The organism is Priestia sp. 3CA3, assembly GCF_056836725.1.
In genome coordinates this window covers 57,310-114,238 of the sequence record NZ_JBXENJ010000009.1, presented here as the reverse complement: position 1 = coordinate 114,238, position 56,929 = coordinate 57,310, and the positions used below count along the sequence as shown (strand labels likewise).

Annotated in this window: 62 protein-coding genes and 3 riboswitches (1 of these 65 cut by a window edge); of the genes, 40 read left to right on the top strand and 22 right to left on the bottom strand. The window is 37.8% G+C overall.

What is annotated here, in order from left to right; all coding sequences use genetic code 11:
* Positions 1-163 precede the first annotated feature (163 nt).
* From AC1VNJ_RS21955 to AC1VNJ_RS21945, 3 genes are all read right to left on the bottom strand, one after another.
* On the bottom strand, positions 164-382 hold the full coding sequence (locus AC1VNJ_RS21955) for a hypothetical protein (RefSeq protein WP_013055227.1): 219 nt from the start codon (positions 380-382) through the stop codon (positions 164-166).
* Between the two features lie 349 nt (positions 383-731).
* The gene (locus AC1VNJ_RS21950; protein WP_482641295.1) at positions 732-1,598 is read right to left on the bottom strand and encodes a YitT family protein; all 867 of its coding nucleotides are present in this window, start codon (positions 1,596-1,598) and stop codon (positions 732-734) included.
* Between the two features lie 383 nt (positions 1,599-1,981).
* Positions 1,982-2,392, bottom strand: a complete 411-nt coding sequence (locus AC1VNJ_RS21945; RefSeq protein ID WP_221818394.1) for an Lrp/AsnC family transcriptional regulator — start codon at positions 2,390-2,392, stop codon at positions 1,982-1,984.
* Positions 2,393-2,587: 195 nt separating this feature from the next.
* Positions 2,588-2,632: riboswitch (PreQ1 riboswitch) on the top strand.
* Between the two features lie 9 nt (positions 2,633-2,641).
* Here AC1VNJ_RS21945 and AC1VNJ_RS21940 point away from each other — a divergent pair.
* The 3 genes from AC1VNJ_RS21940 (at position 2,642) to AC1VNJ_RS21930 (ending at position 4,427) form a co-directional block, all read left to right on the top strand.
* Positions 2,642-3,130 (top strand): QueT transporter family protein, encoded by a 489-nt coding sequence (locus tag AC1VNJ_RS21940; protein WP_028414342.1) that lies wholly within the window; start codon positions 2,642-2,644, stop codon positions 3,128-3,130.
* A gap of 435 nt (positions 3,131-3,565) precedes the next feature.
* Positions 3,566-4,015, top strand: a complete 450-nt coding sequence (locus AC1VNJ_RS21935) for a hypothetical protein (RefSeq protein WP_482641294.1) — start codon at positions 3,566-3,568, stop codon at positions 4,013-4,015.
* Between the two features lie 64 nt (positions 4,016-4,079).
* The gene (locus AC1VNJ_RS21930) at positions 4,080-4,427 is read left to right on the top strand and encodes a hypothetical protein (RefSeq protein WP_050691613.1); all 348 of its coding nucleotides are present in this window, start codon (positions 4,080-4,082) and stop codon (positions 4,425-4,427) included.
* Positions 4,428-4,483: 56 nt separating this feature from the next.
* Here AC1VNJ_RS21930 and AC1VNJ_RS21925 read toward each other — a convergent pair whose 3' ends face one another.
* Both AC1VNJ_RS21925 and AC1VNJ_RS21920 read right to left on the bottom strand, forming a co-directional pair.
* On the bottom strand, positions 4,484-5,920 hold the full coding sequence (locus AC1VNJ_RS21925) for a DHA2 family efflux MFS transporter permease subunit (protein ID WP_482641293.1): 1,437 nt from the start codon (positions 5,918-5,920) through the stop codon (positions 4,484-4,486).
* A 21-nt stretch (positions 5,921-5,941) separates the two neighbouring features.
* Positions 5,942-6,517: a TetR/AcrR family transcriptional regulator gene (locus AC1VNJ_RS21920; RefSeq protein ID WP_482641292.1), complete on the bottom strand. Its 576-nt coding sequence runs from the start codon at positions 6,515-6,517 to the stop codon at positions 5,942-5,944.
* Positions 6,518-6,847: 330 nt separating this feature from the next.
* On the opposite strand from AC1VNJ_RS21920, the gene rluF reads away from it, so the two are divergent.
* On the top strand, positions 6,848-7,564 hold the full coding sequence (gene rluF, locus AC1VNJ_RS21915) for a 23S rRNA pseudouridine(2604) synthase RluF (protein WP_014461744.1): 717 nt from the start codon (positions 6,848-6,850) through the stop codon (positions 7,562-7,564).
* Positions 7,565-7,602: 38 nt separating this feature from the next.
* Here the strand turns inward: rluF and AC1VNJ_RS21910 are convergent, their stop codons facing one another.
* Complete coding sequence (locus AC1VNJ_RS21910; RefSeq protein ID WP_033580681.1) at positions 7,603-8,556, bottom strand: TRM11 family SAM-dependent methyltransferase; 954 nt, start codon at positions 8,554-8,556, stop codon at positions 7,603-7,605.
* Positions 8,557-8,816: 260 nt separating this feature from the next.
* On the opposite strand from AC1VNJ_RS21910, the gene AC1VNJ_RS21905 reads away from it, so the two are divergent.
* From AC1VNJ_RS21905 to AC1VNJ_RS21885, 5 genes are all read left to right on the top strand, one after another.
* Complete coding sequence (locus AC1VNJ_RS21905) at positions 8,817-8,975, top strand: hypothetical protein (protein WP_165635927.1); 159 nt, start codon at positions 8,817-8,819, stop codon at positions 8,973-8,975.
* A 167-nt stretch (positions 8,976-9,142) separates the two neighbouring features.
* Positions 9,143-9,532, top strand: coding sequence for a tautomerase family protein (locus tag AC1VNJ_RS21900; RefSeq protein ID WP_033580680.1), 390 nt, complete (start codon positions 9,143-9,145; stop codon positions 9,530-9,532).
* Between the two features lie 359 nt (positions 9,533-9,891).
* Positions 9,892-10,896 carry a cell division protein FtsZ gene (gene ftsZ, locus AC1VNJ_RS21895; RefSeq protein WP_014461739.1) on the top strand — a complete coding sequence of 335 codons (1,005 nt, stop codon included), beginning with the start codon at positions 9,892-9,894 and terminating at the stop codon, positions 10,894-10,896.
* Between the two features lie 2 nt (positions 10,897-10,898).
* A riboswitch (cobalamin riboswitch) is annotated at positions 10,899-11,089 on the top strand.
* A gap of 144 nt (positions 11,090-11,233) precedes the next feature.
* Positions 11,234-12,775, top strand: coding sequence for a nickel ABC transporter substrate-binding protein (gene nikA, locus AC1VNJ_RS21890; RefSeq protein WP_482641291.1), 1,542 nt, complete (start codon positions 11,234-11,236; stop codon positions 12,773-12,775).
* A gap of 69 nt (positions 12,776-12,844) precedes the next feature.
* Positions 12,845-13,372: a GNAT family N-acetyltransferase gene (locus tag AC1VNJ_RS21885; protein ID WP_051137139.1), complete on the top strand. Its 528-nt coding sequence runs from the start codon at positions 12,845-12,847 to the stop codon at positions 13,370-13,372.
* 574 nt (positions 13,373-13,946) lie between these two features.
* Here the strand turns inward: AC1VNJ_RS21885 and AC1VNJ_RS21880 are convergent.
* Positions 13,947-14,390 carry a YfmQ family protein gene (locus AC1VNJ_RS21880; RefSeq protein WP_028414332.1) on the bottom strand — a complete coding sequence of 148 codons (444 nt, stop codon included), beginning with the start codon at positions 14,388-14,390 and terminating at the stop codon, positions 13,947-13,949.
* Positions 14,391-14,577: 187 nt separating this feature from the next.
* On the opposite strand from AC1VNJ_RS21880, the gene AC1VNJ_RS21875 reads away from it, so the two are divergent.
* On the top strand, positions 14,578-14,715 hold the full coding sequence (locus AC1VNJ_RS21875) for a lmo0937 family membrane protein (protein WP_013055244.1): 138 nt from the start codon (positions 14,578-14,580) through the stop codon (positions 14,713-14,715).
* Positions 14,716-14,747: 32 nt separating this feature from the next.
* Here AC1VNJ_RS21875 and AC1VNJ_RS21870 read toward each other — a convergent pair whose 3' ends face one another.
* The gene (locus tag AC1VNJ_RS21870; RefSeq protein ID WP_048020647.1) at positions 14,748-15,518 is read right to left on the bottom strand and encodes a TatD family hydrolase; all 771 of its coding nucleotides are present in this window, start codon (positions 15,516-15,518) and stop codon (positions 14,748-14,750) included.
* 62 nt (positions 15,519-15,580) lie between these two features.
* Positions 15,581-16,501, bottom strand: a complete 921-nt coding sequence (gene rarD, locus AC1VNJ_RS21865; protein WP_430051899.1) for an EamA family transporter RarD — start codon at positions 16,499-16,501, stop codon at positions 15,581-15,583.
* A 335-nt stretch (positions 16,502-16,836) separates the two neighbouring features.
* Here rarD and AC1VNJ_RS21860 point away from each other — a divergent pair, with 335 nt between their 5' ends.
* On the top strand, positions 16,837-17,232 hold the full coding sequence (locus tag AC1VNJ_RS21860; protein ID WP_028414329.1) for an SET domain-containing protein: 396 nt from the start codon (positions 16,837-16,839) through the stop codon (positions 17,230-17,232).
* A gap of 35 nt (positions 17,233-17,267) precedes the next feature.
* Here AC1VNJ_RS21860 and AC1VNJ_RS21855 read toward each other — a convergent pair whose 3' ends face one another.
* Positions 17,268-18,410, bottom strand: coding sequence for an AI-2E family transporter (locus AC1VNJ_RS21855; protein ID WP_013081622.1), 1,143 nt, complete (start codon positions 18,408-18,410; stop codon positions 17,268-17,270).
* Between the two features lie 127 nt (positions 18,411-18,537).
* Here AC1VNJ_RS21855 and AC1VNJ_RS21850 point away from each other — a divergent pair, with 127 nt between their 5' ends.
* Positions 18,538-18,807, top strand: a complete 270-nt coding sequence (locus AC1VNJ_RS21850; protein WP_014461729.1) for a hypothetical protein — start codon at positions 18,538-18,540, stop codon at positions 18,805-18,807.
* 248 nt (positions 18,808-19,055) lie between these two features.
* Here AC1VNJ_RS21850 and AC1VNJ_RS21845 read toward each other — a convergent pair whose 3' ends face one another.
* On the bottom strand, positions 19,056-19,586 hold the full coding sequence (locus tag AC1VNJ_RS21845) for an IseA DL-endopeptidase inhibitor family protein (protein WP_028414327.1): 531 nt from the start codon (positions 19,584-19,586) through the stop codon (positions 19,056-19,058).
* 413 nt (positions 19,587-19,999) lie between these two features.
* Here AC1VNJ_RS21845 and AC1VNJ_RS21840 point away from each other — a divergent pair, with 413 nt between their 5' ends.
* Complete coding sequence (locus AC1VNJ_RS21840) at positions 20,000-20,992, top strand: zinc-binding dehydrogenase (protein ID WP_049162821.1); 993 nt, start codon at positions 20,000-20,002, stop codon at positions 20,990-20,992.
* A gap of 98 nt (positions 20,993-21,090) precedes the next feature.
* On the opposite strand, the gene AC1VNJ_RS21835 is transcribed toward AC1VNJ_RS21840, so the two are convergent.
* The gene (locus tag AC1VNJ_RS21835) at positions 21,091-22,671 is read right to left on the bottom strand and encodes a lactate permease LctP family transporter (protein ID WP_033580673.1); all 1,581 of its coding nucleotides are present in this window, start codon (positions 22,669-22,671) and stop codon (positions 21,091-21,093) included.
* 62 nt (positions 22,672-22,733) lie between these two features.
* Positions 22,734-23,690, bottom strand: a complete 957-nt coding sequence (locus AC1VNJ_RS21830) for an L-lactate dehydrogenase (protein ID WP_328173926.1) — start codon at positions 23,688-23,690, stop codon at positions 22,734-22,736.
* A gap of 332 nt (positions 23,691-24,022) precedes the next feature.
* Between AC1VNJ_RS21830 and AC1VNJ_RS21825 the strand changes: the two genes are divergently transcribed.
* Both AC1VNJ_RS21825 and AC1VNJ_RS21820 read left to right on the top strand, forming a co-directional pair.
* Positions 24,023-24,898: a cation diffusion facilitator family transporter gene (locus AC1VNJ_RS21825; RefSeq protein WP_028414323.1), complete on the top strand. Its 876-nt coding sequence runs from the start codon at positions 24,023-24,025 to the stop codon at positions 24,896-24,898.
* 141 nt (positions 24,899-25,039) lie between these two features.
* Positions 25,040-27,058, top strand: coding sequence for a methyl-accepting chemotaxis protein (locus AC1VNJ_RS21820; RefSeq protein ID WP_033580672.1), 2,019 nt, complete (start codon positions 25,040-25,042; stop codon positions 27,056-27,058).
* A gap of 37 nt (positions 27,059-27,095) precedes the next feature.
* On the opposite strand, the gene AC1VNJ_RS21815 is transcribed toward AC1VNJ_RS21820, so the two are convergent.
* Positions 27,096-28,007 carry an RluA family pseudouridine synthase gene (locus AC1VNJ_RS21815; protein ID WP_047751693.1) on the bottom strand — a complete coding sequence of 304 codons (912 nt, stop codon included), beginning with the start codon at positions 28,005-28,007 and terminating at the stop codon, positions 27,096-27,098.
* 155 nt (positions 28,008-28,162) lie between these two features.
* Between AC1VNJ_RS21815 and AC1VNJ_RS21810 the strand changes: the two genes are divergently transcribed.
* From AC1VNJ_RS21810 to AC1VNJ_RS21760, 11 genes are all read left to right on the top strand, one after another.
* Entirely contained in the window at positions 28,163-28,555 is a 393-nt protein-coding gene (locus tag AC1VNJ_RS21810) for a YhcU family protein (RefSeq protein WP_013081630.1), read from the top strand.
* A 30-nt stretch (positions 28,556-28,585) separates the two neighbouring features.
* Positions 28,586-28,813 carry a hypothetical protein gene (locus AC1VNJ_RS21805; RefSeq protein WP_482641290.1) on the top strand — a complete coding sequence of 76 codons (228 nt, stop codon included), beginning with the start codon at positions 28,586-28,588 and terminating at the stop codon, positions 28,811-28,813.
* A 168-nt stretch (positions 28,814-28,981) separates the two neighbouring features.
* Positions 28,982-29,974 carry a Gfo/Idh/MocA family protein gene (locus tag AC1VNJ_RS21800; RefSeq protein ID WP_028412595.1) on the top strand — a complete coding sequence of 331 codons (993 nt, stop codon included), beginning with the start codon at positions 28,982-28,984 and terminating at the stop codon, positions 29,972-29,974.
* Between the two features lie 259 nt (positions 29,975-30,233).
* Positions 30,234-31,028, top strand: a complete 795-nt coding sequence (locus tag AC1VNJ_RS21795; protein ID WP_033580669.1) for a SurA N-terminal domain-containing protein — start codon at positions 30,234-30,236, stop codon at positions 31,026-31,028.
* Positions 31,029-31,217: 189 nt separating this feature from the next.
* Positions 31,218-31,988 carry a L,D-transpeptidase gene (locus AC1VNJ_RS21790; protein ID WP_033580668.1) on the top strand — a complete coding sequence of 257 codons (771 nt, stop codon included), beginning with the start codon at positions 31,218-31,220 and terminating at the stop codon, positions 31,986-31,988.
* Positions 31,989-32,345: 357 nt separating this feature from the next.
* Complete coding sequence (locus AC1VNJ_RS21785) at positions 32,346-33,884, top strand: carbon-nitrogen hydrolase family protein (protein WP_013055260.1); 1,539 nt, start codon at positions 32,346-32,348, stop codon at positions 33,882-33,884.
* A gap of 113 nt (positions 33,885-33,997) precedes the next feature.
* Complete coding sequence (locus AC1VNJ_RS21780) at positions 33,998-34,552, top strand: glycerol-3-phosphate responsive antiterminator (RefSeq protein ID WP_033580667.1); 555 nt, start codon at positions 33,998-34,000, stop codon at positions 34,550-34,552.
* 177 nt (positions 34,553-34,729) lie between these two features.
* Complete coding sequence (locus AC1VNJ_RS21775; RefSeq protein WP_033580666.1) at positions 34,730-35,557, top strand: MIP/aquaporin family protein; 828 nt, start codon at positions 34,730-34,732, stop codon at positions 35,555-35,557.
* 67 nt (positions 35,558-35,624) lie between these two features.
* Positions 35,625-37,115: a glycerol kinase GlpK gene (gene glpK / locus AC1VNJ_RS21770; protein ID WP_033580665.1), complete on the top strand. Its 1,491-nt coding sequence runs from the start codon at positions 35,625-35,627 to the stop codon at positions 37,113-37,115.
* A gap of 186 nt (positions 37,116-37,301) precedes the next feature.
* A complete protein-coding gene (locus AC1VNJ_RS21765; protein WP_033580664.1) occupies positions 37,302-38,981 on the top strand; it encodes a glycerol-3-phosphate dehydrogenase/oxidase in 1,680 nt (559 codons plus the stop codon).
* Between the two features lie 165 nt (positions 38,982-39,146).
* Positions 39,147-40,901, top strand: a complete 1,755-nt coding sequence (locus AC1VNJ_RS21760) for a phospho-sugar mutase (RefSeq protein ID WP_482641289.1) — start codon at positions 39,147-39,149, stop codon at positions 40,899-40,901.
* A gap of 34 nt (positions 40,902-40,935) precedes the next feature.
* On the opposite strand, the gene AC1VNJ_RS21755 is transcribed toward AC1VNJ_RS21760, so the two are convergent.
* Complete coding sequence (locus AC1VNJ_RS21755; RefSeq protein WP_014461709.1) at positions 40,936-41,544, bottom strand: biotin transporter BioY; 609 nt, start codon at positions 41,542-41,544, stop codon at positions 40,936-40,938.
* 209 nt (positions 41,545-41,753) lie between these two features.
* A complete protein-coding gene (locus tag AC1VNJ_RS21750) occupies positions 41,754-42,005 on the bottom strand; it encodes a YhdB family protein (RefSeq protein ID WP_013055267.1) in 252 nt (83 codons plus the stop codon).
* A 321-nt stretch (positions 42,006-42,326) separates the two neighbouring features.
* Between AC1VNJ_RS21750 and AC1VNJ_RS21745 the strand changes: the two genes are divergently transcribed.
* From AC1VNJ_RS21745 to AC1VNJ_RS21735, 3 genes are all read left to right on the top strand, one after another.
* Entirely contained in the window at positions 42,327-43,736 is a 1,410-nt protein-coding gene (locus AC1VNJ_RS21745; protein ID WP_014461707.1) for a SpoVR family protein, read from the top strand.
* A 126-nt stretch (positions 43,737-43,862) separates the two neighbouring features.
* Entirely contained in the window at positions 43,863-44,192 is a 330-nt protein-coding gene (locus AC1VNJ_RS21740) for an antibiotic biosynthesis monooxygenase family protein (protein WP_482641288.1), read from the top strand.
* A gap of 66 nt (positions 44,193-44,258) precedes the next feature.
* Positions 44,259-44,690: an Rrf2 family transcriptional regulator gene (locus AC1VNJ_RS21735; RefSeq protein WP_013081642.1), complete on the top strand. Its 432-nt coding sequence runs from the start codon at positions 44,259-44,261 to the stop codon at positions 44,688-44,690.
* 52 nt (positions 44,691-44,742) lie between these two features.
* Here AC1VNJ_RS21735 and AC1VNJ_RS21730 read toward each other — a convergent pair whose 3' ends face one another.
* Entirely contained in the window at positions 44,743-45,738 is a 996-nt protein-coding gene (locus AC1VNJ_RS21730) for an NADPH:quinone oxidoreductase family protein (RefSeq protein ID WP_482641287.1), read from the bottom strand.
* 179 nt (positions 45,739-45,917) lie between these two features.
* Between AC1VNJ_RS21730 and AC1VNJ_RS21725 the strand changes: the two genes are divergently transcribed.
* On the top strand, positions 45,918-46,862 hold the full coding sequence (locus tag AC1VNJ_RS21725; RefSeq protein ID WP_154990728.1) for a nucleoside hydrolase: 945 nt from the start codon (positions 45,918-45,920) through the stop codon (positions 46,860-46,862).
* Between the two features lie 34 nt (positions 46,863-46,896).
* On the opposite strand, the gene AC1VNJ_RS21720 is transcribed toward AC1VNJ_RS21725, so the two are convergent.
* The 3 genes from AC1VNJ_RS21720 to AC1VNJ_RS21710 are packed head-to-tail and all read right to left on the bottom strand — an operon-like array spanning position 46,897 to position 49,171.
* Entirely contained in the window at positions 46,897-47,631 is a 735-nt protein-coding gene (locus AC1VNJ_RS21720) for an amino acid ABC transporter ATP-binding protein (RefSeq protein WP_154990726.1), read from the bottom strand.
* A 30-nt stretch (positions 47,632-47,661) separates the two neighbouring features.
* Positions 47,662-48,366, bottom strand: coding sequence for an amino acid ABC transporter permease (locus AC1VNJ_RS21715; protein ID WP_013055275.1), 705 nt, complete (start codon positions 48,364-48,366; stop codon positions 47,662-47,664).
* Positions 48,350-49,171, bottom strand: a complete 822-nt coding sequence (locus AC1VNJ_RS21710) for an amino acid ABC transporter substrate-binding protein (protein WP_013081647.1) — start codon at positions 49,169-49,171, stop codon at positions 48,350-48,352. Before AC1VNJ_RS21710 ends, AC1VNJ_RS21715 begins: the two co-directional genes overlap by 17 nt.
* 341 nt (positions 49,172-49,512) lie before the next feature.
* Here AC1VNJ_RS21710 and AC1VNJ_RS21705 point away from each other — a divergent pair, with 341 nt between their 5' ends.
* The 9 genes from AC1VNJ_RS21705 (at position 49,513) to thiD (ending at position 55,502) form a co-directional block, all read left to right on the top strand.
* Positions 49,513-49,911, top strand: coding sequence for a fluoride efflux transporter FluC (locus AC1VNJ_RS21705; protein ID WP_028412581.1), 399 nt, complete (start codon positions 49,513-49,515; stop codon positions 49,909-49,911).
* Complete coding sequence (gene crcB, locus AC1VNJ_RS21700) at positions 49,912-50,298, top strand: fluoride efflux transporter CrcB (RefSeq protein ID WP_028412580.1); 387 nt, start codon at positions 49,912-49,914, stop codon at positions 50,296-50,298.
* 51 nt (positions 50,299-50,349) lie between these two features.
* A complete protein-coding gene (locus AC1VNJ_RS21695; RefSeq protein ID WP_013055279.1) occupies positions 50,350-50,565 on the top strand; it encodes a hypothetical protein in 216 nt (71 codons plus the stop codon).
* 158 nt (positions 50,566-50,723) lie between these two features.
* Positions 50,724-50,825: riboswitch (TPP riboswitch) on the top strand.
* Between the two features lie 121 nt (positions 50,826-50,946).
* Positions 50,947-51,570, top strand: coding sequence for a thiamine phosphate synthase (locus AC1VNJ_RS21690; protein ID WP_028412579.1), 624 nt, complete (start codon positions 50,947-50,949; stop codon positions 51,568-51,570).
* On the top strand, positions 51,554-52,681 hold the full coding sequence (gene thiO, locus AC1VNJ_RS21685; RefSeq protein ID WP_154990724.1) for a glycine oxidase ThiO: 1,128 nt from the start codon (positions 51,554-51,556) through the stop codon (positions 52,679-52,681). The genes AC1VNJ_RS21690 and thiO overlap by 17 nt, the downstream gene beginning before the upstream one ends.
* The gene (thiS, locus tag AC1VNJ_RS21680; RefSeq protein WP_028412577.1) at positions 52,678-52,881 is read left to right on the top strand and encodes a sulfur carrier protein ThiS; all 204 of its coding nucleotides are present in this window, start codon (positions 52,678-52,680) and stop codon (positions 52,879-52,881) included. The genes thiO and thiS overlap by 4 nt, the downstream gene beginning before the upstream one ends.
* Before the next feature lie 5 nt (positions 52,882-52,886).
* Complete coding sequence (locus AC1VNJ_RS21675; protein ID WP_013055283.1) at positions 52,887-53,654, top strand: thiazole synthase; 768 nt, start codon at positions 52,887-52,889, stop codon at positions 53,652-53,654.
* Positions 53,651-54,670 (top strand): thiazole biosynthesis adenylyltransferase ThiF, encoded by a 1,020-nt coding sequence (locus AC1VNJ_RS21670; protein WP_328173933.1) that lies wholly within the window; start codon positions 53,651-53,653, stop codon positions 54,668-54,670. Before AC1VNJ_RS21675 ends, AC1VNJ_RS21670 begins: the two co-directional genes overlap by 4 nt.
* 22 nt (positions 54,671-54,692) lie before the next feature.
* Positions 54,693-55,502, top strand: coding sequence for a bifunctional hydroxymethylpyrimidine kinase/phosphomethylpyrimidine kinase (thiD, locus tag AC1VNJ_RS21665; protein ID WP_028412575.1), 810 nt, complete (start codon positions 54,693-54,695; stop codon positions 55,500-55,502).
* A 30-nt stretch (positions 55,503-55,532) separates the two neighbouring features.
* Here the strand turns inward: thiD and gpmA are convergent, their stop codons facing one another.
* Entirely contained in the window at positions 55,533-56,258 is a 726-nt protein-coding gene (gpmA, locus tag AC1VNJ_RS21660) for a 2,3-diphosphoglycerate-dependent phosphoglycerate mutase (protein WP_482641286.1), read from the bottom strand.
* 181 nt (positions 56,259-56,439) lie between these two features.
* Between gpmA and AC1VNJ_RS21655 the strand changes: the two genes are divergently transcribed.
* The gene (locus tag AC1VNJ_RS21655; protein ID WP_098999426.1) at positions 56,440-56,637 is read left to right on the top strand and encodes a hypothetical protein; all 198 of its coding nucleotides are present in this window, start codon (positions 56,440-56,442) and stop codon (positions 56,635-56,637) included.
* Positions 56,638-56,675: 38 nt separating this feature from the next.
* Here AC1VNJ_RS21655 and AC1VNJ_RS21650 read toward each other — a convergent pair whose 3' ends face one another.
* Positions 56,676-56,929: the final stretch of an NAD(P)-dependent oxidoreductase gene (locus tag AC1VNJ_RS21650; protein ID WP_028412573.1), read on the bottom strand. 367 nt of this gene lie beyond the right edge of the window; 254 of the gene's 621 nt are visible here — the last part of the coding sequence; the start codon falls outside the window, past its right edge — the gene reads right to left on this strand; its stop codon occupies positions 56,676-56,678.

The window sequence follows — 56,929 nt, the reverse complement described above, 5'->3', positions numbered from 1 at the left end:
TTTTTGTAAAATTTGTTTTTATATGTTAAAGTATAGCTTGTATTAATATTCAGGCGATGATATCGCTCTTTTTGGCAGATTCCTTTTTTAGGAGTCTCTTTTTTTTCTAAACAGAAGCAAGAGATCGTATGTCAATCAAAAAAAAGGAGATAAGCGTAGCCGCTTATCTCCTTTTCTTTTTAGCATTATCTAACGCTAAGTTCTTTTTCACTACTTTTTCTAAAGCAACTTCCACGTGAACATTTTTTTCATCGATGTCATTCACAAGCACGACGGTTCCTTTTCGTCCTTTAATCTTTAAATCATCACCCGTAGAAGGAATGTTTTCCCTCAGCTGGCTTAATAGAAGCTTTCTGTTTTCAAAAAAGTGGACAGCCACCATTTTATCTCACCTAATTTCATATGATATGTGTGATACAAAGATGTATATATGAAATCCTTCCTATACGTTATGTCGTCAGGGGTGGTTTTAGAACACGTTGAATAGACAATTGTTGCATCGATATATGAAATAAATAGGGTGGCATAGTTATAAATCTTCTATTCTTGGACATACTTATACTACTAATCTAAAAAGGGATGTGGATGAAAATGAAGGTGGCTATCGGATTAAGTGTATTTACGGTCTTTACAGGAGCAATTGCGTTAGGGTCAGTTTACTTTTTAGCAGGGATCTTTTCGTTTTTCTTAACGGTTTTTTCATAAAAAAATCCACCAAGAGGTGGATTTTTTTATTTAGCAGCGGCTTTTGTTTCATGAGGCGAATTGCCGATAAATCCAAATTTTCCGCCGACAACTTCTTTTACTTCGTGGATGACAATAAAAGAATTCGGGTCAATTTGCTGGATTTTCTTTTTAATTTTTAATAACTCGTTCTTTTTAATAACAACGTAGATAATGCGTTTATCTTTGTTGGCGTAGTAGCCATATCCATAAAAGATGGTAGCTGCATTTCCAAATTCACTGGTGATCACTTGCGCAATGTCTTTGTACTGATCAGACATAATCGTCATTGCTTTTTTGTTGTGGAAACCTTCGATAACAACATCGACGATTTTAGCACAAAGATAGACGAATATAAAAGTATAGAGGGTATTGTTGACGCCAATAGCAAAAACCGATGCTAAAATAATGACGCTGTCCATGTAGAACATGCTTTTCGAGATATTGTAGCCTTTTGTGTAGTTTAATAAATAAGCTAAAAGAGTTGTGCCGCCGGTAGATCCATCCGCGATAAAAATGAGTGCCAGTCCTGTTCCCATTAGTAAAGCCCCGAATACAATTCCTAAAATCATGTCGTGAACGTGAAAAGGAATATAGCTGACCAGACCTAAGAAAACGGACGTCATGACAGCTCCTAGAATCGTATAGAGAATCGTTTTTTTAGTTAGAAATTTATAAGCTAAGGAAATGAATACAAGGTTCACAAGAAATGTGCTGATACTTGTAGGGATATGAAATAAATAATATAAAACAAGAGCAATACCAACCGTACTTCCGTCACCTAATTTATTTGGAATGACGAAAAAATCAATGGATGCAGCAACTAAAAGCGCTCCGGCAATAATTAAAATGATGTCTTTATAGATTGTTTTCAATATGCAGACCTCCCTGATTATTAGGATATTTTCATGTGTAATCTTGTTTTTACTAGTGTTTCACAAATGATAAAATAAAAAACGTCTTAGAAATTGTCTAGTTATAAAACTGATCAACTTCTAAGACGAAGAATTACGATACGTGTATAATGTCTTGAGTCTGCTTTTCTATGCTTCGATGTCACCGATTATATAAACCTCTGACCGCTATGTCAACGCTATGAGAGATGTTCAACTTTTCAAAAAATAGAAGGCGGTTTCCTACATAAAAAAAGAATCCTTTGCGACGGCGCAAAGGATTTTCAAATTTATTGGAATAGGGGGAATACGTTATTAGGATTACCATTCTCATAAACTAATATACCTTTATTTTTTTAAAAAATTTATTTGTTAATGACGATTGAAAGTTTGTAATTCACATGCTGATTTAGCTCTGTCAAAAAAGCATTTAGTTCTTCATTTGAATGAAATTTGCATTCTAGTAAGTAGCAGCCATCGCCGCTGATTTTAAAGTTGTTGATGACGTACTTCTTCTGACTTTCTACAAATGTAAGGTAGGGGTGGTGATGAATGCTCTGCGTATAGATATTTAAAAATGCATGGACGGTGTAGCCAAGTTTTCGTTCATCAATGTTAATTGTATAGCCTTTGATAATGCCTTCATCTTCTAACTTTAATACTCTAGCAGAAGCGGCTTGTCCGGTTAAATGCACTTTTTCTCCTAATTCTTTCATCTTCATACGTCCATTTTTTGATAGCTCTTCTAGTATGCGCTTATCTGTATTATCTAACATCGCTACAAATCCTTTCGTATTTCAAATCAAAAGGGTTAACTACTTTATGTCACCTATGTATACGGATACGTCTTCTATTTTATACTAAAGAAAAGTAAGAAAAAAGAGCAGTCAATATGGAAGACATGAAAGCAGCAGTAGTTTGCAAACAGCTAGATTGACGAAAGCTTAAGCTTGCTGTATGATTCTTTGAGTGTTTACGTGGTTCGTAACCATCCCACGTTAAAAAACTAAGGAGAGAATAGTAAGATGAATATAAGAACACTTTGCGTCAACGGTCTTTTAGCAGCTATGTATATTGCTGTTAGCATGTTAATTCAGCCGTTTGGCTTCACCAATATCCAATTTCGTATATCAGAAATGTTCAATCATTTGATTGTATTTAATAAAAAGTACGTGTACGGCATTGTACTAGGGGTATTTCTGACGAATTTGTTTTTTTCACCAATGGTCGCTTATGATCTGGTGTTTGGGGTAGGACAATCTGTACTATCATTACTCATTACCATTTTTTCTATGCGCTACATTAAAAATATGTGGGCTCGTATGCTTATTAATACACTTGTGTTTACGTTTACGATGTTTATTATTGCGTTTGAACTGCACCTAGCATTTGATTTACCATTTTTCTTTACATGGTTAACAACAGCTGTTGGTGAGTTTGTGGTTATGCTTGTTGGAGCACCAATTATGGCGGCCATTAATAAACGTGTACAATTTAATAAGTTAGTTGGATAAAAAGATGCGGCTGTGATAAATCTCACAGCCGCATCTTTTTATCTTTGTTATTCTATAAGTGTAGTGATAAACCCCTTATTATTGAAGAGCTTTTCACGCATGGACAAATTACCCATATCTAGCATGTAAAAAGAGCAGGTCGCTATTGCGTTCTGCTCTTTTTGCGTAACGCAATAGCGAGTATTCAATTAGATTATTTTGAAAGAAGAAGTGACAAATCTCACAGCGCGTTCTTTTTTCTTTTGTTACGATATACATATAGTTGGCAAACTCCTTATCGAAAAGTTTTTCGCACAACAACACATTACCTATGCGTAGCAATTAAAAAAGCAGACCGACAAGGTTTGCTTTTTTAATTGTGTATTTTTACCATTAAATAACTTTTTTGAGATATAATTGTAAAATAATCTTTGTTACGAGAGAGGGGATTATTTTTTGAATAGAAAGTTAGGAATTCTTGTTTTATTAGTGTTAGCTATCTTATTTGCCGGGTGTTCAAAAGAAGAAGACAACGTTCCTTTAAGAGAACTAGAAAAGATCCATATTAACGTCATCAAAGAACAAAAGATGAAGCAAGGGATTTCGTATGAATTGGAATTCGTAAACAAGAGCGATTTGACCATCAAACAAAACAATGTCTTTTTATCCTATCCTTTAAAAATAAAAAACGGTTATTCTGAAAATAAATTTAAGGTGTTAGCAGAAGGCAATAAGTTAAATATTAAGCCAAAACAAAAGGTAAAGTTGACTGCATTTCTTCCTTATAAAGGAATTAATAAAGAAGCGTTAGCTATTGATGAGCCTGACGTAAAGTGCATAGGATATTGGAATAAGCTTGATGATTACCATCAATTTTCTTTTGGAGGATCCTTGAAGCAAGAATAATATATAACTATTTGTTAAATAGTGGAACTGAGCGTAAGGGATTGATAAAGGCGGTGAATGAACAGTGAGTGTAGACACGGATAGATTGATTAGCTTTTTTATTTTATGGGGAACACCCGCTGTTTTTAGTATAATAGAGTACTTTAAACTGAGTAAAACTGAAAAAAAAGAAGCGATACGAGACTTAATATCTTTAAAATCTATTGTAACAACAGGATTTATATTGATTGGAGGAGTGATGGCGAGTTTAGGTAGAGTATTATCTCTGCTGCCTCTCCACGTTATAGGTACTTTTATTTTAGCTATTGGTGGTATCGTGGGCGCTGTTGAAGCATGGAAGACAGAAAAAAAGAAAAGTATTGTTATCCTTGTTTTAATAGTATCTATGATTGCTTTTACATTTGTAATATAAATTCTGCATGTAACAAGAGCTGCTCAAATTATGAGCAGCTCTTATCAGTTTCTTATTTATTGCGTTTCGAGCTGCTGGTCTTTTTTCTTTAACGTAAGAGCGAGCAGGAACGAAACGACGGCGAAAGCGATGGCTACATAATAGACGGTATGGACCCCGCTTGTCATACTTTTTATTTGTAACAGCGTTTTATTCGTTTCGTTTGATTGTTGAATAAAGTGCTGAGAAGCCATGGTCATAATACTTGTATACAAAGCGGGTCCAATCGCGCCTGAAACTTGGTTAATCGTATTTGAAATAGCTGAACCGTGGGCATGAAGCGGTTTTGGCACTTGATTTAAAGCAAGCGTCATCACGGGACCGATGCTTAAACCTACGCCAATTGTAAAGGCTGCGTATAAGATGGCTGCAGTCGTCGTGCTTGTTCCGCTTGAAATAGTAGTGAACAAACTTAAGATAATTGTTAAAAGGACTAAGCCCGTTAAAAGCAGCGGTTTAAATCCGATTTTGTCAAACAAACGTCCTCCCACCATAGCTGTTAGAGCCAGCGTTACGCCGCCTGGAAGCATAAGAAACCCTGTTTGCAAAGGAGACAGTCCCGCAGCCGTTTGGAAGTATAGCGGCAAAATTAACATCATTGAAAACTGAATCATCATAATAAGAAACATTAAGAAAATCGATCTTGAAAACACAGACGATCTAAAAGGCTTCATATTAATCATAGGAGAATTCAGCTTGCTTTGCTGTCTGACAAATAAAGCAAGAGCTATGACGCCAATTATGAGCGTAAGCCATACGATAGGATTACTCCATCCCGTCTCTTCACCAGCTGCGCTAAATCCATAAACAACTCCTCCAAACCCAATTGTAGAAAGAATCACAGATGGCATATGAATTGTTGGTCTAGATGTTTCAGAAACGTTACTGAGCTTGAAAAGAGCAAATAGGAAAATAAGCGCTGCTGCAATTAAAAGACCTAGAAATATAATTTGCCACGAATAATATTGAATAATTAATCCTGAAAGGACCGGTCCTATTGCCGGTGCAAATAAAATAGCTACGCTAAAAATCCCCATTACGGTGCCGCGTTTGCTAACAGGCACGAGTGTTAACATTGTGCTCATCACAAGAGGTAAAATAATGCCTGTTCCTAATGCTTGAATCATACGGCCCGCAAAAAGCAGAGAAAACCATGGAGTAATAAATCCAATGAAGGACCCAATTAAGTAAAAGCTCATAGCCGTCACAAACAGCTGTCTTAATGTGAATCGTTGAATTAAAAAAGCAGACACCGGAACAGAGATGCCGATTACAAGCATATATCCGGTAGTTAACCACTGAGCTGAGCTCGTTCTAACGTGAAAATCTGAAATGATACTTGGTAAGGCCACGTTCATTACGGTTTCACTAATTAAGCATAAAAAATTTCCTAGAATCAAAATGAAAAGGATAAGCTTACTTTGTGTACTCATTTTTTCTTCTGTTTGTGTCATAAGTGACCTCCTTTTACTAAATTAATTTTTGTTTGCAAACAGCTTACCAATTTGGTCAGCTGCAATTTGCATAGGGACTGTACTATTTTTAGTTAATGAAAGAGTATAAGCCCCTTCAATCCAAGATTGTATAGCTGAACCTAGCTGTCTTGCTTCCTCTTGCTCATAGCCTGAACAAACTAACTTATTTGCATAAACTTGCTCCCAGTCGTTATACACGGCTTCACAGGCCATGCGAAGCGTTTCGTTTGATGACCATACTTCACTCGACATAGCAGCGAGAGAGATATCCGCTTCATTTTCCACTTGTTCAAACATTCGATCAGCCATCAGTTTTATATGATATTGAATAGCTGACGCGGCATCTTCATGAGAAGCGAGGGATTTTTCGATATAAGCTTTGACTCTTTCTCCCGTTTTTTGAATAGCTTCTTTTGCTAACTGTTGTTTTCCATCCGGAAAATAATAATAAATAGATCCTCTCGGAGCGCTGCTTTCTTTTGTAATTTGACTTAGACTGGTGGCGTGATAGCCTTTTTTGCGAAAAAGTTTAGCAGCTGCGCTTAAAATTTTTTCTTTTGAATTGGTTGGTTCCATGAAAACAGCTCCCTGATATAATTACTAGTTGATCGGTCAGTATAATGGTAGCAACTCTATACTGATCAGTCAATCTAGACGTTTAGGTCTTGCATAGAAGTGGAGATTGACGTTAGTTTGACAGGTGTAAGCATTGCTTAAAATGTTAAGAATAAGATTACAAAGTATTTTGGATCTATACTTCTATTGCTGTTAAAAAAATATAGTCAAGTAATGAAATTAAAAGAAGACGAGAAGCGTATAGCATGTTACGATAGGGACGGTATAGAAATTGACACATATCGGTTTCTAATAGAAGAGACAAATTTTAAAATTTTTAAATGTAAGGTTGTGATTCACCTGAGACTGAATAAATTTATTAGCGAATCTGGCAAAGCGTCAAGACGCGGGGCAGATAAGTTAATTAGTGAAGGAAGAGTAACCGTTAATGGAAAGGTTGCAAAAATCGGAGATCAAGTTAAGCCTGGCGATGATATTCGAGTAAGTGGCCAACAGCTTCGGATTGCTCGAAATAATGTATATATTGCACTTAATAAACCAGTCGGCATTACAAGTACGAGTGAGAAAAAAGTAAAGGGAAACATCATTGACTTAGTCAATCACCCTTTGCGTATTCATCATGTCGGACGACTAGATAAGGATTCAGACGGCTTAATTTTACTTACAAATGACGGCGATATTATTAACGAAATTTTACGTGCAGAAAACAAGCATGAAAAAGAATATATTGTTGCAGTAGATAAGCCGATTACACCCGAGTTTATCAAAAACATGTCTGAGGGAGTAAAAATTTTAGGTACAAAAACGCTTCCTTGTAAAGTGACACAGCTGTCTAAGTACGAGTTTCAAATTATTTTAACACAGGGCTTAAATCGTCAAATTCGCCGTATGTGTGAAGTGCTCGGATATGAAGTATACCGACTTCAGCGTACGCGTATTATGAATATTCACTTAAACAACTTGCCTGTTGGGCAATGGAGAGATTTAACGAAAAAAGAGCGTACGCAGCTATTCAAAGAATTAGACTATGAACCTAAAGAGTGGTAAATCAAAAGACACCAGCCTGTTAGACTGGTGTCTTTTTTTTATTCGCATACAACTACTTGTCTAGAAAATACGCTTTTGCGCGCTACGCAGCGATCTGAAATAGAAAAGCCAGCTTCATGAATCATATGGTCAATCGTGTCTACTGTAATCACGACTACTTTATCCGCAAAGCGGCGAGCGTGTTTTAAAATAGAAAGCTGATCTTCAGGCGTCGCGTGGGTGTAGAGATTGTAAGGCATGTCGATGATCGCTACGTCATAGTGAGTGGTAACATCCGAAATCGGTCCGGTTTTGACATCACCCTTTAAGCCGAAATGCGCAATATTTTCACGAGATCCGTCGGTCACAAGTGGGTTGATATCGCGTCCTACAATATCAATGCCCATTGAAAGAGCTTCTACGAGGACTGTACCAATACCACAGCATGGATCAATCGCTTTGATTCCTTCAGGCTTTGGAACGGCAATGTTAGCTACAGCTCTTGCAAGGCGGGTACTGAGTGCCGTAGAGTATTCACGCGGTTTCTTCAAATGATGCAGCCATACAGCTTCGCTTTTTTGATATTTTCCAAAATACCAGCGTCCTTCAAATGGAACAATTCCAAACAAATGGTCAGGGTTATGCAAGTCTGCTTCTGCTACAAAATGCCAACCCACATCACGTTCAATCGCACGCTGACCTTTATAGCTTATTTTTTGATCTTTTTCTAAGTCATTAATTTTCATAAAAATGAGTTTAAATGTTTGATCTCCAAGGTCAATATCTTCTACTTGTTTGCAAATATCTGCAAGGTCATCTGATTCATACATAATATCTAATCGCTCTTTGATAAAAGGGCTTCTGCTTGGATCAAGTTTAACGGCGCTTCTTATGATAGGTTTCTCAGTTTCAATTTCAAAAAGAGAGCGTCTCTCTAATTGACATAGTGAGAGTTCCTCTTCGCTGCATGCGTATGTGTAGATATACTGAGGCAGCTGCGTATGGTTATTCAATATCGTATCATCCTTTATCCTATCTAATTATCCTTCTTCTCAAACAATAGCGAGAAAAGAAGAGAAAAGCAACGAATTTAAATATATTTGGCTGTGAATACTAAATTGAAGCGCTACATAGTCCACTTATTTGACAAAACATGCTAAAATAACTGATGATAACCTGCATGTGCTGCTGTTTATACAAAAGAACTGGATCAAGGTTTCTCAAAAATCATTTATACACTGCTGACATTTTGATGAATAGGAGAGGCTACGTGATGTCTAAAAGTGATCATGAAAAGCAACAGATGAGTCGGGCTGATATGAAAAAACAAGCTAAAACATCCTCGCAAAACCTTGTGATGAACGTACTCATTGCCATTGTATCTGCATGTATTTTAGCTCTTATTATAAATATTTTTGTACTAATGAAATGAGTCGTTATGCTGCTCATTTCTTTTTATTAGGTTCAGCTTTTATTGAAGAGTTTGAGGTCTCTTTCACTAGAGAGCACATTGTGAATAGCATATCTTTTTTTTACAAATGATAGTTGTGATATGATAAAGCAATAATACATTAGACAAAAAGCTGGAGGTTACTTAGTATGCCATTACTTAGATTTGATGTAATAGAAGGAAGAGACGAAAAAGAGTTAAAAGCATTACTAGACGCTACTCATCGAGCGATGCTAGAAGCCTTTGGCGTCCCAGAACGCGATCGTTATCAAATTGTACATCAGCATCCTGCTCATGAAATGATTATTGAAGATACAGGTCTTGGCTTTGAGAGAAGCAAGGATTTGGTTATTATAAGTGTGACGAGCAAACAGCGAACAGAAGAGCAAAAACAAGCTCTTTACAAATTAATTGTAAAAGAGCTGGGAGAAAGCTGCGGAATTCAGCCAAGCGACATTATGATTTCAATTGTTGAAAACGGTAATGCTGACTGGAGCTTTGGTATGGGAGAAGCTCAATTCTTAACTGGGAAATTATAAAATGGTTTATTATCTAGAGAAGCCCTTATTTCTAAGGGCTTTTTCTCATTTTGTCTATAAAAATATTATTCTCTTAGTCACATCTTACTCAAAATTAAATACAGACATCTGTCAAATGAATGATACAATAAGCTTATATGCCGTTTTGAGTGGGAAAACCAAAAAAGAGTTCGGCGTACTAACTTCAGAACAACAATAATTTTACATAAAGATGTAAAGATTTAAAGGTTAAAAGAGAAATGTATAAAATCTGTAAAACAAAAGAACAGTTACGCGTTAAACATAGGAGTAAAAGGTTCTTCACGTGTTTTTTCGTATAATAAGAGAAAGTAATTTTGATCATTGAGGAGGAACTTAGAATGTTTGGATTTGATGCAGATGTATCGCCATTAGTGCGAATTAAAGTAATTGGAGTCGGCGGTGGAGGAAATAACACCGTTAACCGTATGATTGAACATGGTGTACAAGGGGTAGAATTTATCGCCGTTAATACGGATGCTCAGGCGCTTAATTTATCTAAAGCAGATGTGAAAATGCAGATTGGTGCGGCATTAACGCGAGGATTAGGTGCAGGAGCTAATCCAGAAGTAGGAAGAGAAGCTGCAGAAGAAAGCAGAGAGCAAATTCAAGAAGTACTGCAAGGCGCAGATATGGTATTCGTAACAGCTGGCATGGGTGGAGGCACTGGTACTGGAGCAGCTCCGGTTATTGCCCAAATTGCCCGTGAACTAAATGCTTTAACAATTGGAGTAGTTACTCGCCCTTTCAAGTTTGAAGGAAATAAACGTACCAAGCAAGCAGTAGGCGGTATTACTGCGATGAATGAATCGGTAGATACCCTTATTGTCATTCCAAACGACCGCTTGCTTGAAATCGTTGATAAAAAGACACCTATGCTTGAAGCATTCCGTGAAGCAGATAATGTTCTTCGCCAAGGTATTCAAGGTATTTCAGATTTAATCGCTGTTCCGGGGCTGATTAACCTTGACTTTGCTGATGTAAAAACAATTATGTCTAATCAAGGATTTGCGCTTATGGGTATCGGACGAGCTTCGGGATCAGATCGAGCAATTGAAGCAGCGAAAAAAGCGATTTCTAGTCCGCTGCTAGATGCATCCATTGATGGAGCAAGAGGCGTGCTGCTGAACATTACGAGCGGTAGCAGCCTGAGTCTTTACGAAGTACAGGAAGCAGCAGATATTGTCACGTCCGCTTCTGATCAGGACTTAAATATGATTTTTGGATCTGTGATTAATGAAGATTTAAAGGACGAAATGATGGTAACCGTTATTGCCACTGGATTTGATGATGAAGATATTTCACCATCAGCTTCCACTTCTAGAGTTTCAAGAGCACGCTACTAAATTAAATAACCAGCTTTTATGGTGGCAATTGTTTTTCAATTGCCTTAAAAGGGAATCCGGTGAAAATCCGGAGCGGTCCCGCCACTGTAACAAGGAGCCTTATGTCAAAAAGCCACTGTCTATTTAGAGACGGGAAGGCGGTATAAGGCAATGACTTGAAGCCAGGAGACCTGCCATAAATCGCAGCACACAATAACCTACGAGGATAGGGAGGTGTTTTGGCAGAATCAAAAATACGATAAACAAGGGATACGTTTATCTGAATTTGTTGTGAAGGCAAGCACTTCTTTTTAGAAGTGCTTTTTTTTGTGTATTAAAATAGAAGGTGGAAAAATGAATGATAAATAATAAAAAACTTGTATCTATGATATTTCTCGTGTTACTTTGCCTCACTGCTTGCGCTCCTAATGAAGAGAGCGTAAGTATAAAAGAAAGAAAGAAAACGGATAAAAGTGTGACGTTTTTATTTAATTTTACATCTGCAACGCTTGATCCTCATACGGACGATAATTATACAGCAGTTCGTGGGGGAGTAGGGGAGACGCTTGTTAAAATCAACGACGATTTAAAAATAAAGCCTTGGCTTGCTGAAAAGTGGGAAACGAAAGATAACGGCCTTACATGGACATTTATGATAAGAAAGAACATCATGTTTCAAAACGGAAAAGCGCTGGATGCAAATGCCGTTAAGTCTTCTCTTCAAAGAACGATAGACCAAAGTTATGCGATGAAAAACGCTTTAAATATTAAAGAAATGAAAGCGAACAGTCATGCGCTGACAATTACATTAAAAGAACCAATGCCTAAATTTCCTTCTGAATTAGTGCATCCAAATACAGCTATTATAGATGTTGATGCTTCTAATATAGCTAAGAAGCCCATTGGTACGGGTCCATTTCGCGTCTTGTCTTTTGATCAAGGAAATCAAGTAAAATTAGAAAGATATGAAAATTATTGGGGTGGAAAAGTGAAATTGAAAAGTGCGATCTTTGGATTTAACGAAGATGCTAATGCGCGAGTTGCTGCTCTTCAATCTGGAACAGCCGATATTATTTATCGCCCGCCTTTAGAAAGCTTGGGCACTTTACAAACAGATCCGTCTTTTAAAGTAAGTGGAGTACCTAGTGTGCGCACCCATTTATTGCTTTACAATCAAACTAATGACGCATTAAAAGACGAAAATGTAAGAAAAGCTATCGATACCTTATTGAACCGAAAAGAAATTGTTAGCAGCATCATGAACAATCAAGCGGCAGCGGCTCGAGGTCCATTTTTACCCCAATTTCCTTTTGCTGATAGTACTGCTAATGAGCAAAGAGGTATGACATCTGCTAAAAAATATTTAGAGAAAGCAGGCTATCAAATCAAAAATGACAAAGCAATTAAAAATGGAAAGCCACTATCGCTCTCTCTTGTCACATACAGTTCTTTGCCAGAACTGCCTTTAATTGCTCAGCTTGTACAGTCTAATACCAAAGAGTTAGGAATTACTATTAAGATTCACCTAGTTGAAGATAGCGATGAATATGTAATGGCAAAAGATGATTGGGATTTAGCATTGTACAGCCTTATCACAGCACCTAGAGGAGATGCCAGCTATTATTTAAGTACGAACTATTTGCCCGGCGGTGGTTTAAATGCCAGCCGGATTAATGATGATACGCTAACAAAAATGATAGAACAGTTAAATTCAACAGTAGATGACGCAAAACGAGATCAGTTAGCCAAACAAGCAACCGCTTTGATTAATAGAAAAATGCTGACGTCATCGATTGTACATCCAAACATTGTTGTTGCTTATAATCAAAAAGTGAAAAACTGGACAACAAATCCAAGCGAGTATTATATGCTGACTCAGCATTTAGACGTAACGCCGTAGTTAACAGTGCAGCATAAGCAGAGAAAAGAAAAAGTATACAATGATCGTTAAAAGGATGTGACAGTAAACGTGCAAGAAGTACAAATGTATCAAATTAAAGAAGTAAAAGAAAAGGATGCTGAAGTGATTCAGTTTGTTATGAATATGCGGAATGAGCTATTTCCTATGCTGGAAAAAAATCAGCTTCCTGTGGATTTGCTTCATTTTAATGAACATTACGTTCAAGCGAAAGACGCTGCTTTTTTTGCAGCTGTTACGGAAAATCAACAAGTAATTGGAACCATTGGTTTATACGCTTACGATGGACGGTTTCATGCATTAAAAGAGCGATATGAACATAGAACTGCAGCTGAGATTGTAAAATGCTATGTCGATCCAGCGTACCGGCGTCTAGGCATTGGACAGCAGCTGTTAAAAGCAGTTGAACAATTTGCCCAAAGTCATTTTTATGACACGCTGTATCTGCATACTCATCCTTTCTTACCTGGCGCTATTCCTTTTTGGGCTTCACAAGGCTTTATCAAAAGGCTAGCTGAACAGGACGAACCATGGAATACGCTGCACATGGACAGAAAAATACAACGAGTCGTAACGTAACGAGATCATACAGTAATTACCATGGAATCTGTATATGGGCTCATGCTATAATGAACGTAACTTACATTTATAGCCTGTAGGGCAAGTCCTTACAGAAAAGAACCACGTTTCGAATTGGCTGAAACGTGGTTTTTTTCTATAAAAAACAAGTAACAAAATATTTTTAAAAATATATATGAAATCGCTTTCAAAATAATGAAATATATTATATAATTACTAGTGTTGTGTTGTACTTTGTTAGTGTTAAATCAATATCCTACATGTGTGAGCCGATTGCCTTATGGTAGTCGGCTTCCTTTTTTTATAGTAGAAGTCTAAAGGGAAACAGCGTTCGTTAAAATGGCTGTAATTGTCATGATAATAGTTGTCCCAAAGGCCCACTTGAAAAGAAAGAAAAGTAGCAATCATTCCAAACCCTAACAAAGAAAGCATTATCCATCACCTCTTAAAAATTTAGAAAATTCTATTAATTTATGTTATAGCATTAGAATTAATGTTAAAGTTTGGTATTTTTAAATAAGGTAACTTCAAACTAAACCTAAAAACTAAAAAAGCCGCCTTGTAGGCGACTGGTTTAAGCTAGGTCAGCTGTTATGGACTGCTTTTGAAGGTGATCAGACAGCAGGCTGTAGGCGATAATCTTCTTTTTGTATTGTTTCACGACGTCGACATGATCATGATAGCTATATACGCATAGTCGAACATCGTTTTTCCCTTTTTTCGTATCGATAACAAGTGGAGTTTCACTGTCTTCTAGGTGTTTATAATAGTCCTTATTTCCTTCATGGACATAATATTGTTTTAAAAATGTTGCTTTATTAAAATAATCAATCACTTGCATTTTGTCTTTGCCTTCTAAATGTTTCCCATCAACTGTGACAGTAGCGTTTTGATCATCAAGTGTTGGGTGTAATTGAAATTTAGTCATAAGCCATTTGACCACTGGAGTTGGAAGACACGTTATTAATATTTTGAGTGCACTTACAAGAATGATGGAAAGTAATACAATCCATGTCATAGTTAATCATCTCCGCTTAAATTAAATAAGATTACATACTTATTTTACCACAGAGAACATGATTGCTTTTTGTACATTATGTGAACCTTCTTTAGTGAAAAGATGTATATGAAATGCGTTTATTTATGCACATTTAGGGAAATATAAAATTATAACAAATACTACATATAAAAAAGGAGAAAAAATTATGTTGTGGACGATTATTGGACTTTTATTTATTTTTTGGTTATTAGGATTAGTTTTTCATATTGGCGGCGGCATCATTCACATTCTTCTTGTCATTGCAGTGATTGTGCTGATCGTAAAACTTGTGAAACGAATTTAGATATAAAAAGCCTTTCCTTAGGGAAAGGCTTTTTATGTGGAGAGATTATAAAAATGAGCTGTATTTCGATATAAAAAATCATATGTCTCCGTTACAGAAACCCTTTTGAGACGTGCTATTTCCTGAACGGACTGATGCATCATTGATGGAACCGTTGTCTGGTTTTGAAAAGGTCCTTCAAATGGCCACGGACCATCTGTTTCGACCATCAAGTAGTCAAGAGGGTAATCTGTGGCAAGCGCTTGGATTTTAGGTTTATATACAATATCAGGTGTAAGGGAAATATAGTAGCCGTTGTTTTTCATTCGTTCAACGGTTTTTTTAGCTCCTTTGAACCAGTGGAAGTGAGCTTTAGGCACAGAATGTTTTTCTAGCAAGTCGCACACGATCTCAGCATCTTCATATACAGCGTGAAGAATTAACGGTTTCCCCCATTTTTTTGAATGAATAATAAAAGCTTCAAGCAGCTCCAAATAGGGCTCTAGAGAAAGAGTATAGGTCTGACTTAAGTAATAAGGTAGACCAACCTCACCAACCGCAATCATTTCTTCATTGTTTTGATCAATCCAAGCAAACAGCTCCGCTAATTCATTTGAAGAAGGCAACATTTGTTCAGGGTGAAATCCGTAGGCAGGTTTCACGCAGGAATATAACTTGCTGATTTTTTGATTAAGTTGGCAAGAGTGTAATGTAGAAGATACAGAAATAAGCGCTTGTAACGAAGGATCCTGCTCAACTATGTCTTTCCAGCTTTTCTGTTCATATTGATCTAGATGAATATGCGAGTCAATAATGCGTTTCATAAATAATGCTCCTCTCAGCCTATTTTGTTTAAAAATAATACGTAAGAGAGTGTATGATGCTGTTAAGCCTCCACTTTATTTCTTATTTGTTTTCTGTTCCCCCATTTAGTAATAGATGAGAACGTATAAACAATAAGAGCTAACCAAATAAAACTAAAAGCAATAACATGAGCTTTTGTTAGCGATTCATGGTATAGAATGACTCCTGCTAGCAAAGACAAGGTTGGTGAAATATATTGAAGAATACCAAGCATTGATAATGATACTTTTTTAGCACTTTTTGTGAATAATAGGAGTGGTAAAGCTGTAACTACTCCACTGCCCATTAATAAAAGACTTGTTGAAAAAGAATCAAAAAACTGCAAGTGTGATTGAAACGTAAGGTAGCCTATGTATGCTAATGCAATAGGGGAGATGACCATCGTTTCAAGAGTTAATCCAATCGTTGAATCAGCTTTAATCTTTTTCTTTGCCAAACCATATAATCCGAAGGTAACAGCTAAGCTAAGCGAAATCCAAGGAACCACACCATAATGAAGACTAAGCGTTAAGACGCCGATTCCTGCTAGTATAAATGCAAAAATTTGAGCCCCGCTTAATCTCTCTTTTAAGAAAATAACACCTAATAAAACACTTGTTAGGGGATTAATATATTGTCCAAGGCTCGCTTCTACTATTTTTCCATTAATGACAGCCCACATAAAAATGCCCCAATTTGCACTAATAAGTACAGACGCAGTAAAAAGGGACCAGAATAAGGATGGTTTTTTCACTATTTCTTTTATAAACGTAATGTATGTACGCCATTTCTTTGTCATTAATAAAAAAATAAGCATAAAAATAAAAGACCAAAAAACGCGCTGAGCTAAAATCTCACCTGGTGCTACGTGGTGAACCAGCTTCCAATAAATTGGCGTGAGCCCCCACATAAGATAAGAAAGGACCGCATATATCACACCATCTCTGTCGTGATTTAAGTTCATGTGAAACCTTCTTTCTAACATAAGATAAAATCAGTAATAAAAGTCATAGATTAACATAAAAAAGCAGCATAAACGATTATATCACAGAGAAAAACGATTCTTCACATGTTGAATGGCTCAAAAAAGCGCTATGCGCCAGGTCATTGCTTTTCTATGTCTAAAATAAAATCAAATTGCGTGTTTCTAACAAGGTAAGTGCTTACACAAGTGCGTATGATAAGCGTTCCTTCAGCTTATATTCAAGTGGTTATGAAAAACAGTTGATTTCCCCATTATAAACTGTCAAGCTTAGGTAAGAAGAAAATCTTAGAGGAAAGAATATATAGGTGACGAATATGATCGAAATAAAAATGTCTACGATAAGCGACGGAGAATTTAACAGAGGTGTATTTGCTAAGCAAGATATTAAAAAAGGAACGCTTATTCACGAAGCTCCTGTTATCGCTTATCCTAATAAAGAGCATGATTTTATTGAGAAAACAACACTAGCGGATTATGCTTTTGAATATGGAGTGAATCATACGGCTATTCTTTTGGGATACGGTATGCTGTTTAATCACTCGTATACACCCAATGCTACGTATGAAATTAATTTTGACAATCATACCTTTGATTTTTATGCATATACGGATATCCAAGCAGGAGAAGAAATTCTCATCAACTATAATGGAGATGAAGATGATCAAGAGCTCCTTTGGTTTGATCGTGAAGATGAAGAAGAACAAAAGTAAAAAGTTAAGCCCATCGAAAATCGATGGGCTTTTTATTATGCTTTTTTATCTGGATACATAGTAGAGTTCAAACGGATGAATTGGTAAATATGCGTAATAATAACTTTTAAAACGGCATATCCAGGAACGGCTAAAATAATACCGATGATTCCGAATAAGTTTCCGGCGGTTAGAATGACAAAAATGACCGTAATCGGGTGAATATCCAGGCTTCTTCCCATAATTTGTGGAGAGATTACTTTGCCTTCAAGCAATTGAACAACTGCCCAGACAATGGCCAGTTTTACAAGCATGAAAGGAGACGTAATAAACGCAATAATAATGGCTGGAATAATGGCGATAATAGGACCAAGGTAAGGGACAACATTGGTTACCATGGCGATAATCGCTAGAAGTAATGCATAATCTAACCCAATAATCAGATAGCCAATGAAAAGCAGTACACCTATACAAATCGCAACAAAAATTTGCCCGCGAATATATGCGCTTAATGCGTGGTTCATGTCGGCTAAAATGAATTTAGCTTCAGAACGAGAGCGGTTTGGAAGCAGTTTTACAATGTAATTAGGTAAGTTTTTCCCATCTTTTAATAAGTAGAAAAGAATAAAGGGTAAAACGGCAACCGATAATATAATTTCTGTAATGGTGCCGACAAAGTTCACAATACCGCTTGAAAATCCAGAAACATATTTACTCAAGTGTTTTGATGCATCTTTTGAAATCTTATCTAGGTCCGTGTTAGCCGACTGAAGGCCTTGTTCGACATATCGGTTATTCGAAAGGTTCGTCACCGCATGCTGAACGTCATGCGTCAGCTCTGGGATATTATCAATAAGACGGTCAACTTGATTTTTTAGAGGCGGAATAACCGATGAAATAATAATGGCTAATGCGCCGATAATCACTATGTATAAAACAAGAATGGAAATAATTCGTTTTACACCTTTTCGTTCTAAAAAGTCAACAAGCGGATTAAATAAATAAAAGCAAATTCCTGCTAAGATAATCGGCAGTGCGATTGTTTTAATAAAAATAGAGATAGGAATTAAAATAAATCCGATTTTTGATAACGAAAAAATAGTCATGCTGAGAATAAAAATAATAATTGTATATACAACAAATTTATTATTTAAGATTTTTTCTCGGAAAAAAGTTCCTTTCTGAGGTCTAGGTTCCAAGCTGTTCAACTCCTTTAAAAAGTAAATGTATAGTTATCATACCCTGATTTAGACTAATTTAAGAGGGTTTTTTACAAAGAAGTGTGCATACTAGTAGAAAATCTTCTAGAAAGAAGGGGTGAAATCATTGAAAGAAGACAAACAACCATCGTATGATGATTTCTCTACAGTAGAAAAAAGCCATGAGTATATAACCGCTGAAGAATTTCCAGACGGTCCTTTCGGCTCTCCTGTTAATCAAAAACTGGGGAAATCTACTTCATGGGAAGAAGGGCAGCGAACGTATAGCGCATTTAATTATGAAAACAAAAATCTTCATGAAAAAGCGCAAAGATTATTTCCAGGTGCTCATCCTGTACATGATAACCCAGAGGAACATGAACAAAATCCAAGTTAATGTCTTTATTATGCTCTGAATATATTGCCCTATCTTTTTGCTGAATTATGTTGACAATAAGTAATTTAGCCTGTAATATAAAACGTAACTTATCACTGTTTCTACAGGATTCGACAAAATTTGATTTACTTAAACTTGTGATCTCAACTTCTATTTACAGCTATTAGAGCGCTGTAAGTAGAAGTTTTATTTATGTTATCGATCAAAAAGAAAAAAGCAGGTCTGCTCAAGCAGGCCTGCTTTTTTTATTATTGAACAGCGTCAAATTTATTTACTTTCCACTGAGAATTAGATTTATAGAATGTGACAGTTCGTTTTACGCTGCCGCCATCTACAGTTGGAACTGTGAATTCATAAGAGCGAACTGTTGCTGTTTGATACACAAGCTTTGTTTTTGCTTTTGACCACTCTAACATGCTGAATCCGTCGCCGATTGGATGTGCAAGTTTGCCGTTATATGTGATATAGCCGTAATTTGTTAATCCTTTTTCTACTGCACTATTTGTAAATGTCTCAGATAAGTAGCTTGATAGCTCAGCTTTTGTATCAAATTCAGGGCAAAGATACACGTACTCAGTTCCTTTGTATTCAAATGTACGTTCTGTACATGGTTTGTTTTTATAACCGTGCAGAGCACTCCAGAAATGATTGCTGGCACTAGCTGCAATTTTGACAGCATTTGCATCCGTTAGTGTTGGAGATGTTGTTTGTGCTGTAACTCCAGTGCTTAGTGTAAAGAAAATAGCGATTGATGATAAAACTAGTCCAATTTTTTTCATTTCTAACTCACTCCTAATTAATTAACCTTATTTATGTAACAATTATGTGTTTTATATTTCTTTTGTTACATTTATATTACAATAAATCTGTAATAAAAGAAAGTGTTTTGTCTTTTTTTCTTAAATTTTTTTAGATTTTTACTAGTTTTTGAAGTAGATATAGTAAATAAATTGCGGATAAATGTTGATTTATCAGGATTTTTAAACCGATTTTTCTATTTTATATTCGTTTTGTTACAAATAATATTTTTTGTAACAAATATGTAATAAAAGAAGCTGAATACTTTTAGGATACAGAAAAATAAAGATAAAACGGTGAAAAAGCGATTTTAAAAGTTTATTTTCCTTTTTTTGGCATATTTCTTTTGCGGTTTTGAGCTTTTTAGTAGAGTAGATTAAGAGGAGGCGAAATCATGAAAGTCATTATACATAGTGAGAAAAGCGGTATAGCAGGCATGAATTACAGAAATCTTCAGGAGATGCCCCCTGAAAGAGGAGAAGTAAAAGTAAGGTTAAAAACAGCAGGTTTAAACCGGAGAGATTTATTTGTTATGAATAATCGAGGCAAAGGAGATAAGCCGTTTATTCCCGGTTCAGACGGTGCAGGTATTATAGAAGAAGTGGGAGAAGGCGTAAAAGGTTTAAAAATTGGAATAGAAGTGATCATTAATCCAAGTCTGGAGTGGGATCGTATAGAGGACATTCCGTTTACGCCTAAAATTTTAGGTGGTCCATCGAATGGAACGTTTGCAGAGTATGTAATCATAAAAGCGGATAATGTTGTGCAAAAGCCGCCTTATCTATCTTGGAAACAAGCGGGAGTTCTTTCATTATCAGCTTTAACTGCGTATAGAGCTCTCTTTACAAAAGGACAGTTAAAAAAAGGAGAACATCTACTTATTCCTGGTATAGGGAGCGGAGTCGCGACTTATGGCTTGTTATTCGCAAAAGCTATCGGAGCTGACGTAACGGTTACTTCTAGAAGTGATGAAAAAAGAAAGCAAGCCCTAGAGTACGGAGCTGATTATGCATTAGACAGTGGAAGTAACCTAAAAGAAGAAATCAACGATAGAAAAGTAGATATCATACTTGATAGTGTGGGGGCAGCTTTATTTCCGACGTATTTTGAAATACTAAAGCCAAATGGAAGAATTGTTAATTTTGGTGCGAGTTCTGGAAATGAAGTTGAATTGCCTCTAAGAACTATTTTTTATCCTCAATTCAATATACTTGGCACATCTATGGGAAGTCAGGAAGAATTTGTGGACATGATGGATTTTATAGAGAAACATCAAATTAAACCAATCGTCGATAGATTCTATCCGCTGTCAGAGGCAGCTGCAGCTTGCGAACGATTAGATAAAGGAAAACAATTTGGCAATATAGGTTTACTTATTTCAGAATAAAAAAATCCCCGGCGCTAACTGGGGACTTTTTTATATAATCAAACGTTTGTTTAAATGAAAGAAACAAGGTAATAACAGGATTTTTAGCAGTTTTTTTATCATAACCACCAAGCCAATAAAAAGGTAACAAATCCTCCTAGTATCAAAAATCCCATGCTGTATTTGAGCGTGTATTTAAACAGTTCACCCTCTTTTCCGGCTAAACCTACTGCTCCAGCAGCGACAGCAATTGATTGAGGAGAAAGCATTTTAGCCATTACGCCGCCGGCAGTATTAGCCGCTACGAGAATAATTGGCAAGACATTAATTTGCTGAGCAGTAGTTAGCTGCAAGTTGCCGAACAGCGCATTATTCGATACGACAGACCCCGTTAGAAATACGCCAATCCAGCCAAGAAATGGAGATAAAAATGGAAAATAAGCAGCTGATGTAGCGAGTGCCAATCCAAGTGTAGAGGACTGTCCTGAATAATTTGAAATAAAAGCAAAAGCAATGACCATCATAATCGTCATAATAGGTCTTGATAGTTCTTTTACGGTTTCCAAAAGAGTGGTCCATGCCACTTTTGCCGATACGTTAAGCAAGAAAACTGAAAGGATACAAGCGATAAGAATTGCCGTACCTGTTGCTGCAAATAAGTCTATTTTTAAGACAGCAGCGTAAGGCGTAGGATCTTTTACTAAAGGCGCTGCTTTAATTACGTGATTGTGTAAAAATGGGACGTTAATAAGCAGGTTCAGATGTTCAAGCGCCGTTTTGACAAAAGAAATGCTCCAAGCCGTAACGAGTATCGTTAATAGAATAAAAGGAGACCAAGCCTTTAAAATTTGTTTTGGTGACAGGCTGAAGCTTTTAGCTGCTGCCGGGCTTGTTCTTTTAATATAAAAAGCAAGAGCAAGCAAACTCACAATAGAAGATGTGATATTTGGAAGTTCAGGGCCGATGTATGTAACAGTTAAATACTGCGTCAGTGCATAGGAAATGGCTGTGATGCTCGTTGCTTTCCATACGTCTTTTAATCCTTTTATCCCATCCATAATAAAGACAAGTAAAAAAGGGATAAGAAAAGAAATAATCGGAAGCTGCGTGCCAAGAAAATGAGCAATTTCTTTTGGATCAATGCCAGATACTTGTCCTGCGACAATGACAGGAATCCCCATGGCGCCAAAAGCTCCTGAAGCTGTATTAGCAATTAAGCATAGCGCCGCTGCTTTTAACGGTTTGAATCCAAGTCCAACTAGAAGCGCTGCTGTAATGGCAATTGGAGCTCCAAATCCTGCTGCTCCTTCTAAAAAAGCATTAAAGGAAAAAGCAACAAGCAGCATTTGCAAGCGGGGGTCATCGGTTATTGAAATAATAGATTGCCTAATGGTAGTAAACTGTCCGCTTTTGACAGTTAGCTTGTATAAGAACACCGCGCCGATAATAATATAGCTGATGGGCCAAAGTGCATACAAAAACCCATAGCCTGTGGCTCCTAAGACCATTGAGGCAGGCATATCATAAAAATAAATAGCAATAATCATAGAAAGAAGTACCGTAATACCAGCAGCAATGTGTCCTTTTAATTTCAAAAGAGTTAAAGCAATAAAGAAAAAGATGATGGGGATGAGTGCAATTAGTGCAGAAAGCCAAATATTATTTAACGGATTATATACTTGAGTCCACGTCATATTCATACACCTCTACTACATATTTAAAACAAGGGAGCGGGGGAGTCCCCCGCAAAAATCTTTTGATGTTACACAAAAGCTCTGTCGCGAGTTTGCTTAAGAATGCTAGCAGAGTGCTCGAGCTGCTGCTGTTCGTGAGGAGTTAAATTCAATTCAATAATTTGGCGCACGCCGTTTTTATTAATGATAGCCGGCACGCCGATATACACATCAGAAATACCGTATTGTCCTTCTAATAAAGCAGATACCGTTAAAATAGAATTTTCATCATCTAAAATAGCCTTGGTTATGCGTACAAGTCCCATCGCAATTCCGTAATAAGTCGCTCCTTTTCGATTAATAATATGGTAAGCCGCATCGCGTGTTTGTTCGAATAGATGCTGCATATCCGGCTCTTTTTCAATAGCAGCAGTATTGATAAAATGTTCGAGCTTCACACCGCCAATTTGCGCGTGGCTCCAAACAGGAAATTCCGTATCTCCATGTTCCCCCATAATATAAGCGTGGACGTTGCGAGAATCTACTTCGAAATAGTCGCTTAACAAGTAGCGGAAGCGAGCTGTGTCAAGAATCGTTCCTGAACCAATTACTCGTTCGTTTGGTAATCCTGATACTTTTTGTGTAACGTGTGCGAGAATATCAACTGGATTTGTTGCCACTAAAATGATGCCGTCAAATCCGCTGTTCATAATATCTTTTACAATGAATTCAAAAATTTTAACGTTTTTTTCAACTAGATCTAAGCGCGTTTCCCCTGGAGCTTGATTAGCGCCCGCTGTAATAACCACTAAATCAGCATCAGCGCAGTCTTTATAATCTCCAGCCCAGATTTTCATCGGTGTGGCAAATGGCATTCCATGATTGATATCGCGTGCTTCGCCTTCTGCTTTTTCTTTGTTCATATCGATTAACACTAATTCATTGGCAATACCTTGATTCACCATTGAAAAAGCGTAGCTTGAGCCAACAAAACCAGTTCCGATAACGGCAACTTTTCGTGTCTTTGGTGTAAATTGTGTTTTCATTTGTATCATCCTTTGAATTTTATTTTGTGATGTTTTTCACAATGTTAGTGTAACAAGAATAAATACCCTCGGCTGTGATAAAAATCACACCCTTAAAAAAATAGTAAACAATTCTACAGGGCGATTTAAAAAAGGGTTCTTCTACATGAAGTGCCACATTTAGAAAGATCTTAAACGTTTAAAGTGTTGAGTAAAGGCAACTTGTTTTGCAGAAAGCTAAAGAGTTTAACATTCTCTATTTGTATGTTAACAGCCAATAATGTTTCTATAGACCCACACGAAATCCATTTGTTACACTAAGTTTGCTTATTTTGAATAAAGGAGTGGAAGGGATGGAGAACTACTATGAGCAAGCCCAAAAAGGCGCTTGGGTTAGTATCTTATCATATATCTTTTTATCAGCATGTAAACTTATTATTGCGGGTGTCACCGCTTCCTCTGCTTTAAAAGCCGACGGTCTTAATAATGTTACAGATATTATTGCATCAATTGCCGTCTTAGTCGGCTTAAAAATCTCTAAAAAACCTCGCGATAATGATCATCCCTATGGACATTCCAGAGCGGAACATATCTCTTCACTTATTGCTTCTTTTATCATGATGGTCATCGGACTAGAAGTATTGGTCGACGCGGGTCAGTCATTATTTATGGACAAATCTGAAGCGCCTAATTTACTGGCTGCTTGGGTAGGTCTTGGAGCGGCTGCTGTTATGGGTGGTGTCTACCGGTATAATATTAAGCTTGCTAAAAAACTTGATAGCCAGTCTTTATATGCGGTTGCTAAAGATAATTTGTCTGATGCACTTGTGAGTATAGGGGCTGTTGTGGGAATTTTCGGCTCACAATTCGGCCTGCCCTGGCTGGACGTGGTAGCTGCTTTTGCTGTGGGAATTATTATTTGTAAAACAGCCATCGAGATTTTTAAAGAAGCGGCTCACTCCTTAACGGACGGATTTGATGAAGAAAAGTTAGGGCACTACAAAGAAAGCATTGGGCTTGTAGAAGGTGTAAAAGAAGTAGAAGATGTGAAAGCGCGCAAGCTTGGTAATCAAGTCGTGATTGATGTAACTGTTAAAGTAGATCCCCATTTAAATGTTATTAAAAGCCATGAAATTGCTGATCAAATTGAACATATGATGAACGATGAGCATCAGATTAAAGATACGCTTGTTCATATTGAACCTGATGCATACGAAAAGCAAAAATAAAACCAGCACGTTCTTTCGTTATGAAAGGATGGGCTGGTTTTATTTTTGGAGAAATTTGAAATAAATCACAAAAACTTCTTCAAAAATGAAAATGAAAAGCCGTTATTAGTAATATAAAGATTTTTGTAGAAGGGTGAGGGAATGAAGAGGTTAAGTGCAAAGCTCGTAGTATTTTTTAGTATTTTTATAGCTATTTTATTATTAGTTGTTTCAGGGGCTGTTTATCAATTTACCAAAACACAAATAGAAAAAGATGTAGAGATTCAGTCTCAAAGTCAAGTGAAAGAGTTAAAAGAAACGATTCATACGTACTTAGACATGTATAGTCGTTCTTTGCTGACGTATAGTGAAAATGACGTAATTGTTAATTTTGTTAAGCAGGAAGGAAATCAAACAAACCAAGAGAAAAATCCGTATTTTACATGGAATACGGTTCAAAAAGAGTTTACGCAGTTTAAAGAAAAATATCCAAACCTGGCACTTGAATACATAGGCACTAAAAATAAGGGAATGTATTCTGTTCCTAAGCAAGAGTACGGATCAGGTTATGACCCGACTTCAAGAGTTTGGTACAAACAAGCAATGGCATTACCTGATCAAGTAATTTACACGGATCCATATGAAGATGCAGCAACGAAAAAGACGGTTGTGACGATTGCAAAGGCTATTTTAGATCCAGATACTAAAAATGTGCTGGGCGTTATAGCTACTGATTTAGACTTAGATGCATTAAAAAACATTGTAGGTAAAGCAGAAGTAAATCACGGTGGATATGCATTTTTATTTGATCAAAATGGCACAGCGCTCGTTCATCCAACAGAAGCTGGAAAAAATTTAATGAATCAGCCATTTATGAAAAAAATGTACGAAGCAGACCGGAATAAAGATTTCATGAAGTATACCTTTCAAGGTGAAGAGAGAGTGATGGCATATGATACTCTCGAAGGAACGAATTGGAAGATAGGAAACGCCTTTATTTATAATGAAATGCTCTCAAGCGCTCATCATTTACTGAATGTGATTGTCTGGATTGCGTTAATTGGCATCTTATTATCAGTGGTGTTAACCATCTTTTTCTCAAGAATCATTACGAATCCAATTCGCCGCTTGAAAAACGAAGTAGCCAAAGTAACAGCTGGCGATTTAACAGTTCAGGTTCAGACGAAGTCAAAAGATGAAATTGGTGAACTTACTCATTTATTTAACGATATGGTAGCTAAAATGAAAACATTGATTGGCACGGTTCAGACGTCTGTTGAGACAGTAAAAACGTCTGTTGAAGACTTGAGTGCTGTATCTGAAGAAGCAACTGCATCCAGTGAAGAAATTGGCCGGGCTATCCATGAGATTGCCAGCGGCGCCACCCAGCAGGCTTCTGACGCTGACTCTACTAATCACAAAACGATGAGTTTATCTTCACAAATTGAAGAAGTCATTGAACAAAACGCCGAGATTAATAAAATGACGATTGAAGCTGTAACCATCAATGAAAAAGGCTTAAAACAAATGCAGCTGCTTCGCAACCAAACTACCGAATCATCTCAGACGATTCACGGTGTTCAAACGGTAATGGAAGAGTTAACAAGTAAGATGAAAGAAATTGAATCTATTATTTTTACAATTAATAGCATTTCAGATCAGACAAATTTACTTGCACTAAATGCTAGTATTGAAGCAGCTCGTGCAGGAGAACATGGCAAAGGATTTGCGGTAGTAGCTGAAGAGGTACGAAAACTTGCTGAACAGTCCTCTCAGGCTACTGAACAAGTTCGCCACACGATTGCAGCGATTCAAGGGGAAGTCGCGGCTGCTCGTGAAGAATGCAACCGGACAGAAGAACTTTCAAAATCTCAAGACTTTGTGGTAGGAGACACAGAACAAGCTTTTCGTGAAATTGCTACTACCATTGAGCAGGTGGCAGCGGCTGTCGAACATGTAACAAGCAGCATGGACAGCATTGATGAGCATAAGGAAGACGTGGTAGCGGCCATTCAAAGTATAGCAGCTATTGCACAGCAATCAGCAGCAGGAACGGAAGAAATTACGGCTTCTACAGAAGAACAAATTAGAGCTATTTCTACTGTTTCTCAATCGGCTGAACATTTGCAAGAGATTAGTGAAGAATTGGCGAACTTGATTCGTCAATTTAAAATTAAATAAAAAAGAGCGCCAATAACATATTGGCGCTCTTTTTTATTTAATAGGAAAACAAGTTGCTGTACGGTAAAAAAACCTGCTGATCTGGAGGTGCAACAGCTGACACGCGCTGATGTGTAAACGGGTGTATAAAAGAAAGCTTAATGGCATGTAAAGCTTGCTGCTGATCTTTTAATCTCTTTCCGCCATAAAGCGTATCACCAAGTAATGGATGGCCGATGTGACTCATATGAACACGTATTTGGTGAGTGCGTCCGGTCTCGAGCGAAAGTTCAATAAGCGTTTCATTTTTTGCCATATTGCGCTTTAACACGCGATAAGATGTTTTGGCAGCTTGTCCCGTTCTAGATACTCTTCTTCTCGTAGCGTGATGGCGATCGCGTCCAATAGGTTCATTAACGATTCCTTGCTCTTGTTTCATGAGTCCTTGGACAAGAGCAACATAAGTCCGGTTAATTTTACGTTCAGCCAGCAGCTGGTCAAACACAGAACTTGCTACAAAATGCTTCGTGAATAAGATAGCACCTGATGTATCGCTGTCCAAACGGTGAACGTGTCTAGGCTTTGTTTTGAGGCCTATTTTTTGAAAATAAGCAGCTACAGCATTTAAAAGAGTTTTTTGGTCCTGCTCTGATGAAGGATGAGTATTTAGGTTTATTGGTTTGTTTACAATTAGCACGTGTTCATCTTCAAACAAAATCTCTATATTAACATTGTAAGGTGTTATTTCATCAGGTTCTGCTTCAAAAAAAGGGAGTGACACTCTATCATTTTCCTTAAGAGTGTTCCTCCATGGTAAAGGTTCACCGTTTATAAGCACATTTTTATTCATCCGAAACTGATGCAGCGTTTTTTTAGGAATACGCCATTTCGTTTTTAAATAATCTTCAATTGTTTGCCCTGCATCATTTTTTGCGATTTTATCTTCTAGCCATTGGCCGTGTATACTCATATTTAATCCCTTCCTTACATACTAGTAAATATCCTTTAATCTTTAAAAAGAACTTGTAAATAATTAGGAGGAAATAACTACCTGAAGTTCTCGTTTTATGTTTATGTTATGCTAAATAAAGAGACATAAGTTAAGAGAAAAAAGGGGGGGTAACCATGAAAATTGCCCAAGCAGCTCCGCCAGAAATGGAGAATTACATAGAAGAGTTGACTGAACAGCTTCGCTATGACTTGTTACCTCGGTATGTATCTGTAGATAAGCTTAATCCTGATGAATTATTAAATCCAGATTATTGTACAGACCATTTATATAATGGCTTACTCGATGAAGCATTGCAAGTCATTAGTAGCCTTCAGACAATAATTGCCGTAATTGAAGCGATTCAACATCGGCCGATTGAAGAAAGCGACTGCGAGCAATTCGAAAAAAATATTGCAATTTTAAAAAAATACGGGTTTTTATTTCCTGTTTCCATTGAGTGTTTTGCAAAAGAAAACAATTTGATTACGTATTCGTATGAATCGTTTTATAATTCATACATAAATTAAAGAGGCTGGGAGAAAAGTATTTTAGCCTAAGTGAAAAACGAACTATTGATCAGCAAGTTTGATGAGTGGTTCGTTTTTTTTATGGTGAATACAACTTCATCTGTTTCGTCCTTCCAGCAGTTGATTGAAGGGCAAGGCGAAGACTCTTGCGGAAAAAGCGGGACAGATGAGACCCCGCAGGAGCGCAAGCGACAAGGAGGCTCAGCGCCCGCCCGCGGAAAGCGAAGCCTTGCATGGAAATCAACGGCGGTGTCATAAGCGGTTCAGTTCATGTATCTGATTTGTTCGTCTTTAGGTTGGATTCATTTAGTTCTGTACCGGCCTCTTTTTAATCATATATTTCAGACTTCTATTGGACATTCAAAAAGAGCTTGTGATATGGTCAAACTTGTATAAATCCATCAAAAAATAAATAGGAGCGAAAACATGACAAAAGCAAAATTATGTTTTATCGGTGCAGGCTTTCACGCATCAACGAACATTTACCCCTCTGTTATTGAAGCGGGAGCAGAAATTAAAGCAATTTCCACACGCAGTATCGAAAGATCAAAAACTGCTCTTCAACGATTTGGGAGCAGCGGTACGCCGTACGATGATTATAAGAAAATGCTAAAGCAAGAAAAGTGCGATGGAGTAGTGGTTGTGGCACAGCCTGAAGATCATCCTGCTTTGGTGCTGGATTGCATTCGAGCAGGACAAAATGTTTATGTGGACAAGCCTTTGGGGATGAATGAAAGAGAAGCAAAAGAGATTTCAGATGCTGCTAAGCAAGCTGGCGTAAAAGTTATGGTAGGTTTCATGAAGCGCTATGCGCCTTGTTATATGAAGTTAAAAGAATTAATTGAAGAAGGTAGCCTAGGAAGTGTCCGTTCATTTCAAGCAAGATTTGCTGTAGACAGTACCCCTTTTTGTAAAGATGAAGAGCAGTTTATGAAGCTTGCTGCCATACATATTGTTGATCTCGTCCGTCACTTGTTCGGCGAAGTCGTTCACGTGACAGGGTTCAGAAATAATCATGGTGAATATATTTCAAATAGTATTTCGCTGAAGTTTGACAATGGCACTGTAGGGAGCCTGTATTTTACTGGCATGACAGCATGGTCTCGAGAAAGTGAAAACTTATTAGTGACATTTGACGATGGCTTTGCTTTTGTTGACGAAATAAATTCATTAACTATTCACGAATCCCAGACTTTTGATGAATTACCGTGGAAATCATTAAAAGAAAACGATCGTGTGTTTACACCTTCTGCTTCACCGATGTCGGGAGCTTATCGAGATCTTTACCTTCGTGGTTTTGTTGGAGAGATGGCTCATTTTATTGAGTGTTGTACAAATGACCAAGAACCTCTTTCCAGTGGGAGCGACAATGTAAAAACGATGAGATTATGTGATCAAATACTGTCATCTTTAATGTAAAGAAAGCTTTAAAGAAAAGAATGTACGATGAATAGCTTACTGCAAATTATGTAAATCATACTAAATAATGTTATGATTAGACAGGTCGTATAAACGAAAGCATTTACCTTTCATAAGATTACAAAACGTTTCAATCTTATTACATATGTTTAAAATGAGCCTAAATGGTTTCTTTTTACGCCTATATCATATACAATGCCCCCTAGATGATTTTTTCGAATAGCTAATAATCGTTTGGGATTATGAAAGGAGATTAATCATGAGAAAACTGATGTATACATTGCTCATTGGGTTAATTGCTGCAGCTTTAACAGCTTGTGGTTCAAACGATGATGCAAAGCAATCAAAGAACGATGATCAAAAAACTGCACAAACTGAGAAGCAAAAAGAGGCTCAGGAAAAGCAGGAAAAGCAAGCAAAAGAAATGCAGAAGAAATTAGATAAACAAAAAGTAGATGAAAAGAAAACCGTAGCAGTTGTAAACGGTAAAAAAGTTTCGGGTGAAGAATATAATGCAGCCCTGGCTACATCACAAAATCAGTACCAACAAATGGGACAAGACCCAACTTCTAAAGAAGCAGCTAAACAAGTAAAGCAGCAAACAATTGACAATTTAGTAGGTCAAACGCTGCTATTGCAAGAAGCTGAAAACAAAGGCTATAAAGCAACTGATGAAGAAGTAAATAAAAAGTTAAAAGAAACGAAAAAGCAGTTCAAAACAGATAAACAGTTCAAAGCGGCTTTAAAAGATGCAGGAATTACTCAATCACAATTAAAGTCTGAGCTGGCTGACAGCATTAAATATCAGCAGTACGTAGATAAAGATATCCAAACACCTGAAGTAACAGATAAGGAAATTCAAGATTATTACGATCAATTTGCAAAACAAAGCCAAAGTCAAGCAAGCGGCAGTAAAGAACAATCTCAAATGCCAAAGCTTGAAGACGTAAAGCCTCAAATTAAGCAGCAGCTTGAACAACAAAAGAAACAAGAAGCATTACAGAAAAAAGTTGAAGAACTTAAGAAAAATGCAAAAGTTGAAGTGAAGCTTTAAATACAAATGAAACGGCCCTTTAAAGGGCCGTTTTTTTGTTATGTACATTTATTGCTTCTTGTCAGTAAAAAGGGGTGCGTGAAAGATTTTAATGTATTTTGACTTATAAGGTAAAAAGTGTTCTGATGGTTTGCCTTTCATCCTATACTTTTCTTATATAGATATAAGAGAAATTGGGGGAGTCGATAAATGAAAAAGGTGGCTGTTTTTTTTGTTGGGCTTGTTTTTTTACTCGCAGGGATGGGTCTGACAGGCAATGCTTCTGCGGCGTCAAATCAACTTATTATCATTAATAAATCTACTAACACCCTTGCTTTTTATAATGGAGGAAAATTAGTAAAGACGTTCAAAGTTGCGACAGGGAGGCAGATGAGTTATACACCAGAGGGTACTTTTAGCATTGTGAATAAAATTAAAAACCGGCCTTATTATAAAGACAACATTCGGGGAGGAGATCCTAGGAATCCGCTAGGTGATCGCTGGCTAGGATTAAATGCGCGCGGAACGTATGGCACCACGTACGCTATTCATGGAAATAATAATCCAAGTTCTATCGGAACCTACGCAAGTTCAGGGTGCATTCGTATGTATGATGAAGAGGTACGCTGGCTGTTTGACCGCGTTCAAACCGGTACAAAAGTGGTTATTGGTCAATTTCATTCTCAAAGTTTTGATTCAATCGCTATGAAAAACAAATACAAAATAAGCAGTACTCCAGTTGCCCAGAATCTTTGTAAAACGAAAAAGCTCTCAAAAGGCCAAATTGGTTTTGTAACGATTCAATCACCGATGGTTTTGTTAAAAGAAGAACAAGGAAAATGGGTAAAGATTCGTACGTTAAATCGCGGTGAACGTTATAATGTATATAAAATAGATGGCATTAAAGTCTCTTTAGGACCAGGATTTATTGAAAATTATCCTAATAAAAAAACATCCATAAAATTAGATATTTGCAAATAGAAAATGAGGCTGGGACAAAAGTATTTTAGCCTAAGTGAAAAACGAACCATTAATCAGAATTTTGATTCTTGATTCTTGGTTCGTTTTTTTATTATGGTGAACGCCGGTTTCATCTGTTTCGTTCCTTCTAGCAGTTGATGGGAGGGTGAAGACTCCTGCGGCCGCCCGCGGAAAGCGAAGTCTTGCAAGGAAGTCAACAGTGGTGTCACAAGCTAATGTATCCATTTGTTCGTCTTTAGATTGGATTTATTTCGTTATGTCTCAACCTCATTTTTTGAATTTTTAATAATGTTTATTATAATAAAAAACAGGGAAACTAATTGCCTAATGAAGAGAGAGAAAGGGTTGTTTTAGCGTATGTCTACAATAGATTTATCAAAATTCGAGAAAAAAATGATTATTCGTAACATCAAACCGGACGATATAGATGAAATTTTAGCACTTCAAAAGCTATCATTCCCGGGAATGGATCCGTGGAAAAAAGAACAGCTTGAAAGTCATCTGGCTATTTTTCCAGAAGGACAAATATGTGCAGAGTACGACGGGGAAATTATCGGATCTTGTTCAAGCTTGATTGTGAACTTTGATGAGTACGATGATCAGCATACGTGGGACGATATTACAGACGAAGGATACATTACAAATCATAACCCCGAAGGCTACAATCTGTATGGAATTGAAGTAATGGTTCATCCAAAGTATCGCGGCATGAAAATAGGACGCCGCTTATATGAAGCGCGTAAAGATTTAGCACGTGAATTGAACCTTAAAAGTATCATCATCGGAGGAAGAATTCCTAATTACCATAAGCATTCAGCTGAAATGTCGCCTAGAGAGTATGTAGAGCAAGTTATTCATCATAAAATTTATGATCCAGTACTATCTTTTCAGCTAATGAACGGATTTACGCTTATGCGTATAAACCCTGGTTATCTTCCTGATGACCTAGCTTCTAATAAGTATGCAACGCTGATGGAATGGAACAACGTAGATTATGTTCGCCGTTCAAAACGCCATTTTAAAACATCATTCCCAGTGCGTATTTGTGTTGTTCAGTATATGATGAAACAGATCAATTCATTTGAAGAGTTTGCAACACAGGTAGAATATTATACAGATGTTGCTTATGATGCAAAAGCCGACTTCTGCGTATTCCCGGAAATTTTCACAACTCAGCTCATGTCTTTCTTGAATGAAAAGATTCCAAGCAAAGCGGTTCAGCGCGTAGCAGAATATACGGAAGAGTACATTGAGTTATTTACTAACTTAGCGGTTAAATATAACGTGAATATTATTGGAGGATCCCACTTCGTCGAAGAAGATAATGGAGATATCTTTAATATTGCCTATCTATTCCGCCGAGATGGAACAATTGAAAAGCAGTACAAAGTGCATATTACACCTAATGAAAGAAAATGGTGGGGAATTAGCCCAGGAGATAAAGTTGAAGTGTTTGATACAGATTGCGGGAAAATTGCGATCCAAATTTGCTATGACATTGAATTTCCTGAGCTTGCTCGTATTGCTACAGATAAAGGTGCAAATATTATTTTTACACCATTCTGTACGGAAGATCGTCAAGGCTATCTGCGCGTAAGATACTGCTCTCAGGCTCGTGCGATCGAAAACCAAATTTATACGGTTATCGCAGGTACGGTTGGAAACCTGCCTGAAACAGAAAATATGGATATTCAGTACGCTCAGTCTGCTATTTTTGCACCGTCTGACTTTGAATTTGCACGAGACGGTATTGTAGGAGAATGTAACCCTAATATTGAAATGGTGGTTATTGGAGATGTAGATTTAGAAATTCTTCGTCGCCAGCGTCAATCAGGAACGGTTCGTCAATTAAAAGATCGACGCCATGACGTTTACAATATTAAATATAAAAAATAACGCAGTTTCTAAAAACATCATGCAAATGCATGGTGTTTTTTATTTCAACTTTTGCCATAATAAAAACTATTACAATGAATTTTGTGGACTAACCATGGAAAAGAGGGGAAAACATGAGTTTTCATGGACAATCGGTATTACCCGCTGTTCGAGATATGAAGCAATTGGAAAATTTTTTAGTAAGCAATTACGAGTACGGAGTTCTTTTAGACAATCAAGTGGGCATGCTAAAAGGAATTATGAGAGAGGTTCATAAGCATGAAAAAAAGCTAATCATTCATTTAGACTTAATTCATGGCTTAAAGCACGATGAGTATGCGGTTGATTTTTTGTGTCAGGAGTTTAAGCCTGCGGGGATTATTTCGACAAGAACAAACGTCATTTTAAAAGCTAAACAAAGAGGAATCTATGCCATTCAACGGGTCTTTTTATTAGACAGCACGGCTTTGAAGAAAAGCTACGAGTTAATGAAGAAAGTAAAACCCGATTATATTGAGCTTCTTCCTGGAATTGTGCCCACTTTAATCCAAGAAGTCAAAGCTGAAACAGGCATTCCGGTGTTAGCCGGAGGTTTAATACGAACCGAAGAAGAAGTTCGTAATGCTTTAGGAGCCGGGGCTTCTGCTGTTACAACATCAAATAGAGAACTGTGGAGTATTTCAACTTAAAAAAACTGTTTGACAACGCTTTCATCATCTAGTAAACTTCTAGATAAGTTAATAGTTGTGAGGGAGAATAGGAGATCCACGGTATAGCCTTTTAATGATTTTATTAGGGGGATGTATGGTGGATTTTCTTATTTTCTTGTAATGTTAACCGTGTTTATACAAAGGGGAGGTATTTATATGCAAGCATTTTTAGGAGAAGTAATTGGAACAATGATACTAATTATCCTTGGCGCTGGTGTATGTGCGGGCGTCAATTTAAAAAAATCGTTTGCTGCTAATTCAGGATGGATTGTTATCACAATGGGGTGGGGAATGGCAGTAGCCATGGCAGCATATGCGGTTGGTAATATGAGTGGAGCACACTTAAACCCAGCGCTAACAGTAGCGCTTGCTATTACAGGTGATTTTCCATGGTCGCAAGTACCGATGTACATTTTAGCTCAGTTTATTGGAGCGATTCTTGGTGCAACAGTTGTTTATTTACACTATCTTCCACACTGGAAAGAAACAAAAGATGCTGGTACAAAACTAGGCGTATTTGCAACGGGGCCAGCAATTGCGAACCCATTTGCAAACGTTTTAAGTGAGGCGATTGGAACATTTGTATTAGTAGTAGGAATTTTAGCAATTGGAGCAAATAAATTTACAGATGGATTAAATCCTTTAGTAGTAGGATTTTTAATCGTAAGTATTGGTTTATCATTAGGAGGAACAACAGGGTATGCTATCAACCCTGCTCGTGATTTAGGACCTCGTATTGCTCATGCTATCTTGCCGATACCGGGTAAAGGCAGCTCGAACTGGAAATATGCATGGGTGCCAGTAGTGGGGCCTCTATTAGGGGGATCAATTGGCGCAGTCTTTTATCAAGCAGCATTCTTAAATAAAATGTCTAACAGCTTATGGATTGTCTTAAGTATTGCAGTGATTGTTTTAGCGGTTATCTACGCGGTTTCTAAACAAAAAGCAGCGCAAATTCAATCAGCAGTAGTACCGAAAAAATGAATGCGCTTTACCATCTAACTATGTACAATAAAGAAACGACACTATACAGAGAATAGGGGATATTGATATGGAAAAATTTATTTTATCTTTAGACCAAGGAACAACGAGCTCACGAGCAATGTTATTTAATAAAAAAGGTGAAGTTGTGCATGTAGCTCAAAAAGAGTTTACGCAGTACTTTCCAAAACCAGGTTGGGTAGAGCATAATGCAAGTGAAATTTGGGGTTCTATCCTTGCTGTTATCGCATCTTGTTTATCTGAGTCAGGCGTTCACGCGGACCAAATTGAAGCAATTGGGATTACGAATCAGCGTGAAACAGCCGTAGTATGGGAAAAAGCAACAGGAAAACCCGTGTATAATGCTATCGTATGGCAGTCTCGTCAAACGTCTGGTATTTGTGAAGAATTAAAGGCAAAAGGATTAAACGATACGTTCCGCGACAAAACGGGGTTATTAATTGACGCATACTTCTCTGGAACGAAAGTAAAGTGGATTTTAGATAACGTAGAAGGTGCACGAGAAAAAGCAGAAAACGGTGAATTGTTATTTGGAACAATTGATACATGGTTAATTTGGAAGTTATCAGGCGGAAAAGCGCATGTAACGGATTACTCAAATGCCTCTCGCACGCTTATGTTCAATATCTACGATTTAAAATGGGATGATGAACTACTAGATATTTTAGGAGTACCAAAATCTATGCTTCCGGAAGTAAAGCCTTCTTCTGAAGTATACGCTCATACCGTAGATTATCATTTCTTTGGTCAAAACATTCCAATTGCTGGAGCAGCAGGGGATCAGCAAGCCGCTTTATTTGGACAAGCGTGCTATGAAAAAGGAATGGCGAAAAACACGTATGGAACAGGTTGCTTCATGTTAATGAATACGGGTGAAAAAGCAGTTAAGTCGGATCACGGTTTGTTAACTACATTAGCATGGGGGATCAACGGCAAAGTAGAATACGCGCTTGAAGGCAGTATTTTTGTAGCAGGATCTGCTATTCAGTGGCTTCGCGACGGTTTGAGAATGTTTAAAAATGCGGCTGAAACTGAAAACTATGCAACACGAGTAGAGTCTACAGACGGCGTATATATTGTGCCAGCTTTCGTAGGACTTGGAACACCTTATTGGGATAGCGATGTACGTGGAGCGATGTTTGGATTAACTCGAGGTACAAAAAAAGAACACTTTATCCGTGCAACGCTTGAATCATTAGCTTATCAAACAAGAGACGTATTAAGCGCGATGGAAGCAGACTCTGGAATTACATTAAAAACATTGCGTGTAGACGGAGGAGCAGTTAAAAATAATTTCTTAATGCAGTTCCAAAGTGATGTGTTAGATGTTCCTGTTGAGCGTCCTCAAGTGAATGAAACAACCGCTCTTGGGGCAGCATATTTAGCGGGTCTTGCGGTCGGCTACTGGAAAGATTGTGATGAAATTGCGCAGCAGTGGAATATGGAAAAATCTTTCGAACCAAATATGGAAGAAGAACAACGTGAAGAATTATATAGCGGCTGGAAAAAAGCCGTACATGCAACAATGGCTTTTAAGTAATTATTTGATGAAAATCCTTTAATTAAAAGCGCATGTATGATATAATGTATTCAAGTTAATAAATTGGTTGGAGAATCGGAGAGACCACAGATCCATATGTAGGCATACTATATATGTGATTTGTGGTCTCTCTTTTTGTATATTGGAAAATTTTGATATCTTTGAAAAATGAAAGGGGAATGACGTATGTTTTCAAGTCAAACACGTTCGAATAAATTGGTAGACATGACACAAAATCAATATGATTTATTAGTAATTGGTGGGGGAATTACTGGGTCAGGTATTGCACTTGATGCGACTCATCGAGGCATGAAAACGGCATTAGTTGAAATGCAGGATTTCGCAGCAGGAACATCTAGTCGTTCAACGAAGCTTGTTCACGGCGGTCTACGCTATTTAAAACAGTTTGAAGTTAAAATGGTAGCCGAAGTTGGTAAAGAACGTGCCATTGTATATGAAAATGGCCCTCATGTAACGACTCCGGAGTGGATGCTGTTACCTTTCCATACGGGTGGAACATTTGGGAAATTCTCAACTTCAATTGGACTGCGCGTATATGATTTCTTAGCAGGAGTAAAACGTGCAGAGCGCCGCAAAATGTTTAGCGCAGAAGAAACGCTTAGACGCGAGCCACTAGTGAAATCTAAAGAGTTAAAAGGCGGCGGTTACTACGTTGAATATAAAACAGATGATGCACGTTTAACGATTGAAGTAGCTAAAGAAGCTGCCGCAAGAGGAGCAGATTTAGTCAATTACACAAAAGTGGAAAACTTCATCTACGATAAAGGAAAAGTAGTAGGGGCTGTTGTTCGCGATCAGCTTACGAATAAAGAATATAATATCTATGCAAAAAAAATCGTCAATGCTGCAGGTCCATGGGTGGACACGCTGCGTGAAAAAGATAATTCAAAAAAAGGCAAGCAGCTTCAATTAACAAAAGGAATTCACTTAGTTATTGATCAAGAGCGCTTTCCGTTAAAACAAGCCATTTACTTTGATACACCTGACGGACGTATGGTATTTGCAATTCCGCGTGATGGAAAAACATACGTAGGCACAACAGACACGGTCTATAAAGAAGACGCTAGACATCCGCGTATGACTGTAAAAGACCGTCAATATGTTATTGATGCGATTAACTATATGTTCCCAACGGTTGATATTACAGTAGACGACGTAGAATCAAGCTGGGCGGGTGTTCGTCCACTTATTCACGAACAAGGAAAAGATCCTTCTGAAATTTCGCGTAAAGATGAAATCTGGACATCAGAATCAGGTTTAATTACAATCGCTGGAGGGAAATTAACTGGGTACCGTAAAATGGCTGAAATTGTCGTAAATCGCGTAGCTGAAGATTTTAAAGCAGAAGGACGCGAATTTGAAAGCTGTCAAACTAAACATTTACCGATTTCTGGAGGTAATGTAGGAGGTTCAGGCGGGTTCCCAACGTTTGTAGAGCAAAAAGTCAAAGAAGGCATCAAACTAGGGTTATCACGTGACGCTGCTGAAAAGCTTGTAAAACGCTATGGCTCAAACGTAGACAAAGTATACCGCTACATGATTGAACGTCCGGATCAGCTAAAAAACAGCGACCTTCCAGCTAGTGTATTTTTGCAAATTCAATATGGCATAGAAGAAGAAATGGTTTCAAAACCAGTGGACTTCTTCATTCGACGTACGGGCGCTTTATTCTTTGATATCAACTGGGTAAGAAGCTGGAAAAAACAAGTGATTGCTCATATGGCCGAAGAGTTAAAGTGGACGCCTGAGCAAACAAAAGCTTATACGGATGAATTAGAAGAGCACCTTCATGACGCAGTTGTACCAGTAGATGAAAAAGTTAACCGTATGACAGGTATTTCATGATAAAATAAAAAAGTACCTCAAAATTTGTCAATACAGCCATAATATAATAGCAGGAAGTCAAATTTTGACGAAGAAATATAATATGACTGTTAAAAAAAGAGAAAGACGATTACTCGTTTTTCTCTTTTCATACATATTTACATTTATATAAGGGGGCTTTTTTTTATGAGTTGGAAAGAAACGTATACATCTTGGATTAATCACCCAGATTTAGATCCTGAATTACGTCAAAATTTGGATGCAATCAAAGGTGATGAAAAACAATTAGAAGATAGTTTTTACAAAACATTGGAATTTGGAACAGGCGGAATGCGTGGAGAAATTGGAGCGGGTACAAACCGTATGAATACGTATACAATCCGAAAAGCTTCTGAAGGCTTTGCTGAGTACATTAAACAAGCTGGCGAAGAAGCTATCAAGCAAGGCGTAGTCATTGCATATGATTCTCGCCACAAATCGCCTGAATTTGCGATGGAAGCAGCAAAAACATTAGCAAGTCACGGAATTAAAACGTATGTATTTGAAGAGCTAAGACCAACACCTGAACTTTCATTTGCAGTGCGTGAGTTAAACGCATTTGGAGGTATTGTTATTACAGCGAGCCACAATCCTCCTGAATATAATGGATACAAAGTATATGGTCCAGACGGTGGCCAGCTGCCGCCAAAAGAAGCTGATGAACTAGTTGGCTTTGTAAATGCTGTGGAAAATGAACTTACATTAGCTGTTCAATCTGAAGCGGAGCTAAAAGAAAAAGGTTTTATTGAAATGATTGGTTCAGCGATTGACGAAGCATACAATGAGAAACTAAAAACGATTTTAATTAACCCAGAGCTAGCTTCTGAAACAGGTAAAAACTTAAAGGTAGTTTTTACACCTCTACATGGTACAGCTAATAAGCCAGTTCGCAACGCGCTTCAATCCATCGGTTACGAAAATGTTACGGTTATTGAAGAACAAGAACTTCCTGATCCGAATTTTTCGACGGTTAAATCTCCGAATCCTGAAGAGCCGGCTGCATTTGAATATGCTGTTCGTAAAGGAAAAGAAATTGATGCAGATCTCTTAATCGCAACGGATCCAGATGCAGACCGTTTAGGAATTGCTGTCAAAGATCCAAGCGGCGAATATGCGTTATTAACAGGAAATCAAACCGGTGCTTTATTGCTTCACTATTTGCTTTCTCAAAAGAAAGAAAAAGGCGTGCTGCCTGCTAATGGCGTTGTGTTAAAAACGATTGTAACGTCAGAAATCGGCGCACAAATTGCTCGTTCATTTGGATTGCAAGTTGTTGACACTCTAACAGGTTTTAAATTTATCGGTGAAAAAATTAAGCAATATGAGCAAACGGGCGAGTATACATTCCAATTCGGCTATGAAGAAAGCTACGGCTATTTAATTGGTGACTTTGCTCGTGACAAAGACGCTGTACAAGCAGCCATTCTAGCGGTAGAAGCTTGTGCTTATTATAAAAAGCAGGGCATGACGCTATATGAAGCGCTTCAGCAAGTGTTTACTAAATATGGTTTCTATCGTGAAGGTCTGAAATCTTTAACGCTTAAAGGAAAAGAAGGATCTGAGCAAATTCAGCATATTTTGGCTACATTTAGAAATGAGCCTCCTACGAATATTGCAGGGTTAAATGTTTCGGTTGTAGAGGATTATACATTAAGTGAGCGCCAGCATATTAAAGCAGGAAAAGTAGAAGAGATTACATTACCAAAATCAAATGTATTAAAATATATCTTAGAGGACGGTTCTTGGTTCTGCCTTCGTCCGTCTGGTACAGAGCCAAAGGTGAAGTTCTATTTTGGCGTTGTGTCAGAAGATGAAGCAACGAGCATTGCCCATTTAGAAGCTGTACAAACAGCTGTAATGGGTGAAGTGGAGCGTGTACTAGATAAAGTGAAAACGGTATAAAAATAAAGCCTGCTCAAACTTGAGCAGGCTTCTTTTATGATACTTTATTTGATTGCGTATTTGACAAATATGAAGAAGATCGTAGGGCTTTATAAATTCTCGGAGCAAGCATAGCCCCAAGAACAGTGAAAATAAGATCCTTTACAGCAAACCACGACATAATCTTCCAAGCAGCTGCATATGTCATTGCAGGAGCTTCAAGCCAGTAGTTAACCGCTATATACATATACGTAGTGCCGATTAAATAAATAACGGCAATACCAACTAGCGATGAAATTAAAAAGATAGAAAAAGTCGGCTTGCCGCGCATTTCCATAATTTTTCCTGTGATAAATGCAGCGACAATATAAGAAAGCAAAAAGCCGCCGGTGCTTCCAAATAAAATACCAATTCCTGCTTTAAATTGAGCAAATACCGGAGCGCCGGCAATGCCAATTAATACATATACAATCATCGAAATAGAACCCATTCGGCTCCCAAGTAAAAGTCCTGCTAATATAACAAAAAAAGGCTGAAGCGAAAGAGGCACGCCGCCTACTTGTAAAAAAGGTGCCCAAGAAGTAATGTTTGCACCAATAGCCATAAGAGCTGCAAACATACCGGCTAATGTTAAATCTAATGTGCGAAACCTTTTAGTATTCATATATGTTCCTCCCAGTATGTACTGAAATATCTTAGCGTATGTACTGAAGATTGTACGTCGAATTCACTTTTATGTCAACGGTAAAAATAAATATGTTTACATATATTATTTGATGTTTTTTGAAATGAAATATGCATATTTTTAGTGCAACATAAAAAATAAAGAAGGGAATTCATCCCTTCTTTGTCCAAGTGTGTGTATCAAAAATACTAGTACAATGATTCTTCCAGAAGCTCCGGGTTGTGCTCCGAATATTCCGTTGCATGATCAATGTAGCGTAGTAAAGAATAAAGCTCTTCTTGAATGATGCGGTAGTTTCGTTCAAAATTGTAGGCGTGCAAAAAATGTTCAATCTTTTTTGAAAGAAAATCGTCGTCTGTTCGAACCATTAAAATTAATAAGTTATCCCATTGTGAACGGTGTGTGTAATATAAAGCTCGATCATAATCAATTACATCCATTAATAACGTTCCTCCTTTTGAGGAGTTGAAATTAGTGTATGATATTTGCGGGAATTCTTACGCTGTAAATGTTGGGCAAAAGACCAGTGCATAATTAAAAGAGGTTGTAGTCATTATGTAAGAAGAATAAACGTACAGCACCAGCTAAATGATAAGAAAGGCAAAGAATGATGCAGCGTAACACTTAAATTACATCCATTATTTAAGACAACTAAATAAAAATCCCCTTTTCTTGAAAAAATAAAGCTTCTTTTTGATGAAAACACATGAATTGACATGTTTGTACATAGATTGAAGTAAGGAGTGAAAGGGGGAGCTGTCGTGAAAGAAGCAGATTATAAGCAATTATACCGTGCGATTGATGAAATTACGGAAATAGCTAGCGGTTTCGGCCTGGATTTTTATCCGATGCGCTATGAAATTTGCCCGGCAGATATTATTTATACGTTTGGTGCATATGGGATGCCAACTCGTTTTTCACATTGGAGCTTTGGAAAACAATTTTACAAAATGAAATTACACTACGATCTTGGATTGAGTAAAATTTATGAATTAGTTATCAATTCAGATCCTTGTTATGCATTTTTATTGGATTCCAATGCGCTTATTCAGAATAAATTAATTGTAGCTCACGTGTTAGCTCACTGTGACTTCTTTAAAAATAACAGCCGTTTTGCCAACACTAAACGGGATATGGTAGAAAGTATGGCAGCGACCGCTGATCGAATTAAAGAATACGAAGTAAAGCACGGTAAGCGTGAAGTAGAAAAGTTTTTGGATGCTGTCTTATCGATTCAGGAACATATTGATCCGTCTCTTATGCGTGCCAAGCTTTCTTGGAGCATAGATGATGTAGAATCATCGGAAGAAGAAATCATTTCTCCTTATGATGATTTATGGAATTTGGACTATAAAGAAAAGAAAAAACCAAAACCTCCAAAGTCTTTTAAAAAATTTCCGCCTCAGCCTGAAAAAGACATCTTATTATTTATTGAAGAATACAGTCCTTATTTAGAGGATTGGCAGCGGGACATTTTAACGATGATGCGAGAAGAAATGCTTTATTTCTGGCCGCAGCTTGAAACAAAAATTATGAATGAAGGCTGGGCTTCTTTTTGGCATCAGCGCATTATTCGAGAAATGGACTTAACGAGTGATGAAGCGATAGAATTCGCCAAGCTAAATGCAGGGGTTGTGCAGCCGTCTAAGACGGGAATCAATCCATATTATTTAGGATTAAAAATATTTGAAGATATTGAAGAACGTTACAACAATCCAACAGAAGATATGATTCGCCGAGGCGTAGAGCCGGGGTCAGGAAGAGAGAAGATGTTTGAGGTACGTGAAGTTGAATCAGATATTTCCTTCATCCGCAATTACTTAACAAAAGATTTAGTTATGCGCGAGGACATGTATTTATTCCAAAAGCAAGGAAAAGATTATAAAATCGTCGACAAAGAATGGACGGAAGTCAGAGACCAGCTTGTTAACATGCGCGTAAACGGAGGCTTTCCTTATATCACAGTAACGAATGGAGACTATTTAAAAAATGGAGAGCTTTATTTAAAGCACTGGTATGAAGGAATTGAATTAGATGTCAAATACTTAGAAAAAGTGGTACCGTATGTTCATCAGCTTTGGGGCCGACCGGTTCATTTAGAAACGATGATGGAAGGCAAGCCAATCGCCTTTACGTATGATGGAAAAACAGTGCATAGAAAACATTTGTAAAACAGAAGGCCGCTTAAACAGCGGTCTTTTTGTGCTTCTGTAACTTGTTATCCGTATAAATTGAAAAAATAAAATTACTATGCGATAATCAAATGAGAATTACTTTCATTTAGAAAGGAAGATAAGATGTTTGTTGTAAACGCAAGTTTTGAAACGGAAAAGAAATTTGAAGAACAGCTCAAGCAAAAAGCTAAGAAAAACAAAGCGGAAATTGAAGCAGCTAAAGGAAATTTATCGTTCGAATGCTGGAAAAAAGATTCTGCTGATAAAGTTGAATATGTCTTTGTATCCAAGTGGGAAGAAAAACAGTTCTTTCAAGCTTGGATTTCAAGAGAAGAACATGTGAATGAACATAAAGAAGCGAATAAAAAGAAAAAGAAAGCATTTTCTGAAGCTATGGAAATCAAGAAAACGCTGCGTTTTTATGAGGCGGTAGAAGAGGACATTCTTTTCTAAAAAAGCATGCTTGACTTTCATAAATGTTGTAACTATAATGATTACAACAAAATAGGAGTGAGAGCAATGAAAATTAGCAGTCGATTCACCGTGGCCGTTCACATACTATCTTTAATTAAAGTAGATAGCAGTCATCCTAGTACTTCAGAGTGGATTGCTAGCAGTGTAAATACAAATCCTGTTGTTATAAGACGAGTAATTGGGATGTTAAAGAAAGCTGGACTCGTGGGTGTAAAAGCCGGAGCTGGCGGAGCTTATCTATTGAAAGATTTAGAAGAGATAACGTTGTTAGACGTTTATCGAGCGGTGGCAGCAGTGGAAGAAGGAGAATTGTTTCAAATGCATGAAAATCCGAATGTGGAGTGTCCTGTAGGAGCCAATATTCAAAGTGTTCTTGAATTGATTTTAAAACGTTCTCAAGATGCCATGGAACAAGTCTTAGCCGATGTGACGATGAAAGAATTAGTGACGGATTTAATAGCAAAAATAGATGCATAATAACATGCTTCTGTTCGTAAAAAAACGGAGAAACCCAGGTTTCTCCGTTTTTTTATAGCTTCACAATTGTTCGTCCTCGAGCTTGTCCTTTTAATAAAGTAGGAAGAACCTGAGGGAGATCTTGTAAAGAAACTTCCTGCTGAATGAAAGGTTCGAAGCTTTCAGGTTTAAAGTCATTAGCGAGTCTATTCCAAATCTCTTTTCGAGTAGGCATTGGACAGTAAACAGAATCGATGCCGAGTAAATTAATCCCTCTTAAAATGAAGGGAAAGACCGTTGTTGGCACTTTGCCCCCAGCTGTTAGCCCGCTGACCGCTACAGAGCCTCCGTACTGAATTTGACTGAGGACAGAAGCTAGGGGCTCTCCACCCACAGGATCCACTGCAGCGGCCCATTTTTGCTTGCCTAATGCTTTTAATTTGCCGTTATAAACGTCTTCACGCGCTACAATAGAGGAAGCGCCAAGCTCTTTCAAATAAGCTGCTTCCGAGCTTTTTCCTGTACTTGCTTCCACTTTGTAGCCTAATTTTGAAAGAATGGCAACCGCAAAGCTTCCTACACCTCCCGTAGCCCCTGTTACAAGCACAGAGCCGTTAGATGGACTAGTATGGTTTTCCTCTAAGCGATGCACAGATAAAGCAGCTGTAAAGCCAGCTGTTCCGATAATCATTGCTTCTTTTAACGTCAAATTTTCAGGAAGAGGGACAATCCATTCGCTGCGTACGCGCGCATACTCACTGTAGCCTCCAAAGTGTGATACGCCAATGTCATAGCTTGTTGCGATGACACGATCACCTTCTTTAAAATCAGGGCTGTCAGAAGATACAACGATTCCTGCTAGGTCAATACCTGGAACAAACGGATAGCTTGTCACAATATTGCCGTTTGCGATGCTGGCTAAGCTATCTTTATAATTCACCCCTGAATAATGAACGCGAATAAGTACATCGCCTTCTGGCAAATCGTTTAGCGTCAGTTCTTGGACAGACGCCTCCACTTGTTCTTCACCTGTTTTATCTACTACTAATGCTGAAAATGATTGCTTCATTTTATTTCTCCTTTCTATACCGAGATGTATATGCCTATACATAGATTACCTTATTTCTATACCCATTATAGAAAATAGTAAAAGAAGTTCATAATACTTTGATTACCAAAGAGGCCATTTCATTATAAAATAGTGGTACAGCTATTACGTAGCGATACATAGAAAAGAGGAGAAGAGACATGAGCACAAACATATATTTTAACCATGATGCAGGGATCGATGATTTAGTATCCCTTTTTTTACTGCTGCAAATGGATGATGTAAAGGTAACGGGGGTATCTGTCATTCCTGCTGACGGATACTTAGAGCCAGGTATCAGCGCAAGCCAAAAAATTATTGATCGTTTTGGAAGTTATGATATCGAGGTAGCCAAATCTACTTCACGCGGTATTAACCCATTTCCAAAAGAATGGCGCATGCATACGTTTTATGTAGATGCACTGCCGATTTTAAATGAAAAAGGGAAAGTGCAAACAAAAATAAGTCAGCTGCCTGCTCATGATCATTTAATTGAAACATTGCAGCACACAGACGGAAAAACGACTTTATTATTTACAGGACCGCTAACTGATTTAGCAAGAGCACTTGAAAAAGCGCCGGAAATAGAAGAGAAAATTGATAAGTTAGTGTGGATGGGCGGTACATTTCAAGAAGTAGGAAATGTGCAGGAGCCTGAACATGATGGAACGGCGGAATGGAATGCTTTTTGGGATCCAGAAGCAGTAGCAACAGTATGGGAAAGCAGCATTAAAATTGAGATGGTTGCTTTAGAAAGCACGAATCAAGTTCCATTAACGCCGGCTATTCGCCAAATGTGGGCTTCACTTCGCAGATATGAAGGAGTAGACTTTGTAGGGCAGTGCTACGCGGCTTGCCCGCCGCTTGTGCATGTTGAAACCAATTCGACTTATTATTTGTGGGATGTACTCACAACAGCATTTACAGGGAATTCAACACTTGTGAAGGTAAAAACCGTTTCGAGTATTGTGTATACGGAAACACCAAGACAAGGAAGAACAGAAATTTCTGAAGAGGGGCGACCTGTAGACGTCGTGTACGACGTCACAGCTGAAGCATTCTTTACGTACATTACAGAGTTAATGAAAAAAGCAGTAGCCAAATAAAGAAAAAGGTTGCACGTGAAAATGTGCAACCTTTTTAATGAATCATATTCAAGAATTGACGTGTTCGCTCTTGTTGAGGATTTGAAAATATTTGATCCGGTGTACCTCTTTCCATAATGATACCTTGATCCATAAAAATAACTTCATCTGCTACTTCGCGGGCAAAGCGCATTTCATGAGTTACCACAACCATCGTCATTCCTTCTTTCGCCAGGTCTTTCATGGCCTGAAGAACGTCTCCTACAAGCTCAGGATCAAGAGCTGAAGTAGGCTCATCAAACAGCATAACTTTTGGGTCCATCGCCATTGCTCGAGCGATGCCAACACGCTGTTGTTGTCCGCCAGACAGCTGGAAAGGGTAAAAGTCGAGCTTATCGCCTAAGCCAACGCGTGTTAACAATTCTTTACCTCTTTTTTCTGCCTCTTGAGTAGAAACGCCTTTTACAATTACAGGACCTTCCATAACATTTTCAAGCGCACTTTTATGAGGAAATAAGTTATAGTTTTGAAAGACCATACCTGTTAGGCTTCGAAATGAAGTAATGTCTTTTTTACGAACAGGTTTGGTGAAATTCATGCTTTTTTTATCAAGTTCAATCGTGCCGTCTGTTGGGATTTCTAAAAGATTTAAGCAACGTAAAAAAGTAGTTTTACCCGATCCAGAAGGACCAATTAATACAATTACCTTGCCCTGTTCAACTTCTAAATCAATCCCTTTTAATACTTGCAAATCACCGAATGATTTATGCAAATTTTTGATATTAATCATATGAAAAACTCCTTTAGCTACTCGAAACGGTTATTTAGATACGTAACGATCTAGTCTTATTTCAATGCGTCCTTGGATAATGGATAAGATTGTACACATAATCCAGTACAAGAGCGCTGCTTCACTATAAAGAAGTAAAAATTCATAGTTAGTCGAAGCAATTTCTTGAGCTTTACGGAACATCTCAGAAACAAGAATAAGCGATGCAAGTGACGTATCTTTAATAAGGCTAATAAAAGAGTTAGATAATGGCGGAATCGATACACGTGCTGCTTGCGGTAAAATAATCCGTCTTAACGCTTGGGAATAGGTCATACCAAGTGAGTAGCCAGCTTCCCACTGTCCTTTAGGAATAGATTGAATCGCTGCTCGGATAATTTCAGATGCATACGCACCTACACTTAATGAAAATCCAATAATAGCAGAGATAAATGGGTCAATTGTTATATCTAAATTGGGTAAGCCGTAGAAAATAATAAATAATTGCACAAGCAGCGGTGTACCTCGAATAATCGATACATAGATGCGCGCAATTATATTTAAAACTTTTATAGATGATAAACGAGCCAAGGCTGTTAAGACAGCTAAAATGATACCGAGTACAAACGTGATTAATGTTAGTGGAATAGAATATTGAATAGCTCCCTTTAGCATTGGTAAGAGAGATGATTGAGCGATTGAAATCAATTGATTCAATCGCTCTCCATCAGGAAAAATATTATTTAGGAGAAACATCTTCGCCAAACCATTTCTTAGAAATTTTTGCGTATGTTCCGTCTTTTTTCATATCTTTCAATGCTTTGTTTACTTCATCCACTAACTTACCGCTGTCTTTTCTAAACATAAAGCCGCTTGCAGCACCATCGGATTTTTCATCCGCGATTTTGATAGGTGCGTTAGGGTGCTTTTTCTTATAGTCAAGGAACGATAATTTATCGTTGATTGTAGCATCAACACGGTTTGCGCTCATTAGTTCTACTGCTTGAGCAAAACCTTCAGCACTCGTAATGTTTGCACCATAAGATTGAGCCATGTCTTTGTAGTTACTTGTTAATGACTGTGCTGATTTTTTTCCTTTTAAATCTTTAAATGATTTGATATCTTTTTCGTCTTTACGAACAATTAATACGGCGCCTGACTGGATGTATGGGTCAGAGAAATCGTATTTCTTTTGACGATCTTCACGAATACCCACTTCATTAGCAATCATGTCAAAGCGTTTAGCATCTAATCCGGCAAACATGCCATCCCACTGTGTTTCTTTGAACTCAGCTTTTACGCCAAGACGTTTAGCTACTTCTTGAGCCAATTCTACATCAAACCCAGTTAGCTTTTGTTTGTCATCATGAAAAGTGAACGGAGGGTATGTACCTTCAGTTCCAATTGTTAATACGCCATCTTTTTTCACTTTATTATATAAATCCTCTTGTGAAGATTTATTGTCTCCATTGTTTGCTTCATTTTTTGAGCTAGAACCGCATGCGGCAAGCACAACTGTGAAAGCTAATAGTAGCGACAAAAGTGCAGCAAATTTCTTCATTTTCTAAACCCCCTAGTATTCTGATAGGAAATGATACTCTGTGATACTAAACAAGAACACAGCAAAAGTCAACAAAAAAAACTTATACGATTAATGTGACTTAAAATAAGGGAAATATACCTTCTATACACGGTTTGTCATAAGGATACAGAAAGATTTTAAAATTTGGATTAAGTGGATTTTTAAGGGATATTTGAGGAGTAAAAAGGAAGTTTCATGCGACGATTTTCTCTTTCATTTTTTCATGACTTTTGGTGCAATAAACATATAGTTAAATGTTAAGGTAGAAATAAATTCCTTATGGTACACTTAAAGAAGAATTTATGAAACGGAGCGATATGATGAAAGCCATAAACTTAATCTCAATTGCCTTTGGTGCTATCGCTGGTACATATGCGCGTTATTTGCTAAATCTTTCCTTATTATATACGGGCTATCCAATAGGAACGGTAATTGAAAACCTATTAGGAAGCTTCATACTAGGCCTATTAACAGGATTTTTTGCGTGGAAAAAGCCAAAAGAATGGATAAAGCTTGGACTAGGAGTTGGCGTGTGCGGCGGTTTTACAACGTATTCAACCTTTGCAGGAGACGTCATTTCTCTCACTCAGCACCATTTATTTTGGGGAGCCATTTATGTCATTGTCTCTTTAGTAGGTGGAATCCTTCTTGCTTTAGCAGGCTATCTATGCGGTGAAGCGGCAGGGAAAAATTTAGTGAAAGTACATGAGGTGAAGTAAATGAGCATAGTGAGCTTGGCACTTGGCGGGGCAGCTGGAGGAATATGCCGTTATCTTTTGGGTTTAAAAGTTACAAAAACAGTTTCAAACCCTCCTTTTCCAGTCTCAATGCTGTTTGTAAACTTGCTCGGTGCGTTTGGGCTTGGTCTTTTTTACGGTAGTTATTATGGAAAGGTTCCGAGTCATGCTTATGATGATTCAATATTTTTAATGATTGGCATTGGGTTTTTTGGTGCCTTTACCACTTTTTCAACGTTTAGTGTGGAAACCGTACAGTTAATTCGGGAAAAATCTTATCGGAAAATGTTGGCGTACGTGGGGATTTCAGCATTTGGAACAGTTGGTTTATTTACAGTCGGTTTACTGGCAGGAACGTTTTTATTATAAGTAAAGAGAACGTTTCTAGTAGGGAAAAACAAAAAGACGGAGAAGTAGAGAATGGATAGAAAAGCAGAAGTTTGGAAATACATTTTGTTGATTGTAGCTGTTGCAGGTCAGATCATTGGTTTTTTATTTTTATTTATAAATGTTGTGGCGGCATTTATTTTTTACGGTTTTTATATTCTAACTTTTATTATGTTACTCCTGCTGTTTATATGGGATCGGAAAAAGGAAAAAGACAAAGAAGAATTTGACGACTATACCGATTACTAACTATATAAAAAGCAGAATGATTCGGTACGCCGGGCCTCTTAGTAAAGAAGCTTAAAAGATACATCTATAAAAGGAAGAGAGCCGTAAGAGCATAAAGAGATATTGTATTTACATCTAGTTGTGTTATAATTTTAAGTGCAAAAACAAAATCAATAAATAGCAATCACTAGGGGAGCTTTTTGAAGCTGAGACGGATGTATTTCGGACCCTTTGAACCTGATCTGGTTTGGACCAGCGTAGGGAAGTGGCGATCATGTTTACATAACGATGCATGCTAACCACTCTACGTTGTAGAGTGGTTTTTTGTATGTAATAAAGCCCTCTGCACAAGATGAAGTGATTGAAATTTCTCTTTATTCTGAATGGAAAGGTTTCGATCATGTGGATATTCCTAAATTTCATGTCATTACAACAGATAAGCAGCCAATCGAAGAGCTTCAAAAAATTTTAACGGCTATCGCGCCTTTTGCGGGCGCCATTCATATTAGAGAAAAAAAGAAAACGGCAAAGCAGATTCAATGTTTACTAGAAAGCCTACCATTTTGTCGCTCTAAAATTATTGTGAATGACCGAGTTGATGTAGCGCATGCTTTAAAAGCAAAAGGTGTACAGCTTGCCTATCATAGTTTAGACGTTTCGTTTGTTATAGACGCATTTCCTTCTCTTATTGTTGGAAAGTCAGTTCACTCTGTGGAAGAGGCTTTAGAAGCTGAAAAAGATGGTGCTCACTACATTTTATACGGACATATTTATTCAACACATTCAAAAAAAGAATTAAAAAGTCGAGGGATAGCGGCACTAAAAGAAGTAGTAGACGCTGTGCAGATACCGGTTATTGCCATTGGAGGAATTACACCTGTAAATGCCAAAGAGGTACTTCAAACAGGAGCACACGGTATAGCCGTGATGTCTGGTGTCATGCTTGCGCAAGATCCCCTGAAAGCGATTAAACAATATTCTCATATATGGACATCTGGAGGTGGAGAAAATGAAGCAGCATTATGATGTACTGTTAATCGGAGGAGGTATAATCAGCTCTTCTATCGCTTATCATTTGTCAAAACAAGGAGCGTCAGTAGCTATTCTTGAACGCAATCAAGTTGGTTGTGAAGCTTCAAGTGCAGCCGCTGGTATTTTAGGGGCTCAAGCTGAAATTGATGAAGAAGGTCCTCTTTTAGACCTTGCTATTAAGAGCAGAAGCATGTTTCCTGAACTGGTGAAGGAACTAAAAGAAAAAACGGCTATCGATGTAGAGCTCATTCAAAAAGGCTTATTAAAAGTCGCTGTAACAGAAGAAGATGCACACGTATTAAAGAAAAAAGCCGCTCAGCACCACCGGTGGGACAAAGGTGTAAGATGGATCGATGTAAAAGAAGCGCGTTTGTTAGAACCCGGGCTCTCTCCAGACATATACGGAGCCATTACAATACCGGGAGACGGCCAGCTAGCTCCCGCTAAGTTAACACAAGCTCTTGCTCATGGAGCCTTGTATCACGGAGCAGATGTATTCGAATACTGTGACGTTCACTCTCTTATTATGGAAAATGAAACAGTAAAAGGGGTACAGACGTCCAAAGGCTCTTTTTATGGAGAAAAAGTAGTGATTGCAGCAGGCTCATGGGCTAAACGCTTTATTTCTTCTGAACATTTAGGCGAGGTGTTTCCTGTAAAAGGAGAGTGTATTGCTCTGCAAAGTCATAAGCCCCTGCTTTCTAAAACGATTTTTTTAGATGAAGGTTTTTACTTAGTCCCTAAGACTGGTGGAAGAATCGTAATCGGGGCAACTAAGCTGCAGCATGATTTTACTAAAACCGTTTCTGCACAAGGTATTCAATTTTTGCTGAATAAAGCTTCTGCGCTTCTGCCGGCCATTAAAGAAGCCACATTTGAAAAAGCATGGGCTGGTCTTCGTCCACAAACAAATGATGGCTGGCCTTATTTAGGAGAGCACCCTGAAATAGCGAATCTGCACATGGCTTTTGGCCACTACCGAAACGGTATTTTATTAAGCGCTGCAACTGGAAAAATTATGGCTGATGCTTTGTTAGGGAAAAAGCCAAATCATTCATTTTTTACATCATTTCAGCTAACGAGAGCAATGGAGGGAGTTCATTGAATCTAATTATTAACGGTAAGACCGTCACTGTCGGAGATGAAATTGAAACGGTCGAGCACTTGCTGCAGGCTCAGAGTCTGCATGAGCGAGTTGTAATTGTTGAATTAAACAAGAATATTTTGCAAAAAGAAGAACATAGCGATGCATGCTTAAAAGATGGAGATACATTAGAAGTTGTTTCATTTGTTGGAGGAGGATGAAGAGTATGTTAAAAATTGGACAATATACATTTAATTCACGTTTATTATTAGGAACAGGGAAATTTCCGGACTTTACGACTCAGCGTCAAGCGGTAGAAGAGTCGGAAACAGAAATTTTAACATTTGCTGTTAGACGAATGGATATTTTTGATCAAAATCAGCCTAATTTATTAGAAGCACTTGATGTGAAGCGTTTCACTCTTTTGCCTAACACTGCTGGAGCAAAAAATGCAGAAGAGGCCGTACGTATTGCTAAATTAGCAAAGGCTTCTGGACTTTGTGACATGGTGAAAGTAGAAGTAATTGGATGTGATAAGACGCTGCTTCCTGATCCAGTTGAAACATTAAAAGCTAGTGAAGAACTGTTAAAAGAGGGCTTTACCGTTTTACCTTACACATCAGATGATGTTTTACTTGCGCGTCGTTTAGAGGAGTTAGGCGTACATGCCATTATGCCAGGAGCGTCGCCTATCGGTTCAGGTCAAGGTATTATTAATCCGTTGAACATGCGTTTTATCATTGAACAATCAACTGTTCCAGTAATTGTAGATGCAGGTATTGGAACGGCTTCAGACGCAGCTCAAGCTATGGAGCTAGGAGCAGATGGTGTGTTATTAAATACAGCTGTTTCAGGAGCAAAAGATCCTGTGAAAATGGCTCGTGCTATGAAGCTAGCGATTGAAGCAGGACGAGCAGCATTTGAAGCAGGACGTATTGAAAAGAAACAATATGCAACGGCAAGCAGTCCAACAGAAGGGATGAGTATCGGTTGATTAATCGTTATTCCCGCCAAGAACTGTTTCAACCTATTGGAAAAGGAGGACAGCAGCTAATTCAAGAAAAGCATGTTCTGATTGTAGGAGCAGGTGCTCTTGGAACAGGGAACGCCGAGGCTCTTGCGCGAGCGGGGGTAAAGAAAATAACGCTCATTGACCGCGATTATGTAGAGTGGAGCAACCTTCAGCGTCAGCAATTGTATAGTGAAAAAGATGCTGATAAAAGAATCCCAAAAGCAGTTGCCGCTAAAAAAAGGCTTCACGATATTAATCATGATGTAAAAGTAGAAGCCCACGTAGCGGACGGTACCCCTCAAGTTTTAGAACAGCTTGTTGAGGGGGTAGATGTTATGATTGATGCAACCGATAATTTTGACACACGCCTTGTAATGAATGATTTATCACAAAAATATGATATTCCTTGGATTTACGGAGCATGTGTAGGAAGTTACGGAATTAGTTATACTATCATACCAAGTGAAACACCGTGTTTATCCTGTTTGCTTGAATCTGTACCGCTTGGAGGGTTAACATGTGATACAGTGGGGATTATTAGTCCTGCTGTACAAATGGTAGTCGCTCATCAAGTAACAGAAGTGTTAAAAATATTAGTCGGAGACTGGAATGCGCTCAGGAGGGAACTTGTTTCGTTTGACGTATGGAAAAATGAGTATACGAGCATCAATGTGAACGTGTTTCGCAAATCTGCTTGCCGCTCATGCGGCAGTGAACAAACGTATCCCTTTTTACAATATGAAAATCAAACGAAAACAGCTGTGCTATGCGGAAGAAACACGGTACAAATCCGTCCGGGCAAATCAGCCAAGCAGCCGCTGCAGTCTTTAGGTGAACGATTAAAAGAAAAAGGATATAAAATTGAACAAAATCCCTATCTGCTTTCTTTTTATGTAGATGATTACCGTTTAGTGATGTTTCAAGACGGGCGCGTCTTTGTCCATGGAACAAACGATATAGTAGAAGCAAAGTCACTTTATCATCGGTATATTGGGTAAGGAAGAGATGGAGGTTTCAAGCATGACAGTACCAAAAGCATTAACCATTGCTGGATCAGACAGCGGTGGAGGAGCAGGCATTCAAGCAGATTTAAAAACATTTCAAGAGCGTGACGTTTTTGGCATGTCTGTTATTACAGCTGTGACTGCACAAAATACAGTTGGCGTTCAAGGAGTTTATCCTTTAGAAGTAGAAGCAGTTGAAACGCAGTTAGATTCAATTGCGACTGACTTATTTCCTAATGCAGTGAAGACAGGTATGTTGTTCAGTGCTGATATTATTTACGCAGTGGCTCGTAAAATCAAACAGCACGGACTGCAAAATGTTGTAGTTGATCCCGTTATGATTGCAAAAGGCGGTCAATCTCTTCTTCAAAGAGAAGCTATACAGGCTCTAAAAGAATTATTGCCTCTTTGTGAAGTCATTACGCCGAACATACCGGAGGCGGAAGTCATCACGGGGAAAGAAATTCACACGATTGAAGACAGAAAAGAAGCGGCAAAACAGATGCATGAGCTAGGTGTAAAGCACGTGGTAATTAAAGGCGGACATGATCAATCTCATCAAGATATGATTGATCTAGTGTATGATGGTCATACGTATGTTGAAATCAAGCATGAAAAGATGAATACAAAGCATACACACGGGACGGGATGCACGTTTGCTGCTTGCGTCACGGCTGAACTAGCGAAAGGCAAAAGCGTAGTTGAAGCAGTTCAAACCGCTTCGGATTTTGTTCACTATGCGATTAAGCATACGCTTGAACTTGGTTCGGGACACGGTCCTACTAATCATTGGGCGTATAGAAAATACTTTCGTTCAAACATATAAAAAAACGTGCCTACAATCTAGGCACGTTTTTTATGAAGAAGGAATATGTGTCGGAATCTCTCCATCGATGCCTAAATAATAATGTCTAATGGGCTTTAAATTATCATCAAGCTCATAAACAAGCGGTACGCTTGTGGGAATATTCAAGTTCGCAATGCCATCAGGTGAAATGTTATCCAAATACTGCATCAGAGCTCTGATCGTATTACCGTGAGCGGAAATAATAACCTTTTTGCCAGCTTTAATAGAAGGAGCAATAGTTTTGTTCCAATATTCTAGAACCCGCTTTTCTGTATCGGCTAAGTTTTCTGTTACAGGAAATTGTCCCTTAGCTAAATCCTTATACTTAGGGTTGGAAGCTTCATAGCGAATATCTGTTGTCTCTAAAGCAGGAGGGCGTTCGTCCATCGACCTTCTCCACAAATGCACCTGCTCTTCTCCAAATTTTTTTGCGGTTTCTTCTTTGTTCAAACCTTGAAGAGCCCCGTAGTGTCGTTCATTCAGTCTCCAAGATTTATATACAGGAATCCACATGAAGTCCATTTGATGTAAGACAATCCATAGAGTACGAATGGATCGTTTTAAAACAGAAGTATAGGCGATATCAAAAGCATATTCGTTTTTCTTTAGCACTTTTCCGGCTTCTCGCGCTTCTTGCAATCCATTTTTAGAAAGGTCTACATCCGTCCAGCCTGTAAATTTATTTTCAAGGTTCCATACGCTTTGTCCATGCCTAATCAACACAAGTTTTATCATCATGTTCTCCTTTCAACAGTGACTAAGGACTCTATTCTTTTTTATTATGAGAAGGAAAGTGTTTTTTATCCTAAAGCCGGGGAAAGGAGTTTTTAACATTTAGAAAAAGTGATGCTGAAAAGTAAAGCTTTAACTTTTTTACGCATATGATAAAAATAAAAAAGGGAAGGGAAGATAGTGGATGAGTGACCAAGAACGTCAGATTCAAGCGCTGCACGGCCAGATTGAAGATTTAAAAGAAGAAATTTATCAGATGAAGCTTGATATTAGCACATTAGAGAAAGAAAAAGGAAAGCCTGTTTTGACACCGTCTCTCGTTGGTCAAATAGGAGGTTTTGTTCTAGGTGGATTAGCTATAATTGGTATTTTTTGGATGTAGAACTTTTCGTTTTGAAAACGAAAAGTTCTCCTGATTTTTCAATAAGCAATTCCAACGCGGCATTTTGGGAATTTTTGAGCCCATATTTCATGGTAGGTAAAGTGAGCGGTATCTCCCGTTGAAATTTTAACGGCATCTGCTGGCAAAATATCTTTTTCCACTCGGTATGTGCCTGTTACTTCACCATCAGGCAAGTAGGTTGGGCATATAACGGTCCAGTTTAGGTCACTTTCCTTCAAGTGTAAGTATCCTTTTAAATGATCTTCTGCTGCTCTGGTCGTTTTACGCTTCG

Coding starts and splice junctions, on each gene's coding strand:
- AC1VNJ_RS21955 (WP_013055227.1), bottom strand. CDS start 382: ATGGTGGCTGTCCACTTTTTTGAAAACAGAAAGCTTCTATTAAGCCAG.
- AC1VNJ_RS21945 (WP_221818394.1), bottom strand. CDS start 2,392: ATGTTAGATAATACAGATAAGCGCATACTAGAAGAGCTATCAAAAAAT.
- AC1VNJ_RS21940 (WP_028414342.1), top strand. CDS start 2,642: ATGAATATAAGAACACTTTGCGTCAACGGTCTTTTAGCAGCTATGTAT.
- AC1VNJ_RS21925 (WP_482641293.1), bottom strand. CDS start 5,920: ATGACACAAACAGAAGAAAAAATGAGTACACAAAGTAAGCTTATCCTT.
- AC1VNJ_RS21920 (WP_482641292.1), bottom strand. CDS start 6,517: ATGGAACCAACCAATTCAAAAGAAAAAATTTTAAGCGCAGCTGCTAAA.
- AC1VNJ_RS21905 (WP_165635927.1), top strand. CDS start 8,817: ATGTCTAAAAGTGATCATGAAAAGCAACAGATGAGTCGGGCTGATATG.
- AC1VNJ_RS21900 (WP_033580680.1), top strand. CDS start 9,143: ATGCCATTACTTAGATTTGATGTAATAGAAGGAAGAGACGAAAAAGAG.
- ftsZ (WP_014461739.1), top strand. CDS start 9,892: ATGTTTGGATTTGATGCAGATGTATCGCCATTAGTGCGAATTAAAGTA.
- nikA (WP_482641291.1), top strand. CDS start 11,234: ATGATAAATAATAAAAAACTTGTATCTATGATATTTCTCGTGTTACTT.
- AC1VNJ_RS21880 (WP_028414332.1), bottom strand. CDS start 14,390: ATGACATGGATTGTATTACTTTCCATCATTCTTGTAAGTGCACTCAAA.
- AC1VNJ_RS21875 (WP_013055244.1), top strand. CDS start 14,578: ATGTTGTGGACGATTATTGGACTTTTATTTATTTTTTGGTTATTAGGA.
- AC1VNJ_RS21870 (WP_048020647.1), bottom strand. CDS start 15,518: ATGAAACGCATTATTGACTCGCATATTCATCTAGATCAATATGAACAG.
- rarD (WP_430051899.1), bottom strand. CDS start 16,501: ATGAACTTAAATCACGACAGAGATGGTGTGATATATGCGGTCCTTTCT.
- AC1VNJ_RS21860 (WP_028414329.1), top strand. CDS start 16,837: ATGATCGAAATAAAAATGTCTACGATAAGCGACGGAGAATTTAACAGA.
- AC1VNJ_RS21845 (WP_028414327.1), bottom strand. CDS start 19,586: ATGAAAAAAATTGGACTAGTTTTATCATCAATCGCTATTTTCTTTACA.
- AC1VNJ_RS21840 (WP_049162821.1), top strand. CDS start 20,000: ATGAAAGTCATTATACATAGTGAGAAAAGCGGTATAGCAGGCATGAAT.
- AC1VNJ_RS21835 (WP_033580673.1), bottom strand. CDS start 22,671: ATGAATATGACGTGGACTCAAGTATATAATCCGTTAAATAATATTTGG.
- AC1VNJ_RS21830 (WP_328173926.1), bottom strand. CDS start 23,690: ATGAAAACACAATTTACACCAAAGACACGAAAAGTTGCCGTTATCGGA.
- AC1VNJ_RS21825 (WP_028414323.1), top strand. CDS start 24,023: ATGGAGAACTACTATGAGCAAGCCCAAAAAGGCGCTTGGGTTAGTATC.
- AC1VNJ_RS21820 (WP_033580672.1), top strand. CDS start 25,040: ATGAAGAGGTTAAGTGCAAAGCTCGTAGTATTTTTTAGTATTTTTATA.
- AC1VNJ_RS21815 (WP_047751693.1), bottom strand. CDS start 28,007: ATGAGTATACACGGCCAATGGCTAGAAGATAAAATCGCAAAAAATGAT.
- AC1VNJ_RS21810 (WP_013081630.1), top strand. CDS start 28,163: ATGAAAATTGCCCAAGCAGCTCCGCCAGAAATGGAGAATTACATAGAA.
- AC1VNJ_RS21800 (WP_028412595.1), top strand. CDS start 28,982: ATGACAAAAGCAAAATTATGTTTTATCGGTGCAGGCTTTCACGCATCA.
- AC1VNJ_RS21795 (WP_033580669.1), top strand. CDS start 30,234: ATGAGAAAACTGATGTATACATTGCTCATTGGGTTAATTGCTGCAGCT.
- AC1VNJ_RS21790 (WP_033580668.1), top strand. CDS start 31,218: ATGAAAAAGGTGGCTGTTTTTTTTGTTGGGCTTGTTTTTTTACTCGCA.
- AC1VNJ_RS21785 (WP_013055260.1), top strand. CDS start 32,346: ATGTCTACAATAGATTTATCAAAATTCGAGAAAAAAATGATTATTCGT.
- AC1VNJ_RS21780 (WP_033580667.1), top strand. CDS start 33,998: ATGAGTTTTCATGGACAATCGGTATTACCCGCTGTTCGAGATATGAAG.
- AC1VNJ_RS21775 (WP_033580666.1), top strand. CDS start 34,730: ATGCAAGCATTTTTAGGAGAAGTAATTGGAACAATGATACTAATTATC.
- glpK (WP_033580665.1), top strand. CDS start 35,625: ATGGAAAAATTTATTTTATCTTTAGACCAAGGAACAACGAGCTCACGA.
- AC1VNJ_RS21765 (WP_033580664.1), top strand. CDS start 37,302: ATGTTTTCAAGTCAAACACGTTCGAATAAATTGGTAGACATGACACAA.
- AC1VNJ_RS21760 (WP_482641289.1), top strand. CDS start 39,147: ATGAGTTGGAAAGAAACGTATACATCTTGGATTAATCACCCAGATTTA.
- AC1VNJ_RS21755 (WP_014461709.1), bottom strand. CDS start 41,544: ATGAATACTAAAAGGTTTCGCACATTAGATTTAACATTAGCCGGTATG.
- AC1VNJ_RS21750 (WP_013055267.1), bottom strand. CDS start 42,005: ATGGATGTAATTGATTATGATCGAGCTTTATATTACACACACCGTTCA.
- AC1VNJ_RS21740 (WP_482641288.1), top strand. CDS start 43,863: ATGTTTGTTGTAAACGCAAGTTTTGAAACGGAAAAGAAATTTGAAGAA.
- AC1VNJ_RS21735 (WP_013081642.1), top strand. CDS start 44,259: ATGAAAATTAGCAGTCGATTCACCGTGGCCGTTCACATACTATCTTTA.
- AC1VNJ_RS21730 (WP_482641287.1), bottom strand. CDS start 45,738: ATGAAGCAATCATTTTCAGCATTAGTAGTAGATAAAACAGGTGAAGAA.
- AC1VNJ_RS21725 (WP_154990728.1), top strand. CDS start 45,918: ATGAGCACAAACATATATTTTAACCATGATGCAGGGATCGATGATTTA.
- AC1VNJ_RS21720 (WP_154990726.1), bottom strand. CDS start 47,631: ATGATTAATATCAAAAATTTGCATAAATCATTCGGTGATTTGCAAGTA.
- AC1VNJ_RS21715 (WP_013055275.1), bottom strand. CDS start 48,366: ATGTTTCTCCTAAATAATATTTTTCCTGATGGAGAGCGATTGAATCAA.
- AC1VNJ_RS21710 (WP_013081647.1), bottom strand. CDS start 49,171: ATGAAGAAATTTGCTGCACTTTTGTCGCTACTATTAGCTTTCACAGTT.
- AC1VNJ_RS21705 (WP_028412581.1), top strand. CDS start 49,513: ATGAAAGCCATAAACTTAATCTCAATTGCCTTTGGTGCTATCGCTGGT.
- crcB (WP_028412580.1), top strand. CDS start 49,912: ATGAGCATAGTGAGCTTGGCACTTGGCGGGGCAGCTGGAGGAATATGC.
- AC1VNJ_RS21695 (WP_013055279.1), top strand. CDS start 50,350: ATGGATAGAAAAGCAGAAGTTTGGAAATACATTTTGTTGATTGTAGCT.
- thiO (WP_154990724.1), top strand. CDS start 51,554: ATGAAGCAGCATTATGATGTACTGTTAATCGGAGGAGGTATAATCAGC.
- AC1VNJ_RS21675 (WP_013055283.1), top strand. CDS start 52,887: ATGTTAAAAATTGGACAATATACATTTAATTCACGTTTATTATTAGGA.
- thiD (WP_028412575.1), top strand. CDS start 54,693: ATGACAGTACCAAAAGCATTAACCATTGCTGGATCAGACAGCGGTGGA.
- gpmA (WP_482641286.1), bottom strand. CDS start 56,258: ATGATAAAACTTGTGTTGATTAGGCATGGACAAAGCGTATGGAACCTT.
- AC1VNJ_RS21655 (WP_098999426.1), top strand. CDS start 56,440: ATGAGTGACCAAGAACGTCAGATTCAAGCGCTGCACGGCCAGATTGAA.